Genomic DNA, 55,611 nt, shown 5'->3' with positions numbered 1-55,611 from the left:
TAGGGCTGGGGCACCGTTTTGGCCGGGTAGCCGGGGTCGCTCCCCGTGGTGGCCGACGGGCGGCCGTGGAAATAGCCCTCGCCGGTGAAGCCCTGCCCGATCGGTTCCGAGCCGATCACCGTCCCGTTCCGCTCGATCAGGCTGCCGTTGGCCTGATGCGGGAAAACGGCCTGCGCAATGCCGGTGACGGCCAGCGGGTAAGCAAGCCCGGTGATGACCGTCAGCGCGGCGATCATCACCAGGGCGGGGCGCAATTGCTTGATCATGTTCAGTATCCTCCCGGCCGTCTCTCAGACGAGGCCGATGGCGTTGACGATCAGGTCGATCGCCTTGATGCCGGCAAAGGGAATGACGATGCCTCCCAGCCCGTAGACCAGCAGGTTCCGGCGCAGCAGGCTGGCGGCCCCCACCGGGCGGTAGCGCACGCCGCGCAGGGCCAGCGGGATCAGCGCGACGATGACCAGCGCGTTGAAGATGATCGCCGACAGGATGGCGCTTTCCGGGCTCGCCAGCCCCATCACGTTGAGCGTACCCAGCTGCGGGTAGAAGGCCAGGAACATGGCGGGGATGATGGCGAAGTACTTCGCCACGTCGTTGGCGATAGAGAAGGTGGTCAGCGCGCCGCGGGTCATCAGCAGCTGCTTGCCGATCTCCACGATCTCGATCAGCTTGGTCGGGTCGCTGTCCAGATCCACCATGTTTCCAGCTTCGCGCGCGGCCATTGTGCCGGTGTTCATCGCCACGCCGACATCGGCCTGGGCCAGGGCGGGCGCGTCGTTGGTGCCGTCGCCGCACATGGCGACCAGCTTCCCCTTCGCCTGCTCGTCGCGGATCAGCTGCAGCTTCGCCTCCGGCGTCGCTTGGGCCAGGAAGTCGTCCACCCCCGCCTCCGCCGCGATGGCGGCGGCGGTCATTGGGTTGTCGCCGGTGATCATCACCGTCTTGATTCCCATCTGGCGCAGGGCCGCGAATCGCTCGCGGATTCCGCCCTTGACGATGTCCTTCAGGTGGATGACGCCCAGCAGCCGCCCGTCCCGCGCGACGGCCAGCGGTGTGCCGCCGGCTTTGGCGACGCGCTCCGCGATCGCCAGCACCTCGCGCTCCGCCGCCTCGACCAGCGCGTTCGGGCGGATCGCCGCGACGGTGCCGCCGCGGTTGGCCACGGTGGCCCGGCCAGTCGCCTGCACATGGGCCAGCACGGCGTCCACGGCTCCCTTGCGGATCGCCATCCCGTCGGTGTCGATGCCGCTGATGCGGGTCTGCGCCGAAAAGGGGATGAAGTGGGCGTGCAGCTCGGCCATCTCCCGGCCGCGGATGCCGTATTTCTCCTTGGCGAGCACCACGATGGAGCGGCCCTCCGGCGTCTCGTCGGCCAGCGAGGCGAGTTGGGCCGCGTCGGCGAGGTCGCGCTCCGCCACGCCGGACACGGGCAGGAACTCCGACGCCTGACGGTTGCCCAGCGTGATGGTGCCGGTCTTGTCGAGCAGCAGCGTATCCACATCGCCCGCCGCCTCCACCGCGCGGCCGGACATGGCCAGCACGTTGAAGCGCACGAGACGGTCCATGCCGGCGATGCCGATGGCCGACAGCAGCGCGCCGATGGTCGTCGGGATCAGCGTCACGAACAGCGCCACCAGCACCAGCACGCTGACAGACCCGCCGGCGTAGGCCGCGAAGCTGGGAATCGTCGCCACCGCGATGACGAAAATGATCGTCATGCCGGCCAGCAGGATGTTCAGCGCGATCTCGTTCGGCGTCTTCTGCCGCTGCGCGCCTTCCACCAGCGCGATCATGCGGTCGAGGAAGGTGGAGCCCGGCGCCGCAGTGATGCGCACCTTGATCCAGTCGGAAATCACCTGTGTCCCCCCGGTGACGGCCGACCGGTCGCCGCCGCTCTCGCGGATCACGGGGGCGGATTCGCCGGTGATGGCCGCCTCGTTGACCGAGGCCACGCCCTCCACCACCTCGCCGTCCGACGGGATCAGGTCGCCGGCCTCCACCAGCACAAGGTCGCCGGTCTTCAGTCGGGTGGCCGGCACGGTCTGCCAGCCGTCGCTTCCCTGCTTGAGCAGCTTGGCGTTGGTCTCCGTCTTGGTCTTGCGCAGGCTGGCCGCCTGGGCCTTGCCGCGCCCTTCTGCCACCGCCTCCGCGAAGTTTGCTAACAGCAGGGTAAACCACAGCCAGACGACGATCTGCACCGCGAAGCCGGTGTTGCCCGCCCCGGTTACAACATCGCGGACCAGCAGCAGCGTGGTCAGTGCGGCCACCACCTCCACGCAGAACATGACGGGGTTGCGGACCATCTGGCGCGGGTCGAGCTTGCAGGCCGACTGCCCCAGCGCCGGCACCAGGATGGCCGGGTCGAGCATCGTCGAGGCCGACGAGCGCCCGGCGGATTTCTTGAGGGTTTCCATAGAAAGGATCGTCCCCGATCAGAAGAGGGTGCCGGCCTTCATCGCCAGATGCTCGACCACAGGGCCGAGGGCGAGGGCCGGGAAGAAGGTCAGGCCACCGACGATCAGGATCACCCCGACCAGCAGGCCGACGAACAGCGTGTCGTGGGTCGGGAAGGTGCCGGCGGACGCGGCGGCGCGCGTCTTGGCGGCGAGCGAGCCGGCGATGGCCAACATCGGCACGATCACGAAGAAGCGGCCAACGAGCATGCCCACGGCGAGCGTCAGGTTGTACCAGAGCGTGTTCCCGGTCAGCCCGGCAAAGGCACTTCCGTTGTTCGCCGCCGCCGAGACGTAGGCGTAGAGCGCCTCCGAAAAGCCGTGCGGCCCGGCGTTGGCCATCGACGACGTGCCGGTGTCGAGCACCACGGCGAAGGCCGTCCAGCCCAGCATCATCACGGGCAGGCAGAGCACGGCGAGCATGGTCATCTTGACCTCCTTCGCCTCCAGCTTCTTGCCCAGATATTCCGGCGTGCGGCCGACCATCAGCCCGGCGACGAACAGCGCGATGATGGCGAACAGCAGCATGCCGTACAGCCCGGCACCGACGCCGCCGATGATGATCTCGCCCAGCATCATGTTGATCATCGGCACCATGCCGCCCAGCGGCATGAAGCTGTCGTGCATGGCGTTGACGGCCCCGCAGGAAGCGGCGGTGGTCACCGTGGCGAACAGGGCGCTGGCGGCGATGCCAAAGCGTGTCTCCTTGCCCTCCATGTTGCCGGCGGCGGTGTCGATGCCGAGCGCGGTCAGGGCCGGGTTGCCCTGGGCTTCCGCCCAATAGGCCAGCGTCACGCCCATGAAGAACAGCACGCCCATGGCAGCCAGGATGGCCCAGCCCTGGCGCTCGTCCCCGACCATGCGGCCGAACAGGTTGGTCAGCCCGGCGCCGATCGCGAAGATGGACAGCATCTGCACGAGGTTGGTCAGCGCGGTCGGGTTCTCGAAGGGATGCGCGGAGTTGGCGTTGAAGAAGCCGCCGCCGTTGGTGCCCAGCATCTTGATCGCCTCCTGCGAGGCGACGGGGCCGAGCGCGATGGTCTGCTTGGCGCCTTCCAGGGTGGTGGCGTCCACATAGGCGCCCAGCGTCTGCGGAACGCCCTGCCAGACCAGGAACAGCGCGACGGCGACGGACAGCGGCAGCAGGACGTAGAGCGTGCAGCGGGTCAGGTCGACCCAGAAGTTGCCGACCGTGCGCGCCCCGGCGCGGGCGAAGCCGCGCACCAGCGCCACGGCCAGCGCGATGCCCGTGGCGGCCGACACGAAGTTGTGCACCGTCAGCCCGGCCATCTGCACGAAATAACCCATCGTGCCTTCGCCGCCGTAGTTCTGCCAGTTGGTGTTGGTCGTGAAGCTGGCGGCGGTGTTGAAGGCGAGGTCGGCGGGCACCGCCGCCATGCCCTGCGGGTTGAAGGGCAGCAGCCCCTGCACCCGCTGCATCCCATAGAGCAGCAGCATGCCCGCGAGGTTGAACAGCAGCATGGCGACCGCGTAGGTCACCCAGTGCTGCTCGGTCTTCTCATCGACCCCGGCCAAGCGGTACAGGCCGCGCTCGACCGGGCCGAGCACCGGCGACAGCAGCGTGCGCTCGCCGGTGAAGACGCGCGTCATGAAGCCGCCGAGCGGCCGCGCGACGGCGGCCACCAGGGCGGCGAAGAGGAGGATCAGGATCCACCCGTTGACGGTCATGGGAGGCTCCTCAGAACCGTTCCGGGTGGATCAGGGCGTAGACGAGATACGCCAGCAGGCCAGCGGCCACGAGGCCGCCCAACACATAGTCGAGGATCATGGCTCATGTCCTCACAAGCGGTCGCAGGCGTGCACGTAGGCGATCGCCCCGGCAAAGAAGGCCGCGGTGATCGCCAGCATGATGACGTCCAGCATGGTTGCTCTCCTGACGGCGTCCCGAGCCACAGCTTTACGGCTGCGGCGGAACGCGCGTTAAACTGGATCAAGCGCTTCGACGAACGCTGCGTCAGAGGCCGAAGGTGTCCAACAGAGTCGTCGCCGCGTAGGCCAGGGTGAGGAAGACGGCGACCACGACCGCGATTTCCCCGAACACGTCGCCGGGTGTGGGTGCCGGACCAGTCGTTCCGGACGCGGTTCCGGGCCAAGCGGGAAGCACGGAAGCCTGCCCCTTGGTCGCCCGATGCGATGCCCGATGCGATGCCGTGGTGTGTGGAATCATGATCGCCATCCACTTCCTGGGTTGACGTGACCCCGGTGGATCATCACCGGTGTCCGCTCCCTCAAGAAAAGGGCGGCGGGCCGTATAAAAGCGATGGGGCGGCTGGGGGCGCGGGTATATACGCCGCGGCTATGAGGCGGCGGTAAAGGCGCGCTGCCCTTGCACCATCGTCCAATGTCGCGCGGTTGGCGGGCGTGCTCCAATCAGCCGCACGTCGTCCTTCCACGAGACCGCCGGGCGTGAACACCGCTGCCTTCATTCTGCGCGCCCTGCTCCGCTGCGTCCCGGCCTTGCTGGTCCTCTGCGGCGGCTGGACGGCGGCCCCTGCGGCTGAGGGCGGCTTGACGGAATCGCTTGCCCGCCAACTCGTGCCACCGGGGATGGAGCTGGGGCCGCGCGACCGCGATATTCCCGCCTACCCCCTGGTCAAGGCGGGGCGGACCGTCGGCTACGTCTTCGACAGCCTGGACTACGCGCCCCTGCCCGGCTTCTCCGGCACGCCGATCGAGCTGCTGATCGCGATCGACAGTGGCGGCGGCATCCTGGATGTCCAGCTGGTCCACCAGAACGAGCCGGTTTTCGTCGACGGCCTCGGTCCCGAGCCGTTCGTCGAGTTCCTGAAGCAGTACCGGGGCAAATCGATCCGCCAGAACATCAAGGTCGGCAGCGCCTACGGCGCCGGGGAGAAGGGCACCGGCACCAACGTCACCATCGACGGCGTGACCAAGGCCACCGCGTCGGTGCGCATCGCCAACGTGACCATCCTGTCCTCGGCCCTCGCGGTGGCGCGCGCCCGCATGGCCGGCGTCGCCCCCGCGCAAGGGGCGGAAGTGCGCATGGACGTGCGGCACCCCCTGCCCTGGCCGGACATGCTGGCCGCTGGGCATGTCGGGCGGATCGCGCTGCGCAACCGGGACGTCGACCGGGCTTTCGCCGGATCGCGCCTCGCGCACGACGACCCGGAGGCGGCGGCCGATCCGGATGGCCCCTTCATCGACCTGCGCTTCGCCCTGGCCGACGTGCCGTCGGTCGGCCTCGGCCTGCTGGGGGAGGCCGGCTATCGCCGGTTTATGGACAAGCTGGCGCCGGGCGACCACGCCGTCGCCGTGCTGGCGGACGGACGGTGGTCGATGATGGGGGAGAACTTCATTCCCGGCACCGTGCCCGATCGGCTGGCCCTGACCCAGGGCGGCTTTCCGGTCAACATCCGGGACATGGACCTGGACCTGCCGCTCGCCCCAGGCGTGCCCCATCCGGCGGAGATGAAGATCCTGCGCATCGACGGCGGCTCGGGCTTCGATCCGGGCACGCCCTGGACGCTGTCGCTGCGGGTCACGCGGACGCATGGGTTCTTCTATCCGGAGACGGAAAGCCGCGATTTCCGGGCCGACTACACCCTCCCCGCCGACCTCTTCACCCGCCGCTCAACGGACAACGAGCCCGACTGGCTGCCAACGTGGCGGAGCCGCGCCGCGGAAATCGTCCTCCTCGGCGGGCTGCTCGCCGTACTGACGGCCGCCCTGCTCACGCAGGCACGCATCACCCGCCGACCCCGGCTGTTCGCCGCCGGGCGGCTGCTCGCCCTGGCCGTCACGCTTGGCTTCGTCGGCTGGTACGCGCAAGGACAACTCAGCATCGTCACCCTGCTGGGTGTGGTGAAGGCGGCGGGGACGGGTTTCGACCTGTCCTTCCTGCTCTATGACCCGATCAGCCTGATCCTGTGGGTCTTTGCGCTGGGAACGCTCGTCGTCTGGGGACGCGGAACCTTCTGCGGCTGGCTGTGCCCCTTCGGCGCGCTCCAGGAGTTCGCAGCGCTGGCAGGGCGCCGACTTGGCCTGCCGCAGCTCCGCCTGCCGCCGCGCTGGGATCGGGCGCTCACCGGAATCAAGTACGGCGTGCTGGTGATGCTGGTGGGTGGCACCCTCCGGAACGCCGCCCTGGCGGAAGTGCTGGCCGAGGTCGAGCCGTTCAAGACCACCATCACGCTCGGCTTCCAGCGCGAGTGGCCCTTCGTCGCCTACGCCGCGGCCCTGCTGCTGGCGGGGATGGTCCTGTTCAAGCCCTATTGCCGCTTCCTCTGCCCGCTCGGCGCCGGTCTGGCGCTGGGCGGCCTCCTGCGGCGCTGGAACTGGATCCCGCGCCGGACGGAGTGTGGAACGCCCTGCCGCCTCTGCGAGCGGCGCTGCCGGTACGAGGCCATCCGGCGCGACGGCTCCGTCGTTTATTCGAATTGCTTCCAGTGCCTGGACTGCGTGGCGATCCACCAGGACCGGTCCACCTGCGTGCCGCTGGTGCTCCAAGCGAGAAAGGAAGGAAAAGTCGATGTCCGCTGACGCATCCCCCGTCCGCATGACGCGTCGGCGCGCCATCACCGTCATGGCCGCCACCGCCGGCCTCGCCCTTCTGCCGCGCACCGGGCGGGCCGCGCCCCAGCCGGTCAGTTGGAAAGGCCAGTTGATGGGGGCGGAGGCCGGGATCACGCTGTACCACGAGGATCCGGACATCGCGCGGGCGCTGATCGTCGACTGTGTGGCGGAAATCGACCGGCTGGAGGATGTGTTCAGCCTGTTCCGCCCGCACTCGGCGCTGCGCCGGCTGAACCGGGACGGCGCGCTGGACTCCCCGCCCGCCGATCTCGTCGCCGTGCTGGAGGAGGCCGGGCGCATCGCGGCGCTGACCGATGGCGCCTTCGACGTGACGGTGCAGCCGCTCTGGGACCTCTACGCCGCCCATTTCGCCCACGGCCGCGACGACGCCATCGGCCCGTCCGCGGAGGCGATCGCCAAGGCCTGTGCCCTGGTGGATTGGCGGAACATCGACCATACGCCCGACCGGGTATGGTTTGCCCACCCTGGCATGGCCGTCACACTGAATGGGATCGCCCGCGGTTACGTCACCGACCGCGTCGGAGCGCTGCTGCGGGCGCGCGGGCTGGAACATGTGCTGCTCGACCTCGACAACGTCCTGTCGCTGGGGCCCCGGCCCGACGGACGGCCCTGGCGCGTCGGGGTTGCGGATCCGCGGACGCCGGAGCGGCTGCTGGCCGTCCTGGACACCCGCGACGAGGCGGTTTCCAGCTCCGGCGGCTACGGCACGCGGTTCGACCGGTTGGGAAAGTTCCACCACATCTTCGACCCTGCCACCGGCCGGTCGGCCTTCTCCTGGGCGGGCACGACGGTGACGGCACCATCCGCGACGGTGGCGGACGCGCTGTCCACCGCGCTGATCGTCCTGCCCCACGACCGAATTGCTGCCGTCCTGCGCGGGGCCGGCGCCACCCGCGCCCACTTGGCGGACGCCGACGGAACCCTCACCGTCATTGAGGCGTGAGCGGCCCCCCTCACCACAGCATCAGCACAAGGATCTGCGGCGCCAGGATGCGCAGGCACATGGCGAGCGGGTAGACAGTGGCATAAGCCAGCGCCGGCGCTTCCGACACGGCAACCGCGTTGGCGTAGGCAAGGCCCGGCGGGTTGGTCTGTGCGCCGGTCAGCACCCCGCAGATGGTCAGGAAGTTCAGCTTCAGCACGCCGCGCGCCAGCAGTCCCGTGACGACCAGCGGGATCGCCGTGACCAGCACGCCCCAGGTCATCCAGGGCAGGCCCGCCCCGCTCGCCAGCGTGTCGACGAAGCGGGCGCCCGACGCGATGCCCAGTACGCCGAGGAACAGCACGATCCCGATCTCCCGCAGCGCCTGATTGGCGGCCGGCGGCATGAACCACACCAGCGGCCCCAGATGCCCGAGCCGCGCCAGCAGGATCGCCACGATCAACGGCCCGCCGGCCAGCCCCAGCCGCAGTGGCGCCGGCATGCCCGGCAGGAACAGCGGGATGGAGCCGACAATGGCCCCCAGCGCTATTCCTAAGAACATCGGCACCATCTCCACCTGCTCGAGCCGGCGCGGCGAATTGCCGATCAGCTGCGCCACGGCGGCCAGCCCGTCGGGGCGGCCGATCACCGTCAGGATGTCGCCGAACTGGAGTTTCAGCGCCGCGTTCGGCACCAGTTCCACGCCCGCCCGGTTCACGCGGCTGACCACCACGCCGTAGAGGCCCTGGAGGTTCAGCGCAGCAATGGGCTTACCCAGCACCGCGTTGCCGGTGACCACCAGCCGCTCCCATTTCAGGTCGGTGCCCTTGGTGGTCAGGGTGACGTCCGAAGGCTCGCCCAGCAGCCGGCACAGCTCCTCCAGCCTCAGACGCGGGCCGACGAGGTGGACGACGTCGCCCACCTGCAACACCGTCTCCGGCTTCGGCGCCACCAGCGTGCCGTCGCGCAGCAGCCGCGAGGCGACCACACCCAGACTCGGCAGCGTCGAAAGCCGGCGGAGTTCCAGCCCGTCGATGCTCGGGTTCCGGATGGCGACGTCCATGGTGTGCAGCTCGGCCAGTTCCCGCCGCCGCTCCGCGTCAAAGGCCTGCGCTTCGCGCTGCGGGTCGATGCGGAAAACGATGCGCACCAGCGCCATGGCCAGCAGGTTGCCGACGATGCCGAAGGGGTAGGTCACCGCGAAAGCCAAACCCGGCAGCACCATCACCGAGGCGTCCGCCCCCACCTCCGTCAGCACCTGCTGCGTGGCGGCCAGCGCCGGGGCGTTGGTCACGCCACCCGCGAAGACGCCCAGCGTCACGCCCAGCGGCAGCGCGCCGCTGACCGCCAGCAGGGCGGATACCGCGACGCTCAGCACCACCATCAGCAGCGCCAGCGCGTTCAGCTTCAGGCCCGACGCGCGCAGTGCGGCGAAGAATCCGGGGCCGACCTGGATGCCGATGGTGTAGACGAACAGGATCAGGCCGAAGTCGCGGATGAAATCCATCATCTCCGCGTTGAAGCTGATCCCCGTCACGCTGGCGACGTGCCCGCCCGCGATGCCGGCGAACAGCACCCCGCCGATACCCAAGCCCACCCCGCGGATGCGGATGTGCCCCAGCGCCAGCCCGGCGGCCGAGACCACGCCCAGCATGAAAACCACCCGCGCGATGGGCGGCATCGCGACGAGCAGGTTGGTGATCACATCCATGTCAGCTCACTTTGTCAGCTCAGGCGAACCAAAGGCCGACGGTCATCAGTCCGAGCACGAGGGTGGCGCGGAGCAGAAACTGGGTTTCCAGAACGGAGTCGGTCATTGCCTTTCCATGCGTCAAGCGGACGGCGGGCCGCCCGTCTGGTCGGAACGCAAGTCCTCCTGAACCGCTGACCGGTTCTATCGTTGCATACTGATATATCAGCTGCGCAGGCAAGCGACATCGGGGCAGCGCCTTCGCAAAGGACAAAATGTCGCGCTTGGCCGAGCGAACCGATGCGTGGGCTTTCCTGTTGAACCGTCGGCAATCGATACGCTATGCGTATTATTATCGCGTTCACGGCCGGCTGAGGAAACATGAAGATGGGGGAAGCCGAGGATACGGCGCGGATCCTGCGCAGCGTGCTGTCGCTCGGGCGCCGATTGCGGGCGGAGCGGCCGCAGGGGTCGGCCAGCCTGTCGGCGATCGGGCTGCTCGGCACCCTGCACCGCCTGGGCAGCATGCCCGCGGTGCGGCTTGCCGCGGAGGAACGCCTTCAACCCCAATCGCTGTCGCGCCTGATCGCCGCCCTGGAGCGCGACGGCCTGATCGCGCGCAAGCCCGGAGAGGCCGACCGCCGCGAACTGCTGATCAGCCTGACGGAGCGGGGCCGCGCGGCGCTGGCCGCGGATATGGGCGCCCGCCTCCAGTGGCTCGACCGGGTTATGGCGGCGACCCTGACCGACGCGGAACTTGCGGTCCTTCGACAGGCTGCGGGCGTCATGCAGAAGCTGGCCGATTATGACGGCGACTAGGAAGGAGCGAAGCATGCCGGGTTGGATTCGCCACGCGGTGTGGTGGCACGTCTATCCCCTGGGCTTCCTGGGCGCGGAACCGGAAAGCGCCCCGGATGAACGCGTGCGGCGCCGACTGCCGGACCTGGAGCCCTGGCTCGACTACGCGGTGGAACTCGGTGCGTCCGGGCTGGCGCTCGGTCCCATCTTCGCGTCCTCGACCCACGGCTACGACACGACCGATCACTTCCGCATCGACCCGCGGCTCGGCGACGACGCGGATTTCGACGCGCTCGTCCGCGCGCTCCGGCGGCGGGGCTTGAAGCTGCTGCTCGATGGTGTGTTCAACCACGTCGGCCGCGACTTTCCCCGGTTCCGGAAGGCCCTCGCCGACGGCCCCGGCGGGCCGGACGCTTCCTGGTTCCACCTCACCTGGCCCACGGACGCCGCACCGGGGACCGAGCCCGACCACGCCACCTTCGAAGGCCACCGCCAGCTTGTGACGCTGAACCACGGGGAACCGGCGGTGGCCGACCATGTGGTGCGGGTGATGGACCATTGGCTGTCCCGCGGCGCGGACGGCTGGCGGCTCGACGCCGCCTATGCGGTGCCGCGCGCCTTCTGGGCCGACGTCCTGCCGCGCGTCCGTGCTCAGCACCCCGACGCTTATGTCGTCGGCGAGGTCATCCACGGCGACTACGCTGGCATCGTCCGGGACGGTGGCCTTGATGCGGTGACCCAGTACGAGTTGTGGAAGGCGATCTGGAGCGCGCTCAACGACGGCAATTTCTTCGAGCTAGCCTGGGCGCTCGACCGCCACAACCGGTGGCTCGACGCGTTCGTGCCCCTCACCTTCGTCGGAAACCACGACGTGACCCGGCTGGCCAGCCGGCTGACGGACGAGCGCCACCTGCCGCACGCCCTGGCCGTCCTCTTCACCTGCGGTGGCACGCCGTCGATCTACGCCGGCGACGAGCAGGCGTTCCGCGGGATCAAGGAGAACCGCACCGGCGGCGACGACGCGGTCCGCCCGGCCTTTCCCAGCCGGCCAGCCGAGTTGGCCCCCTATGGCTGGGGCACCTACCGCCTCCACCAGGACCTGATCGGCCTGCGCCGCCGGAATCCCTGGCTTCATGAGGCGCGGACGACCGTGCGGCACCTGTCCAACCGGCAACTCGCCTACGAGGCGAGGCACGGCGACGACGAGCTCCTGGTCGCGCTCAACCTCGGCGACCACGCCATGCGCCTGCCGACGCTCGGCGCCCGCGCCGTTCTCGCCGGAGCCGCCACGCTGGAGCAAGCCGCTGGTGAGCACGCGACTCTCGCACCGCATGGCTGGGCCGTCCTCGGCCGGTGAGCTGGGTCGGCACGTGGGCTTGCGCATCCGTCGAAACTGATATATTAGTTCACGCAGCGCTCCAATCTCGGCGGACTCACGGCCAGTCCGGGCATACCAAGCTTCGTCCACGAGCGCAGCAGTCATTGCGGAAACGGAGCAAGGCCGGGTTTCCCAGGGCAAGGGTGAGAGGCGGCCACAGCGGGCCGCTTCTCCCTCTTTCCGATCTCGCCGCATTGCGTGCCTTGGCGTTTTGCCACCTTGCGACGCCTGCGACACATCGCCCTATCGACGATTGATAACGATTCGCAACACCATGCCGCCACCGTGGCAGTCCGCCATCCTTCCGGACTCCGGTCGTCTTCAGGTGCCGTCATGACCGTCTCATCCCCTCCCGATGGGGACCTCCGCCTCCACCAACTGTCCAAGGGGCAGCCGGCCACCGTGGCCGGCGTCGATGAATCCGCCGTCGTCACCACCCTGCCCGCCGGGGAGCTGGAACGGCGCATGATCGAAATGGGCCTCGTCGAAGGGTCCCGCGTGGTGATCCTGCACGAGGGGTTCCCCGGTCGCGATCCCATCGCGATCCGCGTCAACGAGCACACCCTGGCGCTCCGCCGGGCCGAGGCCCGCGCCGTGCGCGTCACTCCCCTGGCGTAAAACCCGGCCACACACCCCAAAAAATTCAAGGAGGCCGGCCATGTCGGTCCAGGCATCCGCTGTCGAGCCGCCGCGCATCGCGCTGGTCGGCAACCCCAACTGCGGCAAGACCGCGCTGTTCAACGCGCTCACCGGCTCCCGCCAAAAGGTGGCGAACTATCCCGGCGTGACGGTGGAGCGGAAGACCGGCCATGCGGTCGGCCCGCTCGGCCGCCGCGTGCAGGTGATCGACCTGCCCGGCACCTACAGCCTGCGCGCCCGCTCCCCCGACGAAGAGGTGACGCGCGACGTCGTGCTCGGCCGCTTTGCGCACGAAGAGGGGCCGGACGCGTTGGTCTGCGTCGCCGACGCCACCAACCTGCGCCTGAACCTGCGGCTGGTCGTCGAGATGAAGCGGCTCGGCCGCCCGATCATCCTGGCGCTCAACATGATGGACGCGGCGGACAAGCGCGGCTGCCGCATCGACGTGGCGGCGCTGTCAGCCATGCTCGGCGTGCCGGTGGTGCCAACGGTCGCCATCCGCAGCGGCGGGGTCGCCGGCCTGCTGGACGAGATCGAGCGGACCGTCGCGTCCGTCGCCAGCTCCGCGGAACCTTGCCGGTGGAGCGAGCCATCCTCGCGGGAGCTGCGCGCCTACCACCAGGAGGTGGAGGCGATTCTCGCCCGCTGCGTCACCGACGCCGGGCTGCCGCCGCTGGCGACGCAGCGCGTTGACACGGTCCTGCTGCACCCGGTCTTCGGGCTGTTCTTCTTGTTCGCCGTGCTGTTCCTGATGTTCCAGGCGGTGTTCGCCTGGGCTGCGGCCCCGATGGAGCTGATTGACGGCGCCATCGGCGGGCTGAAGGACTGGGTCGGAACGGTCCTGCCGGACGGCGCGCTGCGCAGCCTGCTGACCGACGGGATCATCGCCGGCGTCGGCAGCGTGGTCATCTTCCTGCCGCAGATCCTCGTGCTGTTCTTCTTCATCCTGGTGCTGGAGGCGACCGGCTATCTGGCCCGCGCCGCATTCCTGCTAGACCGGTTGATGGGCGGGGTCGGGCTGCACGGGCGCGCCTTCATTCCGCTGCTGTCCAGCTTCGCCTGCGCGGTGCCCGGCGTCATGGCCGCGCGCACCATCGAGAATCGGGCCGACCGGCTGGCGACCATCATGATCGCCCCCCTGATGACCTGTTCGGCCCGCCTGCCCGTCTACACGCTGCTGATCGCCGCCTTCGTGCCGGACGAGCCGGTGCTGGGCGGCATGGTCGGGCTGCCGGGGCTGGTGATGTTCGCGCTCTACGCGGCGGGCATCCTGTCGGCCCTGTCGGTCGCCTTCGTCCTGAAGCGCACCGTCTTCCGGGGGGCGCGCGAGCCGTTGCTGATGGAGCTTCCGGCCTACCGGCTGCCCAACCCGCGCGACATCGCGCTCGGCCTGTTCGAGCGGGCGAAGGTCTTTCTGGCGCGGGCCGGCACGACGATCTTCGCGCTGATGATCGTGATGTGGTTCCTGGCGAGCTTCCCCGGAGCCCCGGATGGCGCGACGGAGCCGGCCATTCATTATTCGGTCGCCGGCATGATCGGCCACGCGCTGGAACCGCTGCTGGCACCCATCGGCTTCCCCTGGCAGATCGCCGTGGCGCTCGTGCCCGGCATCGCGGCGCGGGAAGTCGCGGTGGGCGTACTGGGCACCATCTACGCGCTGAGCGGCAGCGGGGAGGCTCTGCACGCCTCGCTCGCCGGCGTGCTGGCGGGGTCCTGGAGCCTGCCGACAGCCCGGTCGCTGCTCGCCTGGTACGTCTTCGCCCCGCAATGCCTCGCCACCCTGTCGGTCGTGCGGCGGGAGACGAACGGCTGGTTTTGGCCGGCCGTCATGTTCGCCTACATGATCGCCCTGGCCTACGGCGCGGCCTTCGTGGCCTTCCGCATCGCCTCACACCTTCTGTGACGGAGGGATCCGGCCATGGGACAAGACCTGATCGTGTACCTGATCGTCGCGCTGGCCGCGGGCTGGCTCGCGCGGCGCGTCCTGCCGACCTTTCGGCGCAAGGCATCGCCTCGGCCGGTGCCGAACCCCTGCGGCCGCTGCACCGGCTGCGGCCCGAAGGGCGGCGGCGGGTGCCACTGATACCGGAGGCGTTTTATGGAAGCCGACAATCGCCTCCGGTTCAAACCCGACAGAACATGGCGCAGCCATGTGCGAAAGAGGCATACGGCCGGCCGTTCATGGAACTGTTTATGCGCCGGCCGTATGATAGGGCGCGTCGGACGGGCTCCGCCGAAGACATATCGCCTTTGCCGCCGTGAAACGCTGGCCCACTCCGTGGTTTTCTCTGGGCATGGACGACGAGGAACTCTTTGCGCACTCGCGGCGCCTTCGCGCGAAAGCCCAGGAACTCCGGGAGCGTTATCGCGCGCTGCTCGCCGTTCGACAAGCCTTGCTCCAGCGCCTTCACGGCGTCGCGGCGAGCCCGGAGCCTCCCGGGGGGGGGGCGCACGACCGAGCGCCCGACGAATAGGTTTCCGCACGCGCATCGGCCCGGCGGCCTGATTCGTGAACAGGACTCCGCCACCACCGATCCCTACACCGGATCACCGGCCGCTTGCGTGCCGCTCCAACGCTGCGCGCAGCAGGGCGGCGAAGCGGAACGGGGCGTGCAGGAACTTGCCGTAGGGAAGCGTCGCGAACAGGGCGAGGACGACACCCAGATGGACCAGCAGAAGCGGCCCCATCAGGGGCGTCTCCCGCGCGACCAGCAGCGCCAGCCCGCTGGCGGCCACTAGAAACAGCTGGACCAAAAGCGCCCGGTCGGCGCCGGACAGCTCCGGCGCGACGGGTCCCGGATCGGCGCCGCGCTTCAGCCACGCCAGTCCGGCGGTTCCGATCAGGATGCCCACCCCGCCCAGCGTCCCCAGCAGCACCGGCGCGCTGAGCAGCGGGTACGGCGCCGGCCAGCCCAGCGCATGATCATAGACGGTCGCCACGGCCGTCGCGGCGAAGCAGGAGGCCACGCCATAGGCCATGGCGTGGTGGAACCGCCGCCGCGCCCGCGAGAATCGCTCGTCCCGATCGTTGCAGCCCGCTCCCCCGCCCCCGAGGTTGCGCAGGGTCGCCGCGTCGCGCAGGGCCTCGCGCAGGGCCGGCCGCCACGCCACACCGGGCGGCAGCGGTCCCATGCCGCGCCAGAAGGACAGGATGGCGCCCCCGATTGCCAGCAACGACCATCCGACCGCGAGCCCCGCGCTCCCGGCGAGGAGGCCCCAGGGCACGACCCGGTAGAAGGCCCCGGGATCGACGTGCCGCCCCAGCAGGACCTCCGGCGGAATCCACACGATGCCGAACGCCAGGCAGACCGCCACGGCCAGCAAATGCACGCCGAGCACGAACCGTCCGTCGTTTCGGAACCACGGCGCCAGCGGCCGCGGCCAGACATGGTCCTGGTAGGTCCGATGCCGGACCCAGCTCAGGCTCCGCGGCACGTTGACGTCGAAGCCGTGCGGCGGCGCGTACTGGCAGGCGTGGTAGCAGGTCCGGCAGCTGTGGCAGAGGTTGGAGAGGAATGCCAAATCCGCCAGCGTCACATCGCGCCGGCGCTTCAACGCCGGGAACACGGCGCAATAGGCGTCGCAGAACTGGCAGGCGTTGCAAAGCTCCAGCACCCGTCGGGCCTCCGCGGCGTCCATACCTGGTGCGCCCTCATCGACGCGCATGGGCCGCGGCCTCCCGCCCCGCGATGCGCCCGAAGACGGCGCCGATGGTCATGGCGATGCCGGCAAGGTAGCCCCGGCCGATGACGTTGGGCGCCATGATCACCCCGGCCGCGAAAATCCCGTCCATCGGAATCCCGCACCGATCCAGCACGCGCGCCCGCTCGTCGACGCGGACGCCGAGTTGGGTGGAGGTCAGCCCCGCCCGCACCGGGTAGGCGCCGAAGGGCGGAACGGCGATGGGCGCGGCCTGCCGACTCTTCGGCGGATCGAGCCCCTCCGTCCGCCAATCCGGCAGCCCGCCGCCGGATCGGATCGCGGCGTTGTAGGCGCCCACCGTCTGTTCCAGCGCCTTCGGCGCGATCCCCAGCGCCACCGCCAACTCCCCAACGCTTCCGGCCCGGATCGCCGGAAAGATCGACGGGCGGAAGCGCCGCTCGATCACCGAATCGAAGATCGAAAATGCCAGTCCTTCCGCGCAACGCGCCACGCGGTCGCCCCAGACGGAGAAGCGCGTCGGCCCGATGTCGGACCCTTCATCCGCAAAGCGGCGCCCATCCCGATCGACCACGACTCCCTGCGCAAGGCCGTCCAGCCGCGTGACGATGCCGCCATCAAAACGGGGCGACCGCGCGTCCACCGCCACCATGTGCCCGCACCCCGCATCCCCGACCGGCGCGGCCCCAAGGTCCAGCAGGCCCTTCAGCACCGTCCCCGTGGCGTGGGGCGTTCCGCGCGTCACGATCTGGTCCGCCACCGCCCCCCAACACTCCCGGAGCCAATCGCCGTTGGCCTGGAACCCGCCGGACGCGGCGACCACCGCCCCGGCGGACAGAACCTGCTCGCCGTCCAGGCACCGGACGGTGACCGACGGCGCCAGTCCTTCACCCAGGTCAAGCCAGTACACCTCGCTGTCATAGCGGATGTCGACGCCCAGCCGCGCCGCGGTTTCATACAGCGCGTTCACCAGCGCCTTCCCGCCGCCATGGAAGAAGGCCGTCTTGCGGGAATAGGGCAGGTTCCCGTCGCCCGCGTCCTGAAAGCGGACGCCGTTCTCCGAAAGCCAGCCCACGATCCCCGCGGACTCGCCGATCAGCCGGTCCGCCACCACGTCGTCCATCCGCCCGCCCGTCACGCGGCGCAGATCGGACCGAACGTCATCGGCATCGTAACGCCCCTGGATGAAGGGCGTCGGCCCGTCGTGCATGATCCGGAAATTGCGGGAGTGGCGGGCGTTGCCGCCGCGCAGAGCCTTTGGCGCGCTTTCCAGCATCAAAACGGACGCGCCCGACCGGCGGGCGGAGATGGCGGCGCACAGCGCGGCGGCCCCGCCGCCCACCACCACGACATCGCAACGGCGCACGATATGCTCATCGAACCGGAAGGCGCGGACGGGCCGCGCCGGGGGATGCGCTTTATGCACCATCGCCGCGGCCGAGACCGGGACATTCCCTGCGTCCCCCCTGCGACACCTTAACGCGTCCCCCTCGACGCGGAAGCGCTGATATATTAGTTCCCGCCTTCAATGAGCGGAACCGCCATCGCCTGCACATCGCAGCCCTGTGTTCCGCCCGTGACTTGTTCCGCCCGTGACTGCGCGCCCGGCGGCCCTTGCGTCCTCCGACGACCCGCAAGCGCAAAAGGACCACGATGTCGACACATAGCCATGACGAGGCGGCGGGCACGTCCCGCATTGGACGCCCGTTGGAAACGACCGTCGCGGCGCTCGCCTTGCGGCTGGCCCGCGCGGTCGGCCCGCGCCTCGGCAATCCGGTCCTCGACCGGCTGTCCCAGGTCTTCGCCCGGCGCCATCCCCGCGCGGCGGAGGCCCTGGCGGAACTGCCTGCCTCCACGGTGCTCGTGGATCCGGTGGACCTGCCCTCAGGCCTGCTGCTTCGGCTCGGCCCTGGCGGGCTGCGGCTGCGCCTGTGCGACGCCGTCGACGCCAGCGCGGACGCCGTGGTGCGCGGACGTTTCGGCGCCCTGCTCGACCTCGCGGCGGGGCGGATCGACGGCGACGCGCTGTTCTTCCGACGCGACCTGACCATCGCTGGCGACACCGCGCTGGTGGTCGCCCTGCGCAACGCGCTGGACGGGGAAGACATCGACCTCCTCATCGAGATCGACGCCGCCGCTGGCCCCATCGGCCGCTTCGGCCCCGAGGCACGTCGGCACGCCGCCCGCCTTGCTGAAACGCTGGGCGGCCTGCGGTCGGCCCTTCTGCGCCCCGAAGCGCGGCGCCTCGACGCGCTGGAGCGCCGGGTCGCCCGTGTCGAATCCAGGGAGCCGTGACGTGGCGCATTTCGAACTGATCTGCCCGGCCGGGACCCCGGCCGCCCTGCGCGCCGCCGTCGACGCCGGCGCGGACGCCGTCTATTGCGGATTCCGCGACGCGACCAACGCGCGCAACTTCCCCGGCCTGAACTTCTCCGTCCGCGAGATGGCGGAGGGCATCGCCTACGCCCACGGCCGCGGGTGCAAGCTGTTCATCGCCATCAACACCTACCCAACGGCCGGCAGCCCCGGCCCCTGGCATCAGGCGGTGGACCAAGCGGCGTCACTCGGCGCCGACGCGGTGATCCTCGCCGACTTCGGGCTGCTGGACTACGCCGCGCGCCGGCACCCGCGACTGAAGCTGCACCTGTCGGTGCAGGCGTCGGCCGCCAACGCCGACGCCGTGACGCTCTACCGCGATGTTTTCGGCGTCCGGCGCGTGGTCCTGCCGCGCGTGCTAACGGTGCCGGACATCGCCCGGCTGACCGCGGAGACCGGCGTGGAGACGGAGGTCTTCGTCTTCGGCGGCCTCTGCCCGATGGCGGAGGGGCGCTGTTCCCTGTCGTCCTACGCAACCGGCCAGTCGCCGAACCGGCAGGGCGTGTGCTCCCCGGCCAGCCATGTCCGTTACGAACCGCGTGGCGCAACCCTGGTGTCGCGGCTCGGAGATTTCACCATCAACCGATTCGAGGATGGCGAAGCCGCGGGCTATCCGACCCTGTGCAAGGGCCGCTTCGTCGCGCGCGGCCAAGCCTCCTACCTGTTCGAGGAGCCGACCAGCCTGAACGCCATCGCGCTGTTGCCGGAGCTGAAGGCCGCGGGCGTTCGCGCGCTGAAGATCGAGGGGAGGCAGCGCGGCAAGGCCTACATCGCCGCCGTGGTCGGCGCCTACCGGCAGGCGCTGGACAGCTTCGACCGCACCGGCCGGGCCGAGGTGCCGCAATTGGCCGACGTGATCGAGGGCCGGCGCGACACCACCGGCGCCTACACCCGCGGCTGGCGATGAAAGAGGCCCCAACCATGAGCGCACCACAACTCACCCTGGGCCCACTGCTGTTCAATTGGCCGCTCGCCGCCTGGCGCGACTTCTACGCGCGCATTGCCGACGAGGCACCGGTGGACACCGTCCATCTCGGCGAGATTGTCTGCTCCAAGCGCGCGCCTTTCTTTGCGGACCACCTGCCCGACGTGATCGAGCGGCTGACCGCCGCCGGCAAGCGCGTGCTGCTGTCGACCCCGATCCTGGTGACGACCGACAAGGAACGGGCGGCCGTCCGCGACCTGCTCGCCATGGAAGGCGTCGCGTTCGAAGCGAACGACACCGGCGCGCTGCTCCACCTCGCCGGGCGCCCGCACGCCGTCGGGCCGTACGTCAACGTCTACAACGAGGGCACCCTGGCCTGGCTGGCTGCGCGCGGCGCCACGTCGGTGACGCTGCCTGCCGAATTGCCGGAATCCTCCGTCCGCGCCATCGCTGCCGCCGCCGCCCCGCTCGGCGTTGCGGTGGAGGTGCAGGTCTTCGGCCGCATTCCGCTGGCCATCTCGGCCCGCTGCTACCACGCGCGCTCGCACGGGCTTCACAAGGACGGCTGCCAGTTCGTCTGCGGAGAGGACGCCGACGGCCTTCCCGTCGACACGCTGGACGGCGAGCCCTTCCTGGCCGTCAACGGCCTGCAAACGCTGTCGCGCCGCTACCTCACGCTCGCCGGCCGGTTGGACGCCTTGCGGAGCCTCGGCGTGTCCCGTTTCCGCCTGTCGCCCCACACGGTCAACATGGTGGAGGTCGCGCGCCTTTTCCGCGCCGTGCTCGACGGCACCCTGTCCGGCGCCGACGCGGACGCCCGCGTGGCGGAGCGCGTCGGCGAGGCCGGCATCACCAACGGCTTCCTTCTCGACCGGCCCGGCGCCGACTGGGTCGGCACGGTCCACCCCTGAGCCACGAAGAGTCACGATCATGCATTACTATCCCTACCCGTTCCGCCCCGATCCGACGCACCGCAAAGGCCCGGACAAGGCGTTCCTCCTGCGGCGCATCGAAGCTGCGCTCCACACCGGCGATCCGATCTTCCTCGTCGTCATCGCCGCCCTTCTCGGGATGCTGCTCGCCATCCTGTGACGGGGATGACCGGCCGAGGCACAGTCATGTCCATAGAAACGATGCACTTCCTGAGCGCTGAGGACGCGATCCCGTTCCTGCAACGCAACGGATTCAAGTTCCTGGAAGCACCGGGACGCTGGTGGAAAGGAGTCGACGGCAAGCTCGTCCGGGCCGAAATGCACATTTCGGCCTACGGGGCGCTTCTGGTGATCTCCGGATAGTCTCTGGGACGCCGCGGCAACTCGACGCAGACCGGATTCCTCACAGGGCTCCTCCCGGCAAAACTGGTATTACCACAGCATTCGCTGCTCCGGCCGATACGCGCCCGCCCAGCGACGCGGATCACGCCGATCCCGCACGACAAGGCCCCCTCCGCCGCGCGCTTCTTCCGACGCGCCCCCCGTGCGAAGGCCGGCCCCAAACCTCACACGATGGCAAACGATCATGTCGTTCAACACCCTCGACCAAGCCTTGCAGACCGCCAGCGACCAGACCTACGCGCTGGACCAGTCCGCCCACATCACCAGTGATGGCCGCCGCTTCTTCGTCGAAGGCGTGGACCCGAACTGGAACGAGTTCCGGACCGTGCTGAAGGTCGCGCCGACGCACCTCGCGCGGCGGGTGAACTGAGCCGCTGCGGCGGCGGTACGCAACAGCCAAAGTCTAACGACCCGCAAGCGAGGTCCGACGATGAAGCCGATGGATACGAATGGCGATGCCTTGGAACCCATCAACGCCGAGCGGTGGCTGGAGCGGCTGGCCGCGGGTGAGACTCCCCGCGATGGCTGGGAGCCGGTCTGCCGGGATCTGCTTCTCGCCTACAGCCGCTTGCAACGGGAGCACAGCCGTGTCATGAGCCAGATGGTTCGCATTTTGCGCATCGTGAGTCCGGAATTTGGGGATCCGCGCTGATGGGCGAGATCATCGGATTCGACATCGTCGAACAAAAACGCTGGGAACGCCTGCTGGTCAGGCTGGCCGAGACGCTCGACCGGGTCCGCGCATCCTGCGAGACCGAACTCGCAGCCTACACGATCCTGGCCGGCCCGATCGGCTACCGCAGCGACTATCCGGAAACGGCCGCCGCCATCGCCGGCACCCTGACCTACGTCGACGCCCGCATGCAACTGCTGACCGCTGGCGCCCTGTCCACCGACGCGCTTGCCGAGGCAAGCCGCTTGCTCGACGACCTGCGCGCCAACGAGCCGCGCTGGGCGGCGCTCTTCCTGGAGGAACGCGACCGCATCCACGCGCTGCGCACCACTCCGCCGCGCGGCTTCGGCGGCGCGAGCTGACACGACCGCCCCCACTTTTTGTCCGCCCCCGCAAAAAGGGCTTGCGTCAAATGTGATATACTAGTATAGCTTTTTTCGTTCGGTTATCCTTTGAAGCCCATTCGGCCGTCACAGCCTTCGTGTTGTCCGACCGGTTGGCGTTTCTCCAAAAGCGACTTCAAGGCCACCAGGGCTCCCCCCGGGTGGCCTTTTTCTTTTCGGACGCTCGCGTCCCGGAGCGGCCTTTGAATGGCAGCCATGCTGCATCGCACAAGATTCGCCCGTGCGCTCCTTCCGTTCCCTACCTAGACTTGCCCCGCCATGCCCGACTGCTCCCCCACCGCCCCCGCCGCGCTGTCCGCAGAAGCCGCAACCACCGCCGCCATGCCCGCCCGCCGGGACGACCCGCTGCGCGGGATTTTGCTGGTCGTCGTCGCGGTGTTCTTCTTCTCCTGCTCCGACGCGACCGCGAAATACCTCAGCCAGACCCTGCCCTCCATCGAGATCGGCTGGATGCGCTACGTCGGCTTCTCGACGCTGCTTCTACCGCTGATGATGCGCGGCGGGCCGGAGGTCGTGCGGACGGCACGCCCCGGCCTGCAAGTCCTGCGCGGGCTCGGCATGCTGGGGTCGGCGCTGTTCTTCATCATGGGCATGCGCTACCTGCCGCTGGCCGAGGCGGCGGCCACCAGCTACGTCTCGCCGGTCTTCGTCACCATCCTGTCGATCCTGATCCTGAACGAGAAGATCGGCGTGCGGCGCTGGGCGGCCGTGCTGGTTGGGCTGATGGGCGTGCTGATCGTGATCCGTCCGGGCGGCGCCGCGTTCCAGCCCGCCGCCATCTTCCCCATCCTGTCGGCGATGAGCTGGGCGACCGGCGTGGTTATCACCCGCAAGATGACCGGGCAGGAACGCCCGGCCACCACGTTGATCTGGACCGCGCTGACCGGCCTTGCCGTGCTGACCGCCCTGCTGCCCTTCGATTTCGCGGTGCCGACCTGGCGGGAAATCGCGCTGGGCGGGCTGATCGGCGTGGTGTCCACCATCGCGCAATGGCTGCTGGTCCAGGCCTACCGCTACGGCGACGCTTCGGTACTGGCCTCCTACTCCTACATCCAGATCGTCTGGTCGTCGATGATGGGGTATCTTGTGTTCGGCGCGATGCCGGACCACTGGACCTTTGTCGGCGCCGGCGTCATCATCGCGAGCGGCGTCTACACCGCGCACCGCGAACGGATCCGGCAGAAGGAACGCGCCGCATCACAGGTTCCCGCGGTGGCGTGATCGCCGCAGGGTGAGCGGCCGGCAAGGCCGATAACCCTTGCATGGCGGCGTGATATATTAATATATTTATCCGAAGCGCCGGGTACGGACCCACAAACGACCGGCGGACGGAGGATGAGCATGAGTGTTTCCGCGAAGCGGGTGGCTTCCCTCGGCGAGTGCATGTTGGAGATGGTCCGCCGTCCCGACGGCGCCTTCACCATGGGCTTCGGCGGCGACACGCTGAACACCGCCGTCTATCTGGCCCGGCTCGGCGCCCCGGTGGACTACGTCACCGCGCTGGGCGACGACCCGAACAGCGACGCCATGGTCGCCGCCTGGAGCGCCGAGGGCGTGGGCACCGGCCATGTGCTGCGCGTGCCCGGCCGCGTGCCGGGGCTCTACATGATCGAAACCGATGACAAGGGGGAGCGCCGCTTCCTCTACTGGCGCGACGCCGCCCCGGCCCGCGAGCTGTTCGTCCTGCCGCAGTCGCCGGCTCTGATCGCCGACCTTGAGACCTACGACCTGCTCTACCTCTCCGGCATCAGCCTGGCGATCTGGGGCGAGCGCGGGCGCGAGGTTCTGTTCCCCCTGCTCGACCGCCTGCGCGAGCGCGGCGGCCGCGTCGCCTTCGACACCAACTGGCGCCCCCGCCTGTGGCCGGACAAGGAAACGGCGCAGCGCGCTTACGACGCCATGTTCCGGCGCGCCGACATCGCCCTGCCCGGCGTGGAGGACCTGCGCGGCCTGTACGGCGACACCGACGCCGCCGCGGCGCTGGCCCGCGTGCGCGCCGCCGGCGTGCCGGAGATCGTGCTGAAGCTGGAACAGCCCGGCTGCATCGTCGCCACCGCGGACGGGTTCCAGGAGGAGGTGCCCTGTCAGAAGGTCGCCAATGTCGTGGACACCACCGCGGCCGGCGACAGCTTCTCCGCCGGCTACCTCGCCGCCCGCCTGCAAGGGCGCGGCCCGGTGGAGGCCGCCCGTGCCGCCCACCGCATCGCCGCCGTCGTCATCCAGCACCGCGGCGCCATCATCCCGCGTGAGGCGACGGACGCCGTGCTCGCCCAGGACGTCGGGTAGCGCCATGGGACCCGCCCCCCTCCCCCGCGCCGCCCAACGCGGCACAACGGCGGCGGCGGCGATCTACCGCGACCTGCGCAACGAGATCGTGTCGCTCCGCCGCAAACCCGGCGAGCCCATTTCCGAAAAGCAGATCGCAGAAGCGGCCGGCGTCAGCCGCACGCCCGTCCGCGAGGCGGTGCTGCGCCTGTCCGATGAGGGCCTGATCGAGGTCTTCCCGCAATCGGGCACCTTCGTCGCCCGTATCCCCATCGCCGCCCTTCCGGAAGCCAGCCTGATCCGAAAGACGTTGGAGCAGCAGACCGCCCGCCTCGCCGCCGAGCGCGCCACGCGCAGCCAGATCGCGGCGTTGCGCGCCAACGTCGAGCGTCAGCATGAGGTGGACGTCGCCGACGACGCCGACGGTTTCCACCAAGCCGACGAAAGCTTCCACGCGCTGATCGCCGAGATCGCCGGCTGTCCCGGTTTCTGGCCGATCGTGCAGCAGGTGAAGGTGCAGATCGACCGCTGCCGCCGCCTGACCCTGCCGGTGCGCGGCCGCATGTCCACCGTGATCGCGGAGCATGAGGCCATCGTCGCCGCGATCGCCGCCGGTGACCCGGAGGCTGCCGCCCGCGCGCTGAGCGCCCATATCGATGGCCTGCTGCTGACGATCGACGACGTGCGGCACGCCACCCCCCTCTATTTCTCTCTTCCCGAGGCCAAGCCATGACTGTTCCCCGCCTTGAACCCTCCCTGACCGGCGCCCGGATCGTCCCGGTGCTGGTGCTCGACAACCCGGCCGAGGCCGTTCCGCTGGCCGAGGCGCTGGTCGCCGGCGGCCTGACCACGCTGGAGATCACCCTGCGCACGCCGGGCGCGCTCGCCTGCGCGGAAGCGATCGCCGCCAAGGTGCCGGGCGCGCTGGTCGGGCTCGGCACGCTGATCCGGCCGGAGCAGTTCGCCCAGGCCCGCGACGTCGGCGCCCGCTTCGTCGTCAGCCCCGGCCTGACCGACCGGCTGGCCGAGGCCGCCAAGGCCGCCGGCCTGCCCTACCTGCCGGGCATCGCCACGGTGACCGAGGCGCTGATCGCCTACGAGCACGGTTTCCGCGAGCTGAAGTTCTTCCCCGCCATGCTGAACGGCGGCGCCCCGGCGCTCCGTGGCATGGCCCCGCTCCTCCCCGAGATCCGCTTCTGCCCGACCGGCGGCATCAAGGCGGAGAATGTCCGAGAGATCCTGTCCCTGCCCAACGTCTTCGCGCTCGGCGGCACGTGGCTGACCCCGGCCGACGCTGTCAAGGAGCGCCGCTGGGCCGCCATCGAGCGCCTCGCCCGCGAGGCCTCCACTCTCGCAACGCAGGTCTGAGTCCGTGCGGCGGCGCGTCGGCGTGATCGGGCTGGGCATGGCGGCGACGCCCCACGCCCAGAGCCTGCTGGATCTGGCGGACCGGGTGGAGGTGGCCGGCGGATTCAGCCCCTCCCCCGCCCGGCGCGCCGCCTTCGGCGAACGCTTCGGCCTGCCGGTGGTGGACCGGATGGAGACGCTGCTGGACGACCCGACCTTGTCGGCGATCCTGCTGCTGACCCCGCCGGACAGCCACGCCGAGTTGGTGGCGCGCTGCGCCGCCGCGGGCAAGCATGTGCTGCTGGAAAAGCCGCTGGACGCCACGCCGGAGGGCTCCCGCACCGTGGTCGAAACCATGGAACGCGCCGGCCTGACTCTGGGCGTTGTCCTGCAGCACCGCTTCCGCGCGGCGGCCGAGCGGCTGACCGACCTGCTGCGCGACGGCGCGCTGGGCGACCCGCTGACCACCTCCGTGATCATCCGCTGGTGGCGCGACGGCGACTATTACGCCCAGCCCGGCCGCGGCATGAAGGCGCGCGATGGCGGCGGCGTGCTGCTGACCCAGGCCATCCACACGCTGGACCTGTTCGTCAGCCTGTTCGGCCTGCCGAGCCATGTCGCTGCCTTCGCGGCGACCAGTGGGCTGCGCCCCATCGACACTGAGGACATGGTCACGGCCTCCCTGCGCTTCGAGAATGGAATGCTGGCCACGGTCGACGCCACCACGGTCGCCTTCCCCGGCTTCCCCGAACGCATCGAGATCGCCGGCACCAAGGGCTCCGCCATCCTGTCCGGCGACCGCCTGGAGGTCCAACTCCACAGCGGCGAGACCATTCGCGCCGGGGAGACGGCCGGCACGCTCGGCGGCGGCGCCGACCCCATGGCCTTCGCCAACACCCACCACCGCGCCGTCCTGTCCGACTTCCTGGACGCGCTCGACCGCGGCGGCAACCCGCGCGTCACCGGCCGCGAGGCGCTGAAAGTGCACCGCCTGATCGAGACGATCCTGGCGGCGTCGCAAGCCTTCGCGGTGACGTCAGTCGCGACGCACTGATCTGCACGGAGTGTATTCCCCTCTCCCGCCTCGGGAGAGGGAGGGGGCCGCCGCAGGCGGGAGGGTGAGGGTCGTGGAAGGATAATCCACTGGTCCTCGTGCGACCCTCACCCGGCTCTCAGCGGATGCCCTTGGCATCCGCCTGACGCCGTCAGCGCTGGCCTTAGGCCAGCGCGATAGGCCTTTCGGGCCACCCTCTCCCGGGACGGGAGAGGGATATGGCGCCACGCGCATTTTGCCGCACCCCCGTCCAACCCCCGGAAACCCCGCAAAAGGCCACCGCGCAAGGGAGCATCCCACAGCCGGAATCCCTTGCCTCCATAACTGATATATTAATATAATACGCCATCTCCCGATAAGGAATTCCATCATGGCCCAGCTCTCCCGTGACCTCCTCGCTGGCGGCTCGCTCGATGTCGCGCACACCGCCGGCGCGCCGGTGCTTCCCGTCACCATCCTGCAGGTGGGCGACGGAAACTTCCTGCGCGGCTTTGTCGACTGGATGGTCGACGTCGCCAATGGCCGCGGCCTGATGGGCGCCGGCGTCGCCGTGGCCCAGCCGCTGGCCCAGGGCATCGCCGGCCTGCTGAAGGCGCAGGACGGCCTCTACACCGTCCTGCTGCGCGGCATCGAGCAGGGCCGCGAGGTCGAGGAGCGCCGCGTGGTCAGCTGCGTGTCCGACGCGCTCGACCCCTACACCGACTGGGAGCGGATGGTCGCCTACGCCACGGTGCCCCAGCTGCGCTTCGTCGTGTCCAACACCACCGAGGCCGGCATCGCCGACGTGGAAGAGCCCTACACCCCCGGCATCTGCCAGCAGAGCTTCCCGGCCAAGGTCGCCGCACTGCTGCACGCCCGCTTCAAGGCGCTGGGCGGCACGGCCGCGACCGGCCTGGTCTTCCTGCCCTGCGAGCTGATCGAGGCCAACGGCGCCAACCTGAAGCGCATCGTGCTCGCCCACGCCAAGCGCTGGGGCCTGGAATCCGGCTTCGCCGCCTGGGTGGAGGCGCACAACCACTTCCTGAACACGCTGGTCGACCGCATCGTCCCCGGCTATCCGCGCGACGAGGCCGCGGCCCTCACCGCCAAGTGGGGCTACGAGGACACGCTGGCCGTGGCCGGCGAGCCCTTCCACGTCTGGGTCATCGAAGGTCCGGCGGCCCTGGCGGAAGAGTTCCCGCTGCACAAGGCCGGCCTGAACGTGGTGTGGACCGACGACCTGAAGCCCTACCGCAGCCGCAAGGTGCGCATCCTGAACGGCGCCCACACGGCAAGCGCGCTGGCCGCCCATGGCGCGGGCATCGACACGGTGAAGGGCATGATGGACGACGCCACCCTGTCGGCCTACCTGTCCAAGGTGATGTTCGAGGAGATCGTCCCCTACGTCCCCCTGCCCGAGGCGGAGCGCCAGGACTACGCCCGCACGATCATGGAGCGGTTCGGCAACCCCTACATCCGGCACGAGCTGATCTCGATCGCCCTGAACTCCGTGTCGAAGTGGGCCGTGCGCGTGCTGCCCAGCCTGAAGGACGCGGTGGCCGCCAGGGGTGAGGCGCCGGAGGGGCTGTCCTTCTCGCTGGCCGCGCTGCTGCGCTTCTACCAGGGCACGCTGGCGGAAGGCGCCTACACCGGCACGCGCGACGCCGGCGCCTATTCAATCAAAGACGACGCGGCGGTGATCGCGGCCATGGCCGCGGCCTGGGCGACGAACGGCAACGACGCGGCGGCGCTGGTCAACACGGTGCTGGCCGACGCCCGGCTGTGGGGCGAGGACCTGACCCGCATCCCCGGCCTCGCGGTCCGCACCGCCGCCCACCTTGCCGCCATCCAAACCAAGGGCGTGCGCGGCGCGTTGAAGGACCTGTTGGGCGCCTAAGCACGGCGCGTTTCTGACCATACCGACAACGAAGGAAGGGGGCGAAAACCCCCTTCCTTTTTTGTTGCCGTCACGCTGTGCGGACCGCCGCGATGAAGCCGGTCACCTCGTGGCGCAGCTGTTCCGCCTCCCGCGCCAGCCGGCCGGAGGCTTCGAGCACTTGCGCCGACGCCGCCCCGGTCTCCGCGACGGAGTGGTTGACCCCGACGATGGTCGAGGACACCTCGCCGGTGCCGCGGGCCGCCTGCGCGATGTTGCCGGCAATGTCGCGCGTGGCGACGCCCTGCTGCTCCACGGCGGCGGCGATGGCGGTGGCGACCTCGCTGATCTGGCCGATGGTCAGGCCGATGCCCTGGATGGCCGACTGGGCGCCGGCCGTCGCCGATTGGATTTCCTTCACCCGCGCTTGGATGTCGTCGGTGGCCTTGGCCGTCTGGTTGGCGAGGTTCTTCACCTCGCTGGCGACCACGGCGAAGCCCTTTCCGGCCTCCCCGGCCCGCGCCGCTTCGATCGTCGCGTTCAGCGCCAGCAGGTTGGTCTGGCCGGCAATCGAGTTGATCATCGCCATCACATGGCTGATCTGCTCCGCGGCGTCGACGAGGCTGCGCATGGTCGCGTTGGTCTGCTCGGCCTGCGATACGGCCTCCCCGGTCACCTGGGTCGAGGTGGCGACCTGCCGCCCGATCTCGGAGATGGAGGCCGACAGCTCCTCGGTCGCCGAGGCCACCGTCTGCACATTGACGGAGGCCTGCTCCGACGCCGCGGCGACGGTCGTCGCCTGCTCGCCGGCGTGCTCCGCGATGTGGGCCATGGCGTTGGCCGTGCTCTGCATCTCCGTCGCGGCGGAGGCAACGGTCTCCACGATGCCAGTCACCTTGGCGTCGAACGCGCCGAACAGTTGCTCCAGCCGGGCGGTGCGCCGTTCCTTATCGGCGTTCTCCGCAGCCTGTTCGGCGGCCAGCCGCTCCGCCGTGATCATGCTGTCGCGGAAGACCAGCACGGCCGCCGCCATGCCGCCGACCTCGTCGGACCGGCCGACGCCGGGGATCGCCGCCGTCATGTCGCGCTGCGCCAGACGGCGCATGGATTCGGTCATCGCGCGGATCGGCCCGCTGACACGCCGCTGGGCAAAGACGAAGCCGACCAGCGTGAGGGCGACCGCGATGACGAGGGTCACGGCCGCGAGGATCGCCTCGCGCGTCGCGCGGGCGGCCTCCTGGTCCGCGTGGGCGACCATCCGTTCGACCGCCGCGTGGGCGGCGTCGACAATGTATCCCTGGGCGACCGTGTCCTGCCTGCGCAGTGTGACGATGTCCACGTCGGGCCGCTTGCCGGCGGACAGGGCGGACAGGATTGCCGCCCGCTGCTCGACCAACGGGCCATCGAAGTTCACCTTGGCCCGGTCGACCGCCTCCCGGATGGGGGCCGGCGTGTCGGGACGGGAGGCGGCCTCCGTGACCAGGGCCCAGGACTGTGCGCTCCGCCCGTTGAGGTCGGCCACGGCGAGCGAGTCGGCCGGCGTCCAGGCTTGGCCCGTGGCCACGGCGGTCTGGATGCGGAATGCCATGGCCCCGGCGTTCAGCCGCGTGGTCCAAGCGGCGCGCTTGACCCCGAGCAGATGATCCACCACCGGGTCGGCGAGTTTCAGGGACGCGTCGAGCAGATCGGTCATCGCCATCAGCGCGTCCAGGTAGGCGAGCGGGACCGTTGCCCACGAGGCGACGATGCCCTGGTCGCGGGCATCCTTGCGCAGACGCGCCGCGGAATCCGCCTTCGGCCGCAAGCCCGCCATGGCGTCGTGCGCCGCCCGCAGGCGGTCGAGCGCCGGGCGCAGTCCGGGCGCGTCCACCCCCGCAACCACCGTCACGACGGCGTCATAGCCGGACTCCGCGGTCTGGCGGTTCGCCGCGATCTCCTGCTCGTCGTTCGCGGAAATGGCGGCGTCGGCGCCCAGCGCCGGCGTCAGCAGTCCCCGTTCGAGACGGACCGCAAGCAAAGCCCGAAGAAGTTCACGGCTCGTCGTGCTGAGGGTTGCAACGCGGTGGGCGCTCTGGGTGCGCTCGACCACGTCGACGAGGGTTTTGGCGCTGACCGCGATCAGCAAAAGCCCCAAGGCAGCAACAATCAACCCAAGCGTCGCCCGGATTGTCAGGCGCTGGAAGGAATTTTTCATGGGTGAGGCTCACGAAAAGCGAGCGGCGTGATGACGGAGCCCTGGATGGCTCCGCTCGGTCGCGAACTCAAATTTGGAAGTACGGCGGAAGCTTTGCAGGGATTCAGTACGGCCGTATTGATTTATATCAAATGTGACGCCAAACACCGGCGCGGTACTGGAAGAATGGGCGCTTGCCGTAAAAATGCAGCGGCAAAGGCTTTCTGCGCTGCAGCATTCTATGGCTTTTTTCTTATGCCAGCAGTTGCGCTCGTCTTCGTTCGCGAGCAATGCGGCATTTTAAGTGTTTTTGAAACTGCGCAGCGCCAGCAGTCACACCACCATAGGGCGCAGGACCGGTTGGACGCCGCGCATCAGCCGGCGGCGCCCAGCCGTCCCCCATCGTCACAGGTCGGCGCTTACGGATCGGCGATGAAATAGTCGGGCAGTTGCTTGCTGCGCTCGCCGAACTCGGCCGCCAGCTTTTCCAGATGCAGCTTGATCGCCGCCTCCGCCGCATCGGGCCGGTGTTCGGCAATGGCGGTGACGGCCGCCGCATGCTCGTCCACCAAGCGCACCATGCGACCCGGATCGGGCAGAGTCAGGCGCCGGTAGCGGTCGATCTGCACCTTCACCTGCTGGATCAGGGTCCAGACGCCCGGCAGGCCGGCGACGTCGGCGATGGCGGAGTGAAACTCCTCGTCCGCGCGGTGAAAGGCTTCGGCGTCGCCGGCCTCCGCGGCGGCGCGCTGCCGTGCGATGAGGTCCTTCAACCCCGCCACCTGCTGCGGCGTCGCGCGCTGGGCGGCGTAGCGGGCGGTGGTCTCCTCCAGCGCCGTGCGGATCCTCATGGACTCCGGCAGGTTCGACAGGGGGATGCGGGCGACGAAGGTGCCGCTCTGCGGAAACACCTCCAGCAGCCCTTCGCCGGCCAGCTGCCGCACCGCCTCGCGCACCGGGGTGCGGCTGACCCCGTAGGTCTGGAGCAGATCCTTCTCAATGACCGGCTCCCCCGGCTTGCGCTTCAGCGTCATGATCTCGGCGCGGAGCTGCTGGTAGATGCTCTGCGCCGCCGTGGCCCCGCGTCCGCGGGCGGCGCGCGACGGATGCGGCGCGCGACGACGGCTGGTCGCCGACTCCGAGTCGGCCGTTCCCGCCGCGGGTGTTCCTTCGCCGGTCGTCATGTTCGTGCCCATCGCCGTCCTTCGCCGGTCGGTCCCATGCCGGGGCCGGTTGGCCGATCCTTGTTGTTGGTCGCGGTCTTTGCTTCCCGTCCGGGGCACGCCCGGAGGCTCAAGCAACAGATACAACAGGGAGATCCGGCCACGATAGCGCCTTGTGGCTGCCATGCCGCCATCGCGTCCAGGTGCGGGTCCGGGTGCGGGTGCGCGCACCCCGAAGGCGGTGCCTCCTGCGACAAACTGTCTCCATCCCATCGCAGCGCTGTGACTCAGTCTGTAATACTAGTATTCTAGTTTGCAGAGATCAGGACCGGACGCCGCGACAGGTCATTCCCCGCCGCGGCCAGCCGGATCCCACGCGGCCACAGCGCTCCCACAGAAAAGAATCGGGAGTCGCCCACCAGGAGTGCCGGTAATGGACATCAAAAAGCGCATCGATCGCATCCCCGGCGGGATGATGATCCTCCCCCTGTTTCTTGGCGCCTGCCTGAACACCTTCGCGCCGAACACGGGGAAATTCTTCGGTTCCTTCACCAACGGCCTGATCACCGGCACCCTGCCGATCCTGTCCGTGTGGTTCTTCTGCATCGGCGCCAGCATCAGCCTGAAGGCGACGCCGCTGGTCCTGCGCAAGAGCGGCGTCCTGGTGTCGATCAAGATCATCACCGCGGCGCTGGCCGGCGTCATCGCCTCGCTGTTCATCCCGGCGGAAGGCATCACGTCAGGCTTCTTCACCGGGCTGTCAGTGCTGGCCATCATCGCCGCCATGAACGACACCAACGGCGGCATGTATATGGCGCTGATGCAGCAGTACGGCACCAAGGAGGAAGCCGGCGCCTTCTGCCTGATGTGCCTGGAATCCGGGCCGTTCATGACCATGGTCACGCTGGGCATCGCCGGTCTCGCCAGCTTCCCCTGGCAGACGATGGTCGGCGCGCTGCTGCCCTTCGTCATCGGCTTTGCGCTCGGCAACCTCGACAAGGACCTGCGCGCCTTCTTCAGCCAGGGCGTGTCGGTGATGGTGCCCTTCTTTGCCTTCGCGCTGGGCAACAACCTGAACTTCACGACCATCCTGAACACCGGCCTGCTCGGCATCCTGCTCGGCCTCGCGGTGATCGCGGTCACCGGCGTCACGCTGGTGCTGTCGGACATCTTCCTGGCCAAGGGCAACGGCACGGCGGGCATCGGCGCCGCCTCCACCGCCGGCGCCGCTGTCACGGTCCCGCCCATCATCGCCTCCATTGAGCCGAACTTCGCCCCGGTCGCCCCGGCTGCCACGGCGCTGGTCGCCACCTCGGTCGTCGTCACCTCGCTGCTTACCCCGGTCCTGACCGCCTGGTGGGCGCGCCGCTACGGCGTCCTGTCGCCCCGCTACAAGGCGGCTGAGGCGGCCAAGGCCTCCCTGACCGTCGCCCCCGCGGAATGAGCCTGCGCGCCGACCCGAAGTTCCCTTCCTGAGGACCCCGTCATGAGCACCGTCACCAAAGCCGCCGACCTGCTGACCGGCGCCCGCCGGACCCGCAGCCTCCTCGACACGCTCCCCCCGTCGGCGCGTCCGGCCGACAAGGCCGAGGCTACCGCCATCCAGAACGAGGTCGCGCGCCGGATCGGCCCGGTGACGGCCTGGAAGGTGGGCGCGCCGGGCCCGGACGCCGAGCCGTCCTGCGCCCCGATCAACGCCGCCACCGTCTTCTTTGAGGTGTCCCGCCTGCCGGCGGAGACGTTCCACGTCATCGGGATCGAGGCCGAGGTCGTCTACCGCTTCGGCCGCGACCTTCCGGCCCGCGACAAGCCCTACAGCCGCGAGGAGATTCTGGACGCCGTCGCCTCCGTCCATCCGGGCTTCGAGATCTGCGACACGCGCTTTGCCCAGTACGGTTCGCAGGACGCATTGAGCCATCTGGCCGACCAAGCCAACCACGGCGCGCTGATCGTCGGGCCGGCGGTCGCCGATTGGCGCTCCCTCGACCCGGTGAAGGAGCCGCTGACGCTCGACATCGACGGGGAGCGGCGGATCGACGTGGTCGGCGGCAACAGCGCGGGCGATCCTGTGCGCCTGCTTCAGTGGCTCGCCGACGTCGCCGCCAAGCCCTTCGGCGGCCTCCACGCCGGCGACACGGTGACCACCGGATCCTGCACCGGCACGATTTTCGTCAAGCCCGGCAGCCACAGCGTCGCGACCTTCCGCAACCTCGGCTCCATCCAGCTCACCGTCGGCTGACCCCGGCACAAACACGAGTTCCGATCATGAAGATTACCGTTCGCCACCCCTCCCATCCCGACGCCGTCCGCGGCTACGACACGACGGCGCTGCGCGACCATTTCCTGGTGTCGTCGATGTTCCAGCCCGACGACATCGTCCTGACCTACAGCCACATCGAACGTTTCGTGGTCGGCGGCGCCATGCCGGTCGCCGGTCCCTTGAAGCTGGAAGCCACGAAGGAGATCGGCTCCCCGAACTTCCTCGACCGGCGCGAGCTGGGCGTGGTCAACGTCGGCGGCCCCGGCCGGGTCACCGTGGACGGCGCCGTCTACGATCTGGACACCCGCGACTGCCTCTACGTCGCCATGGGCAGCGCGGACGTGCGCTTCGACAGCCTGGACCGCCGCAATCCGGCCAAGTTCTACCTGAACAGCACGCCGGCCCACGCGCGCTTCGAGACCATGAAGATCTCCATCGCGCAGGCGAAGCAGCGCCACCTCGGCGACCCGTCCACGTCAAACGAGCGAACCATCTTCCAGATGATCCACCCGGACATCTGCAAGACAGCGCAGCTGGTGCTCGGCATGACCATGCTGAAGCCGAACAACATGTGGAACAGCATGCCGTGCCACACGCACGACCGGCGCAACGAGGTCTATTTCTACTTCGACCTGCCGGAAAGCGCGCGCGTCTTCCACTTCATGGGCGAGCCGACGGAGACCCGCCACATCGTCATGGCGAACGAGGAGGCGGTGATCTCTCCGCCCTGGTCGATCCACTGCGGCGTGGGCACGCACAACTACACCTTCATCTGGGCCATGGGCGGCGACAACCAGGCCTTCGACGACATGGACCAGGTTCCCCTGGCCACGATGCGCTGAGCGGAGACAGACGTTATGACCAATCCTTTCGACCTCTCCGGCAAGGTCGCGCTGGTCACCGGTGCCAACACCGGCATCGGCCAGGGCATCGCCGTGGCGCTCGCCAAGGCCGGCGCGGACATCGCGGCGGTTGACGTCGCCCCGCTCGACGAAACCCAGGGCCTCGTGGAGGCGGCCGGGCGCCGCTTCCTCGGCCTGAAGGCCGACCTGACCAGCATCGCCCCGGTGCCGGGCCTGATCGAGGAGGTCGTCGCCCATTACGGGCAGTTCGACATCCTGGTCAACAACGCCGGCCTGATCCGGCGCGCCGACGCGGTGGACTTCACCGAGGCCGACTGGGACCTCGTGATGAACATCAACATCAAGACGCTGTTCTTCTTCTGCCAAGCCTTCGGCCGCTACGCGATCAACGCGGGGCGCAAGGGCAAGATCATCAACATCGCCTCCATGCTGTCCTTCCAGGGCGGCATCCGCGTGCCCTCCTACACCGCGTCGAAGAGCGGCGTCGCCGGCATCACCAAGCTCCTGGCCTGCGAGTGGGCCGGCAAGGGCATCAACGTGAACGCCATCGCGCCGGGCTACGTCGCCACCAACAACACCGCCGCACTCCGCGCCGACGAGAATCGCAGCGCGGAAATCCTGGGCCGCATCCCGGCCGGCCGCTGGAGCGTGCCGTCCGACATGGGCGGCCCGGCGGTCTTCCTGGCGTCCGAGGCGGCCGACTACATCCACGGCACGATCCTGCCCGTGGATGGCGGCTGGCTGGCCCGGTAGCCAAACTCCTCTCCCGCCTCTCGCGCCCGCTTGCGGGCGCGAGAGGCGGGAGAGGGAGTTCTAGACCAGCCACCTCCACCGAGGCAGAATGCCGCCGTCCGCCGTACCGGCGGACATATTTGATGGAACCGCCGCAACGGCGGGAACCTCGGATGGCTGATGCAGCGGTGATTCTGGCGCTTCTTTCCCTCGCAATCTGGCTGGTGCTGGTCTTTGCCCGCGGCGGCTTCTGGCGGGCCGACCAGCGGCTCCCTCCGGACTGTGACGACTCCTTCTCCGTCCGGATCGCCTCCGTGGTCCCGGCGCGCGACGAGGAGGAGGGCATCGGCCGTGCCCTCTCCTCGCTGCTCGCGCAGACGGGCGTGACGCTGACGACCGTGCTGGTGGATGACCATAGCCGCGACCGCACCCGCGCCATCGCCGAAGAGCTGGCCGCCGAGAACCCCGGCCGGCTGATCGTCACCGGCACCGCCACCCTGCCGCCGGGCTGGAGCGGCAAGCTGTGGGCGGTGGCGGAGGGCATCCGCTGCGCCGAGCGCGCGGTCCCAGACACCGACTATCTGCTGCTGACCGACGCCGACATCGACCTCGGCCCCGGCACGGTACGCCGCCTGCTCGCCAAGGCGGTGCGGGATGACCTGGACCTCGTGTCCCTGATGGTGGAGTTGGACCACCGCGGTCCCTGGGCGCGGCTGCTGATCCCGGCCTTCGTGTTCTTCTTCCAGAAGCTCTACCCGTTCCGCTGGGTCAACGACGCCAAGCGCGGCACCGCGGCGGCGGCCGGCGGCTGCGTGCTGGTGCGCCGCACGGCGTTGGAGCGCATCGGCGGGATCGCCGCGATCCACGGCGCGCTGATCGACGACTGCACGCTCGCGGCGGCCATCAAGCGGTCCGGTGGCAAGATCTGGCTGGGCCTCGCCGACTCCGCCCGAAGCCTGCGCGACAACCGGTCCCTGTCGAGCATCTGGACCATGGTGGCGCGAACCGCATACACCCAGCTGAACCACTCGCCCTGGCATTTGGCCGGCGCCATGCTGGGCATGGCCGTCACCTATCTGGCGCCGCCGCTGGCCGTTCTGTCCTTGCCGCTGCACGGTGGCGCGGCGACGGCCCTCGCCGGTGCCGCCGCTTGGCTGCTCATGATCGTAAGCTTCCGGCCGACCCTGCGCCTCTATGGGCAGCCCGCGCTGCTCGGCGCGCTGCTGCCGCTGGCCGGTCTGGCCTATAGCCTGATGACGCTGGATTCCGCGCTACGCCACTGGCGCGGTCGCGGCGGGCAGTGGAAAGGGCGAACCTATCCGGCGCCGGATCAGCCCTCCGCCTGAAATCCGTCCTGCACCAGCGCGACGCCCTTCACCTGGGCGAAGACGTCCTGCCCCGCTTCGAGCCCCAGCGCGTCCCAAGACTTGCGCGTGACGCGGGCGAGCATCCGCGCGCCCTGCCCCTCGGCGCCCAGCGCCACGACGGCCATCATCTGCACCTCGTCCTGCCGCTCCGCCGCAACGATCCGCGCCGGCAGTGAATTGAGAATCGTGCTGCCCGTCGAGGGCTGGCGGGCGAGGCTGATGTCCGACGCGGCGATGCGCACCCGGCGCCCGGCACCCACCGCGCCGAGATTGCCCGGCACGAGCAGGCGCCCGCCTTCCAGCCGAAGCGCGGTCAGGCCGTAGGCTTCCTCGTGCCCCTCCACCACCGCGGGCAGGGTTACACCGGCCTCGGGCATGCGGGCGATGGGCAGGGACGGGTCGGCTTGGAGTTCCTGCATCGGGCCGGCGGCGACCACCCGCCCCTCCCGCAGAAGCACCAGATGGTCCGCCAACCGCTCCACCTCCGCGATGTCGTGGCTGACGTAGAGCACCGGGATCGGCAGCACACCATGCAGCCGCTCCAGATAGGGCAGGATCTCTTCCTTGCTGAAGCGGTCGAGCGCCGCCAGCGGCTCGTCCATCAGCAGCAGGCGCGGCTGCGACAGCAGTGCCCGCCCCACCCCGACGCGCTGCCGCTCGCCGCCCGACAGATGCTCCGGCGAGCGGTCGAGAAGGTGCCCGAGCCCCAATAAGTCCACCACATCGTCCAGCCGAATGCTCTCCGGCACGCCGCGCCCGACCGTGCGGCGATGGCCGAACAGCAGGTTGCTGCGCACCGACAGGTGCGGGAACAGGCTCGCCTCCTGGAAGACGTAGCCGATCGGACGCTTGTGCGTCGGGCGGAAGCTCCGCTCGTCCTGCCAGACGTCGCCGTCGAGCGCGAAGCGCCCGCCCAGCCGTTGCAGGCCGGCGACGCAGCGCAGCACCGAGGTCTTGCCGCAGCCTGACGGCCCGAACAGAGCGGTCACCCCGCGGCCGGGCGCCTCGAACGCGACGTCAAGCGTGAAACGCCCGAGCGTTCCCTGGAATCTGGCGGTCAAACTCATCGATGCGACCGCCCGATGCGCTTCTCCAGCGTCATCATCGCCAGGATCACCGTGAAAGAGAAGACCAGCATGCCGCCGGCCAGCCAGTGCGCCTCGGCCCATTGCAGGGTCTCGACATAGTCGTAGATGGCGACCGACAGCACCTTGGTCTTGCCGGGGATGTTGCCGCCGATCATCAGGACGACGCCGAACTCCCCCATGGTGTGGGCGAAGCCCAACACGGCCCCGGTCAGGAAGCCGCGCCGGGCCAGCGGCACCGCCACCGTGAAGAAGGTGTCCAGCGGGGAAGCGCGCAGCGTCGCCGCCGCCTCCAGGGGGCGGTCGCCGAACGCCTCGAAGGCATTGCGGATCGGCTGCACCACGAAGGGCATGGAATACAGCACGGATCCGATGACCAGCCCTTCGAAGGTGAAGGCCAGCGACCGCGCCCCCCACAGCGACGCCACCCAGCCGCCCGGCCCCTCCGGCCCCAGCAGGGTCAGCAGGTAGAAGCCGAGCACCGTCGGCGGCAGGACGAGCGGCAGCGCCACCACCGTGGCGACCGCCTCCTTCCACCAAGCGCGCGACCGGGCCAGCCACCAGGCCAGCGGCGTGCCGACCACCAGCAGGATCGCGGTGGCCAGCGTCGCCAGTTGCAGCGTCAGGACGATGGGCTGCCAGTTCATGACGGGCGGGATCAGTTGGACGCCGCGGTACCGTAGCCGTACTTGGCGATGACGGCACCAGCCTCCGGCCCCTTCAGGAAGGCGAGGAAGGCCTTGGCCGCGTCGTCCGCCGCACCCTTCTTCAGCAGCACGGCGTCCTGGCGGATCGGCTCGTGCAGCGTTTCCGGAACGACCCAGCGGGAGCCCTCGCCCTTCTCCATCACCTGCGAAAGGGCGACGAAGCCGACCTCCGCGTTGCTCGTCTCGGCGAACTGGTAGGCCTGGGCGATGGTGTTGCCCTGCACGATCTTGGGCTGGAGCGCGTCGTAGACGCCTAGCTTCTTCATGGCCTGCACCGCCGCAGCGCCGTAGGGGGCCAGTGCCGGGTTGGCGATGGCAACTTTCTCGAAGGAGACCTTTTTCAGCGTATCCTCGCCGGTAACCGTCGCCGGGTTCTTGCTCCACAGCACAAGGCGGCCGATGGCGTAGGTGAAGCGGCTGTCCCCGACCGCCAGCCCGTCCTCTACCGCCTTCTTCGGCGTCTCGTCGTCGGCGGCCAGGAAGACGGTGAAGGGCGCGTCCTGCTTGATCTGCGCGTAGAACTGGCCGGTCGCGCCGAAGCTCAGGATCGCTTTGTGCCCAGTTTTCTCCTCGAAAACCTTGGCGATCTCCTTCGCCGGGGCGGTGAAGTTCGCGGCGACCGCCACGTTGGTTTCACCAGCCCGCGCGGCGGCGGTGACCGACAGCAGCGCGACAGTGGCGAGCAGAAGGCGCTTCATTCCGTGAACTCCCATGACTGGATCAATCGACCGCAAGAATGATGTGCGACGCGTCGATCAGCGCGCAGGCCGGCCCGCCCGCGGCGAGCCCCAGATCCTCAACGCTGTGGCGCGTGATGATGGCGGTCAGCGTCTTGCCGCCGCCGATGTCGAGCGTGATTTCACTGTTGACCGCGCCGTCCTCCCGCCGCGCCACCGTGCCCTCGATCCGGTTGCGGACGGAGGTGCGGCGGGCCTCGTCCACCGGGGCCAGGATGACGAAGGGCGCCTTGATCAGCGCCGTCGCCTCGCGGCCGGGGATCAGGCCCAACTCCCGCACGCTGTCGCGGGTGATGATGGCGGTGATGGCCGTCCGCTCCGACAGGGTCAGCGTGACCTCCGCGTTGACGGCGCCGTCGGCGATGGCGGTCACCGTTCCGCGCAGGGCGTTGCGAGCACTGGTGCGCATGAAGAACCCCCACATCAGCCCGGCCGCGGACAGCCCCGTGCCGTCCAGGTCCGGTTCCAGCGTCTTGAAGGCGCGCGCCATCTCGCCTTCCAGCCGATGGAAGGCGGCCACCAGCCGCACCCCGGCCGGAGTCAGCGCCGTGCCGCCGCCGCGCCGGCCGCCGGCCTGCGCCTCGACCAGAGGCTGGCCGAACAGGTTGTTCATGGCGTCGACGGCGTCCCACGCGGCCTTGTAGGTGATGCCGACCGCGCGCGCCGCGCCGGAGATGCTGCCCTCGCGCCCCACCGCCTCCAGCAGCCGGATGCGGTCGCCCCCGATGGGGGACGCGCCGGTTCCGGCGAGGGAGACCTGCGGGTGGATGGGCTTGGACGGCGACATGCGGTGTGCCCTCAGGCGCTATATACGACAGGTATATAACCATGCCCGCGCGAGGGTCACCACCCGCTTTTTTGCGCTGCATGCATTTTTTCGGACACGCATTTTTTCGGAGAAGGCCGGGTCAGTGCGGCTGGGCGTCGGCCGGCTCGAAATAATCCGGGAACAGGGCCACGATCTCCCGCACGCCCGCCTCGATGCCGGTGAAATGCCCGGCCAGGGCGCGCGCGGCCTGGTCCGGGTCGCTGGCGGCGATGGCGGCGACAATGGCCTCGTGCTCGGCCAGCACCCGCCCGGCGTTGCCCAACGCCGGCAGGGCCAGGTGCCGGCAACGGTCCACCTGCACCTTCGCCTTGCGCGCGACGTCCCAGAATCCGGGATGGCCCGCAATGTCCGCGATCAGGGCGTGGAACTCCTCGTCCGCTTGGTAGAAGTCCGCATGGTTGCCCGCCCACGCCGCCTGGCGCTGGGCATCCAGGTTGCGCTGGAGCCGGCGGAGGCCGGCCGGGGTCGCGCACTCCGCGGCGCAACGCACGGTGGCCTGCTCCAGCGTCCGGCGAATCGCGATGGCCGTCGGCAGGGCTTCGACGGGAATGCGGGCGACAACGCTGCCATTGCCGGGCAGCGTCTCCACCAGCCCTTCGTTGCCGAGCCGGAGCAGGGCCTCATGCACCGGCGTGATGCTGACGCCGAACGCCTTGGCGAGCGGTCGCCGTTGCAGCGACTCGCCCGGCGGGCGCTTCAACGAGACGATGTCGCTGCGCAGCCGACCGTAGATGGCCCCCGCGACGGTCACGGTCTGGGACCCGGCGGCACCTTCCATCAGCCTGTCCGGCATCGTCTCCCCCACAGTGTGATTGAGCGTCAGCCCAGCATGTCCGCCAGCGTCGCCCGGCAGCCTTTCTTCAGCAGGCTGTCCAGGGCCGCCACGACCGCCAGACCGAAGCCGGCATCCGCCACCAGTTCCGGCGCGAAGATGTCGTCGATGGCGAACAGTGTGCCAGCCAGCGCGGCGGGGTCGCGCCCAGCGGAGGCCGCGGCCGCCCTCAGGCGGGCGGCCAGCGGATCGGCGATCGCGTAGGCCGTGCCCTGCTCCGTCTCCTCAAGCGTGAAGCGCATCCAGGCGGCGACGGCCAGCGCGATAAAGCGCGGCGTGCGTCCCCGGCGGACATGCTCCAACGCGGCTTCCAAAAGGCGCGGCGGCAGCTTCTGCGAGCCGTCCGACGAGATCTGGATGGTGCGGTGGCGGAGTGCGGGGTTGCGGAACCGCTCCTCCAGCGCCGCGGTGTACTGCGCCGGATCGACGCCGGGGATCGGCGGGAGGGTCGGGATCAGGTCCTCGTCCCACAGCCGGCGGATGACGGCCGGAAGCTGCGGGTCGCGCATGGCGTCGGAAATGGTTTCGATTCCCGACACCACGCCAAGGTAGGCGAGCGCGGAGTGCGCGCCGTTCAGGCAGCGCAGCTTCATCACCTCATAGGCGTGAACGTCCTCTACCAGCAGGGCGCCAACCTCCTCCCAATGCGGGCGGCCGAGCGGGAAGTCGTCCTCGATCACCCATTGCCGGAAGGGCTCCGTCACCACCGGCCACGCGTCCTCGCAACCGAGCGCGGCCGCGACAGCAGCCTTGTCCTCGTCACGCGTGGCCGGCGTGATGCGGTCCACCATGGTGCAGGGAAAGGCAACGCGGTCGGCGATGAAGCGCCCGAGCGCCGGGTCGCGCAGCTCCGCGAAGCGCGTGACGATCCGGCGCACCGTCTTGCCGTTCTGCGGAAGGTTGTCGCAGCACAGCACGGTGAAGGGCTCCATTCCGGCATCGCGGCGCCGCTTCAATCCCTCCACCAGCAGGCCCGGAACGCTGCGCGGCATCCCAGCACCGCTCAAGTCGGCGACGATGGCCGGATGCGCTTCATCGAGCGCGCCGGTCGCAGCGTCCTGGCAGTAGCCCTTCTCCGTGACGGTCAGCGTGACGATCCGGACGCGTGGGTCGAGCATACGGTCAAGCACGCGCTCCGGCTCCTCCGGGATGACCAGCGCCTCCAGGAAGGACCCCACGACCCGAGCCTCGTCGCCATCCGCCCCGCGGACCAGGAGGGTGTAGAGGTTATCCTGCGGCTCCAGCGCGTCGCGGATGGCCGGCGACAGCGGGTCGGCGCCGATGATGCCCCAGTCCATGTCCCCGGCGGCGATGGCGTCGTCGGTGTAAACCGCCAGATGCGCCCGGCAGAAGGCGCCGAGCCCGATGTGCAGGATGCCGGGCGTGACTTTGGCCCGGTCGTAAGCGGGGCGCTGCACCGATTGCGGAAGTGCCGCAAGGCGCGCGTTGTCGAGCCGGGCGGATGCGCCGTCCGGGAGGGAGGACGTGGACATGACGCTTTGATCCTTCGTGTCGGGCGTGGCTGTGGCTTGATTGGGCCGCAAGGGGGCGATCCGTCCGCGCAGAGCGGACAGCCATGGCCGTGCCAGCGAATTTTATAAAAAGAGGCGGTGCGCATTCCCCCTCTCCCGCCCCCGGCGGGAGAGGGGGGCCCACGAAGTGGGAGGGTGAGGGCTTGGTTTCTCGGGCAGACCTTGCCCTCACCCTCCCATGCTACGCATGGGTCCCTCCCTCTCCCTGCGGGTTAGGGAGAGGGGTCGAAAAGCGTGCGCTTACCAGTTCCACAGCGTGCCGTCGGCCAGACGGGCGACGGGCAGGTAGGCGGGGTTGTAGGGGTACTTGGCGGCCAGGGTCTCGTCGATGTCGACGCCGTGGCCGGGCACTTCGCCGGGGAGCATGTAGCCGTCCTCGAAGCGGTAGGCGTGCGGGAAGACCTCGTCGGTCTCCGGGCAGTGCTCCATGTGCTCCTGGACGCCGAAGTTCGGGACCCAGCTGTCGAAGTGCAGCGCCGCACCCATGCAGATGGGCGACAGGTCGGTGGCGCCGTGGCTGCCGGTGCGCACCTGGTAGAGTGCTGCGAGGTCGGCGATGCGGCGCATGTGCGTGATGCCGCCGGCGTGCACGACGGAGGTGCGGATGTAGTCGATCAGCTGGTTCTGGATCAGGTCCTTGCAGTCCCAGATCGTGTTGAACACCTCGCCCACCGCGACCGGCGTCACCGTGTGCTGGCGGATCAGGCGGAAGGCTTCCTGGTTCTCGGCGGGGGTCGGGTCCTCCATCCAGAACAGGCGGTAGGGCTCCAGGCTCCGGCCCAGGCGGCCGGCCTCGATCGGGGTCAGGCGGTGGTGCACGTCGTGCAGCAGGTGCGGACCCATACCGTGCTTCACGCGCACCGCCTCGAACAGCTTGGGCGCGAAGTCCAGGTAGGCCTCCGTCGACCACACCGACTCTTCCGGCAGGCCCTTGGTGGCGGGCTCGTAGAACTTGCTCTTGCCCTTGGCGACGCCGTAGACGCCGCTCACCCCGGGGATGCCGGACTGGGCGCGGATCGCCTTGTAGCCCTTCTCGATGTATTCGCCGACGCGGTCCACCGTCTCCGCCACGTCGCGGCCGTTGGCGTGGGCGTAGACCATCACGCCGGTCCGGCTCTTGCCGCCCAGCAGCTGGTAGAGCGGCATCCCGGCAAGCTTGGCCTTGATGTCCCACAGCGCGGTGTCCACCGCGGCGATGGCCGACATGGTGACCGGCCCGCGCCGCCAGTAGGCGCCCTTGTACAGGTACTGCCAGATGTCCTCGATCTGCTGCGGGTCGCGGCCGATCAGGCAGGGGATGACGTGGTCCGTCAGGTAGGACGCGACCGACAGCTCGCGTCCGTTGAGCGTCGCGTCGCCCACGCCGTATACGCCTTCGTCGGTGACGATCTTCAGCGTGACGAAGTTGCGGCCGGGACTCGTCACGATCACGTACGCGTTCTGGATCTTCATGGGAGGCTCCGGGACCCCTTCAGGTCCGACTGGGAAAAAACTCTGCGATGACGACTGCGGGGGGCCGGGACGTTCCGGGACGCAGGCGCGCGCCCCGGACCATTCCTTTGGGATCAGACCTCGATCCCGGCCGGGGTCATGCCGGACCCGGTCTTCGGCAGGATGAAGTGCATGATCGCAAGGCCGACGAGGTACAGGACCGAGGCGATGGCGAACAGCAGGTGATAGTTGCCGTTGGTGGCGTCGAGCAGGCGGCCGACGCCCATGGAGACGAACATGCCGACGAAGTAGGCGCAGAAGCCGCCGATGCCGACCACCGACCCCACCGCGTTGCGCGGCATGGTGTCCGACACGATGGTATAGACGTTGGCCGAGTAGCCCTGGTGCGCCGAGGCGGCGATGCCGATCAGCACGACGGCGACCCACATGCTGGAAACCTGGGAGGCGAAGAACACCGGCAGCACGCACAGGCCGCAGATCAGGAAGGTGATCTTCCGGGCACGCAGGGGCTTAACGCCGCGCTTGATCAGGTGGGAGGACAGCCAGCCGCCGCCGACGCTGCCGAAATCGGCCATGGTGTAGATGATGATCAGTGGAAGCATCGCGCCGAACAGGTTCACGCCATACTGCTTGGACAGGAAGCCCGGGACCCAGTTCAGGTAGAACCACCAGACCGGCGCGCTGAAGCAGGTGCCGACGATGTTCGCCCAGGTGCCGCGGTAGCGCAGCAATTGCAGCCAGGGAATGTTGACCTGCGGCTGGACCGGGTCGCTGCGGATGTAGGCCAGTTCCTCGGCCGTCATCTTCGGGTGCTCTTCCGGCTTGCGGTAGATCAGCAGCCAGGCGATGACCCAGAAGAAGCCGATGCCGCCGGTGACCAGGAAGGCGGCCTGCCAGCCCCAGACGGCGAGCAGGATCGGCACTAGGATCGGTGCCACGACGGCGCCGACGTTGCTGCCCGCGTTGAAGATGCCCGTGGCGAGCGCGCGTTCCTTGGCCGGGAACCACTCCGACACGGCCTTGATGGAGGCCGGGAAGTTGCCGCCCTCGGTCAGGCCTAGGCCGGCGCGGGCGACCTTGAAGCCGAAGACGCTGCCCATGAAGGCGTGGACGCAGGCGAAGAAGCTCCACCCCGCCACGGCGGCCGGAAGGCCGATGCGGATGCCGATCTTGTCCATCAGCCGGCCGCAGCCGATGTAGCCGAACGCGTAGGCCAGCGAGAAGGCCGCGACGATGTCGCCGAAGTCGGATTCCGTCCAGTTCATGTCCCCCATCAGGGTGGACTTGAGCAGGCCGAGGACTTGGCGGTCCATGTAGTTGATGGTCGTCGAGAAGAACAGCAGCGCGCAGATGGTCCAGCGGTAACGGCCGATGTGCTTGCTCACCGTGACCGCCGCGGCGCGGGCGCGCTCGCCGGTGGTGGGGGTGGCGCTGGCCGGCGGGCTTGCCCCGGTGACTTCGAAATCAGCGCTCATGATCGAACTCTCCTGATGCTGGCGCGCGCCGCGGGGTGCTGGGGCGCGCCGCATGCGTGTGCCCGTCGCCGCCGGCCATGCGGCGGGCGGTCGGAACGAAGTGGAGGATGGCTTTAGCCTGTGTCGGAGCCCGCGTACCGGGTTTCCACCGCCCTAGCTTCTTCCTTCTTGGAGCGGCGGAGCGAACCTCTTGCTGGCTGACGTTGATATACTACCATTCCAGTATGGCACGGTCAAGACGAGCGCCCTTTGCAACCGGCCGCGAATCCGCCGGAACGGTGCGGCGGGACGCCGCATTTGGCATGCGGGACGGACAATCTCATGCCCGTGTTGAACCGGACTGGTATGGAAGCGTATAACGGACGGGCACGCGACGCCCTTGCGTGGGCCCTTTGCGTGGGCTCATTGGGTGGATTGTGGAGGCCCGGCACAAGCGCATGAACACGGGACGGGGAATGGTGGAGGATGGCGATGCTCGACAGGATTGAACCGGATTCGTCGGAACCTGTGGCGCGGCGCGTCTTCCGGGACCTGCGGCAGGCCATCGTCACGATGCGGTTCCGGCCGGGCCAACCCCTGTCGGAAGCGGAGGTCGCCAAATCCCTGGGCATCAGCCGTCAGCCGGTGCGCGAGGCCTTCATCAAGCTGAGCGAGGCCGGGCTCGTGTCCATCCGCCCACAGCGCGGCACCTTCGTCGTGAAGATCTCGGCCAAGCAGGTGATGGACGCGCAGTTCGTCCGCCAAGCGGTGGAACTGGCCGTGGTGCGCAAGGCGAGCCAGGAACTGTCCGCGGCCGCCATCCGGGACCTCCACGGCATCATGAAGCAGCAGCGCGTCGCGGCCGTCGAGAACCCGGACATCTTCCTGGACCTGGACGAGGCCTTCCACCGCTCCATCGCGCTGGGTGTCGGCTGCGAATACGCGTGGCGTGTGGTGGAGGAAACCAAGGCTCAGATGGACCGCGTCCGCTACCTGAGCATCCCGGAGCAGGCGACGCCGATCGAGCGGCTGATCACCCAGCACGAAATGATCCTGGAGGGCATCCAGGCGCGCAACCCCGACTTGGCGGAATCCGCCATGCGCCTGCACATGGGCGAGATCCTGACCTCCCTACCCGACCTGGAGAAGCGCTTCCCCGACCTGTTCGACAGCGACGGTGCTGCGCCGACCCGAGGAGAGGACGCCACGCCCCGGCGCGTCCCGGTCACGACAAAGGTCTGAAGAGTCGGCCGCAGGCCAAAGAAAAATCACCACAGAGACACGGAGACACAGAGAAACTACGCCCTCTCTGTCTCCGTGTCTCTGTGGTGAATTCTTTTCTTCAGCCGTTCCAGCCCAGGTGGCTCAAAAACGACTGCGTCCGCGCGTGGGTCGGCGCGTCGAAGATCTGGGCGGGCGGCCCCTCCTCGATCACGCGGCCCTCGTCGAAGACCAGGATCCAGTTGGCGACGCGGCGGGCGAAGCTCATCTCGTGGGTCACGACGACCATCGTCATTCCCTCCTCCGCCAGCCGCTTCATGACGTTCAGCACCTCGCCGATCGTCTCCGGGTCGAGCGCCGAGGTCGGCTCGTCGAACAGCATGACATCCGGGTCCATGGCCAGCGCGCGGGCGATGGCGACGCGCTGCTGCTGGCCGCCGGACAGGGCGCTGGGATGGTTGCCGCCCTTGGCGCCCAGCCCGACCTTCTCAAGCAGCATCTGCGCCTTGGCCCGCGCCTCGGCCGGGTTAGCGCCGAGGATGGTGATCGGGCCGACCGCGACATTCTCCAGCGCGGTCATGTGCGGGAACAGCTCGAAGTTCTGGAAGACCATGCCCATGCGCTGGCGAACGTGGCGGAGTTCGCCCTCCGTCTTCGGCAGCGGCTGGCCCTCGAACACGACGCGCCCGCCGTCGGCGATCTCCAGCGCGTTGGTGCAGCGAAGCAGCGTGGACTTTCCCGACCCCGACGGGCCGATCAGGCACACGACCTCGCCCTTGTTGACCCGCGCCGAAACGCCGTTCAGCACGGTCAGGGACCCGAAGCGCTTGACCACGCCGTCGTATTGGACGACCGGCGGCTGGTCGCCGTTCTTGCGGAGGCCGGCGGCGGTGGATTCCATGGTGGTCGTGCTCACTCGGTGACCCCGTATTTGCGGTGAATCCAGTCGACGATCTTGGCCTGCGGGTAGCCCAGCAGCCAGTAGATCGCCGCCATGGCGGTCAGCATCTCCAGCACCCGGAATGTCTGCGACCGGATCTGCAGCGCGGTGTGGGCCAGTTCGCCGACGGCGATGACGGACACCAGCGACGTGTCCTTGAACAGCGACACCCAGGTGCTGGCCAGCACCGGCAGGATGCGCCGGACGGCCTGTGGCAGCACCACCTTACGCATGGCCTGCGACCGGCTCATCCCCATCGCCATGGCCGCTTCCAGCTGCCCCTTGCGGATCGAGTTCACGCCGGCCCGGAAGGTCTCGGCGTTGTAGGCCGACACGTTCAGGCACATGGCGACCAGCCCGGTCGCGAAGGCGGAGAACTGGATGTCCGTCAGAATGGGCAGGACGTAGAAGGCCCAGTAAACCAGCAGGATCAGCGGGACGTTGCGGAAGAACTCCACGAAGACCGTGCCGGCGAAGGACACGGCGCGGACGTGCGACTGCCGCATCAGCATCACCGCGATGCCGCCGGGAACGGCGATCGCCATGGTCGCGACGGTCAGCGCAATGGTCAGCAGCACGCCCTGGGCGAGGTCGCCGCGGTACTGCCAGACGACGTTCCAGTCCAGGGTCATGACCGCCCCAAATGCGCGACCCGGCGGTAGAACGCCTCGACGGCGCGCGTCACCGGGAACAGGATCAGGAAGTAGGCAAGCATCGCCGTGGTGAAGACCTCAATGGGGGCGTAGTTCTGCGCCGCGATGGTCTCCGACTGCCGCATCAGGTCCGGCACCGCGATGACGGAGGCGATGGCCGTGTCCTTGATCGTCACCGACAGCAGTGAGCCATAGGCCGGCAGCATGCGCACAACCGCCTGCGGGAACAGAATCTTGCGGACGATCTGCGCGCCCGACATGCCCAGCGCCCGCGCCGCCCGCACCTGCCCCGGCCGGATGGAGTTCAGTCCGGCGCGCAGGATCTCCGACACGAAGGCGGAAATGTGCAGCGTCAGCGCGGCCAGCGCCGCCCAGAAGGGCGGCAGCGTGATGCCGGTGACCAGCGGAAAGGCGAAGAAGGTCCACACCAGCACGACCAGCACCGGGATGGCCCGCATCGAATCCACGTAGAAGGTCAGCGGCACGCGCAGCCAGCCCGGCCCGTAGACCCGCCCGAGGCCGAGCGCGATGCCGACCAGCGTGGCCGCCACGATGGTGGCGACCGACAGTTCGATGGTGATCAGCAACCCCTGGGCCAGGAATCCCCAGTTGTCGACGATCGGCGAGAAGTCGAAGTCCATGGCCGTCCCTATGGCCGTTGGCGCGCGAAAGGCGGCGGCGCCCTGCCCTCCCTATGGACGGCAGGGCGCGCGGCGGGATCCGTTACAGTCCCTCGGCGATCTTCTGCTCGGCCGCCTGCAGCTTCGGCTGCATGTCCTTGGCGACGGCGCGCAGCCAGTCGAGATAGGCGGGCTGGTTCTTGTCGACGGCAAGGCCGACCGGGTTCGCCTTCTCCTTGCTGTCCTGGCAGTTGTTTTCCTTCGGGAGGACGGCCAGGCCCTTCACCTTCTTGCTCATGCCGACCCACGGCACGCGGTTGATCGGGGCGGCGTCGGCGCGCTTGGCCATGATCTCCTCGACCGGCGCGGTGCCGGACCCGGTCACGCCGCGCAGGTTGGCCTTGGGGAAGCGCTCCTTCACCCAGCCCTCCTCTCCGCCGCCGGTGTAGTAGGCGATGGTGAAGTCCGGGCTGTTCAGCTGGTCGACCGAGGTGACCCCGGCGAACTTCTTGTTCGACGCCAGCCCGAACATGCAGACGCTGGTGTTGGAGTAGATCACGAAGTCGACGACCTTCAGCCGCTCCGCCGTCTCGGCCAGCGGGGAGATGGTCATGTCCACCTGGTTTGAGGCGAGCACCGGGACCTTCGTCTCATGGCTGACCGGAACCGGCTTCAGCGTGACGTTCAGGCGGTGGGCGTATTCCTTGGCGAGGTCCCAGGCCGGGCCGCTCCACGCCTCGCCCGTGCCGGTGGTGTTCTCCACCAGCCAGGGCACGTTCGCCAGGACGCCGACCCGCAGTTCCCCGGCCTTGCGGATCGCGTCGATCCGGGGGCTGGCCCCCTGGGCCGGCGCGTCCTGCGCCATGGCCGAACCGAAGGTCATCAGCGCCAACGCGGCCGCCGCGGCCGTCAAGGTGAGTGCTTTCCTCATGTCTCCGCTTCCTTCCCTAGACCCGCATTTTTTGGCGCGCCGGCCATTCGCACCGCGCACGAACGATCATGTATACTACCATACGAGAGCATGATGTTGGGCGCAAGTGCAATCCGCCGCCCCATCCACAGTCCGGCCTTGGCGAGCCGGCAGCTCGGGAACAGGGCGACTCTATGATGCCACCGAAGGTGATATCGCTTCCGAACCACCGCAATATTAGGCTGCGCGCAGGTTGATGGAGACACATGGCTTCCTTCCATGTGGTCTTGCCAAAGGAGCCTGTCTCCCTCCGGCTTTTTGCTCCCGGGCCGGAGTCCCGTGCAAACTGTTCTGTCATGATGCCTCAAGCGCCCAGGCACCCGCTGCCTGGGCGCCATTTTTTTGCCCGCACACTCGTCAAACAATTCCCGGGCCTCCGGCAATCCCCCGGGACTGTCGCTTGTGATATGCCGACCGAACCGGTGACGAAGCCAACCCTTGCTGGGTTGAACGGGCATGGTGCTTCACAGCGGAAAGGCATTTGATCGCAGAATGGCATTCCACCGCGACCGATGATGGTCGGACCTCCGAAAAAAGTACGAGCAGCGGCGTCCCTCGCGTGGGGCGCCGCTGCTTTTTTGCGTGTTTAGGGTGGGTTGATAGCGGGTGGAAGTCGCGAGATTACTTCTGGATGCCGAAGGCGTTCTGCTTGGCGAAGTTGCCGATGCCGGCGGCCAGGTTGTTGGCCTGGAACTGGTTGCCGCCGCCGAAGGGCACGCCGAGAGGACCGACCTTCGGGGTCTTTTGGATCACGGTGCCGTTCTGGACCGCGAGGTTGCCGACGCCGGCCGCGGTGTTGTTCATGTTGATGATGTTTGGGCCGCCGAGCAAGCCGCCACCCTTCTGCTTGGTGAAGGCGTTCTGCACCGCGACGTTGCCGACGCCCGCGGCGGTGTTGTTCAGGCTGGTGATGTTCTGCGCCATGGCCGGGGCGGACAGCAGGGCCAGCGTGGCGAAACCGGCGAGCAGCGAGGTGCGGATCATGGTTGGTCTCCCTGGGTGTGGTGGGGCCAGGGACCCTGCCCCGGCGTTGTCGATGACCAGACCCTACCCGCAGCCGCCTGGCGCGGCTGTGAACCGCCCCACAGGGAAACTGCATTTTCTACTGTCATGGCCGGGATGCCGGATCGGCAGGCCCAAACGGTCGAGGCCAAGGCCGCCGGCATGCTACGCTGCCCCCCTTTCAACATCAGAAAACCAAGGGAGAGGGCATGAGCACGCGTCCGCAAGCCGTTTCGGTGTCGCATGTCGAGAACGAGCGCACCCGGGTCACGGAATGGCGATTGGTCCCCGGCGCCGAAACCGGCGCGCACGTCCACGGCTTCGACTACGTCATCGTGCCGATCACCCCCGGCACCTTCACCATCGTCGATCCGGAGGGCACCGCGCGCGCGTTCCCGCTGGAGCCCGGACGCTCCTACTTCCGCAAGGCGGGCGTGAGCCACAACGTCATCAACGACGGCCCTTCCGACATCGTGTTCGTCGAGGTCGAGCTGTTGCAGGAAGGCTGACGCTGCGGCTTGAGGGCGGCCGGGCACAATCCGCGCACCGGTTCGCGGCTTGACGCCGGCCGCGCCAGCGCCAAACTCGGGCGCATGAGCAAGCACGACCAAAACGAAGACCCGCATGACGACGACCGCTCCCGAAACGCCGCAAACATCGGCGTGGCGGTCGTCGTCGTGATCCTTCTGGTGGTCGGCTACTGGCTGATCAACGCGCTGATCCGGCAATCGAAGCTGGAGGACTGCATGCTGGCGCACCGGCGCGACTGCATCGCGGTGGAAGCGCCGCGAACCTGACGCGTCCGCCGCCCGGCCGGTCACCTCGGCGTGTCACCCCGGCGTATCACCAATGCCCGTGGTGGTGATGCCCGCCGCCGACAATGATCGTGCCGCCCACCACCGGCCCGTACAGATAGGGCCGCGGATACGCATAGACCGGGTACGGATAGCCGTAGGGGTACGGGTAGGAATAAGGATACGGGTAGGCATAGGGGTACGCCGGGTAGGCGACCGAGGGCGCCTGCGCCGTCGCCACGGGAACCGTGTCGCCCTTGGCGGTCATGCACTGGGAATAGCGCATATCGTAGCGTTGCTGGAGCGCCGCGCTGGAAAGCCCGGCGTTGGCGGATCCGGCAGCACTTCCCACAATGAGCCCGGTGCCGCCGCCGATCGCCGCTCCCGCACCGGGGTTGCCGGCCGCCGCCCCCAGCGCCGCCCCGGCCGCGGCGCCGACCGCCGTGCCGAGGACCGAACTGCCGACGGCGCTGTCCGTCGCCGCCTGAGCCGGCGTGGTGCCGGTGCCCTGGGCCGCGTAGGCCTGGCACTCCGCGTCGTCCTGCTGGAAAGCGACGAAGCTCTTGTCCTTGCCGGGCATGGCCATCACTGACGGGCCGGTCGGGGGAACAACGGCGCACGCGCCAAGCCCCAGGCTCACGGCGACGGCGAGGCAACCTGTGAGGCGCTGCATGGCGACTCCTCCGCAAACCAGACGCAACGAACCACCCGCACCCACCATAAGGCCTTTGCGTAACGCAAATTTGTCCGCCGGGGCCTGTTGTGTAACAGATGGTAACAGCGCTTCGCCTGCGCCAGCGGAGTTGCCGGTCTGTGCCAGAAATCCCGAATTTGCAAAATCCGACGGTCGCGGGCCCTGCGTCCGGGAATGAAAACGCTCGAAAGAGCGTTCCTACCCGATGAGAACGGCCCTAAGAGGACGGCCCCAAGAGAACGGAAGGAGGCGCCGATGCAGATTCTCTTTCACCACATCCGGCACGCGGAAGGCCCGATCTTCTACGCCGGCGAGCCGATCTCGCTTGCAGACGCGCAGGTGATGATCAACGACGGCATCATGGAAAGGCGCCTCTATCCGGGTTCGTTCCTGCGCGTGGCCGGTGTTGAACTGCTGCTTGAACAAGCTGCGATGTCCACCGGCGACCACCGCTGAGGATCACGCCCGCCGCGTCGCCATGACAGTCCTTGTGACATTCCGTCGGATGGAAACCGGGTAAGATGACAGGGAGTTAATGAGACGCCCTGGCGTCGGTCGGTTACCGTCCAGCCATAGTCCTCGCTGATCACTGCGTGAGATGCGTTTTCCTGCCCCGCCCGTTTCCCCGAACGGGCGGGGACTTTTGTCGGGCGCCGCAAGCGTCCAGTGCCGCTTACGGCCCCGGCCACCGCCGCGTCTTCCGATAGTTCCGCTCCGACGCGTTGCTCAGCCAGACGATCCACAAGCAAGCCGCGGCAAACCCGGCGAGCAGAGACAGGACCGCGACCAGAGCGGTGTGCATGAATTCGATGTCGGTCACGTCATCCCCCATCGCTGCGAAGCTTCGGCGTGCCCCGTCGCGGAGCATTGGGAATAACAGGGCTAGGCGCATTCCAGCGCCGATGTGCGGCCGATGTAATCCAGGGGTGCCCAACACCGCCGACGCGCGGGGAGGCCGTCACAACGGTCTCCACCGATCGTGCTATGCAATCACCGCCAGGGATTGAAGGGGCGGGTCACCACCCGCGAGCCGCTTGGAAAGAATGGTGATCCGGGTGGGATTCGAACCCACGGCCACATGATTAAAAGTCACGTGCTCTACCGACTGAGCTACCGGATCACTGTTTGCTGGACCGCTTGGAAACGCGATCGCCGGAGAGGGGCGCACCATAAGAGGGGATGCCCCGCCGGTCAACCGTGGGGTTGACCTTGGCGCGCAAAATTTGCCCGTCAACCCCTGGCCACTGCAAGGCCGTATCTTTCCCGCGAAGCGGGCCGGTGCCTACCCCTGCTTTAGGGTCTGCACATGCTTGTTGCTGTCACCGTTGCCGGCTTCCAGCGCGAATCGCTCGGCCAGATGCTCGGCCACGCGGCTGCTGACGAAGCTGCGGATGTCACCGCCCAGGCGCCCGATCTCCTTCACGAAACGCGAGGAGATGAACTGGTGCTTCTCCGAGGCCATCAGGAACATGGTCTCGACCTTCGGGTTCAGGCGCGCGTTCATGCCCGCCATCTGGAACTCGTATTCGAAGTCCGAGACGGCGCGCAGGCCGCGGATGATGACGTTGGCGTTCATCTCCACGGCGAACTGCATCAGCAGGGTGTCGAAGGCTTGCACCTCGATGCTGGCGCCATTGTTCAGGGCGGCGACGTCCTCCCGCACCATGGCCACCCGCTCGTCAGTGGAGAAGAGCGGGCCTTTGCCGGCGTTGCGCGCAACGCCGACAATCAGGTGATCGACCAGCCGCGAGGCGCGCTGGATGATGTCCAGGTGCCCGTTGGTGATCGGGTCGAAGGTGCCGGGATAGACACCGATGCGGCGCTTGGCCATGGGAGTACCTTCCGCCCTTTCTTATTCGATGGAGTCCTCGGGACCGGGGGCGGCATCGCCGTCCGCAGTCCCGGTGTCCAGGCCGCCGTCTACGCCGCCATCCACGTCGGTGTCCACGGCGGCCGTCGCTTCGTCGCCGATGCCGCCATTGCCGTTGCCGTTCCCGTTGTCCTCGTCCTCCGCGATGGAAGCGACGGAGACGACGCGTTCATCGGCGCCGACGCGGAACAGGGTGACGCCCAGCGTCTTGCGACCGGCGATGCGCACGTCGTGGATCGGCATGCGGATGACCTGGCCGCCGTTGGTGACCATCATCACCTGATGCTTGGCCTCCACCGGGAAGGCCGCGACGATGGATCCGTTGCGCTCGCCCATCTCCATGTTCCAGATGCCCTGGCCGCCACGGCCGGTCACCCGGTATTCATAGGACGACGTGCGCTTGCCATAGCCGCGCTCGGTCACGGTCAGGATGTACTGTTCCTGGCGCCTCAGGTCCTCGTAGAGTTCCTGAGTCAGCGTGACGGCTTCGGTCGGGACCTCGTCGGCCTCCGGCGCCGCCTCGCCTTCCATGTCCACGCCTTCCTCGCGCTTGCGCTTGAGATAGGCCGCGCGCTCCTCCGGCGTGGCGTCGACGTGGTGCAGCGTGGTCATGGAGATGACCTCGTCGCCGTCGGCCAGACGGATGCCGCGCACGCCGGTCGAGGTGCGGCCAGCGAAGACGCGCACGTCGGCGACCTCGAAGCGGATGCACTTGCCGCCGCTGGTCGCCAGCAGGACGTCGTCCGCTTCGGAGCAGGTGCGGACGGCGATCAGGCGCTCGCCCTCCTCCTCCAGCTTCATGGCGATCAGGCCGTTGGAGCGGATGTTGGCGAAGTCCGACATGCGATTGCGGCGCACGTTGCCCTTCGAGGTGGCGAAGACAACGTGCAGGTTGGCCCACACGGCCTCATCCTCGGGCAGCGGCAGGACGGTGGTGATGGTCTCGCCGTCGATCAGCGGCAGCAGGTTGACGAAGGCCTTGCCGCGCGCCTGCGGGTTGCCCAGCGGCAGGCGGTAGACCTTCAGTTTGTAGACCATGCCGCGCGACGAGAAGAGCAGCAGAGGCGTGTGCGTGTTGGCGACGAACAGGTCGCTGACCGCGTCCTCCGCCTTCATCGACATGCCCGAGCGACCCTTGCCGCCGCGCTTCTGCGCGCGGTAGGTGGACAGCGGCACGCGCTTGACGTAGCCGGACTGGCTGACCGTGACGACCATGTCCTCGCGCTGGATCAGGTCCTCGATGTCGGCCTCGAACTCCAGCTCCTGGATCTCGGTGCGGCGCGGGTTGCCGAACCGCTCCTTCATCTCCACCA

At 68.8% G+C, this 55,611-nt stretch carries 58 protein-coding genes and 1 tRNA gene (2 of these 59 running past the window's edge); 31 read left to right on the top strand and 28 right to left on the bottom strand.

What is annotated here, in order from left to right; translation table 11 throughout:
• From kdpC to M2351_RS39090, 5 genes are all read right to left on the bottom strand, one after another.
• Nucleotides 1–266: the 5' portion of a potassium-transporting ATPase subunit KdpC gene (gene kdpC / locus M2351_RS39110; RefSeq protein ID WP_264661363.1), read on the bottom strand. Its footprint begins 334 nt before the window's first position; the window shows 266 of its 600 coding nt (coding positions 1–266); it begins with the start codon at nt 264–266; its stop codon lies beyond the left edge, outside the window.
• A 24-nt stretch (nt 267–290) separates the two neighbouring features.
• On the bottom strand, nt 291–2,414 hold the full coding sequence (gene kdpB / locus M2351_RS39105; RefSeq protein ID WP_264661362.1) for a potassium-transporting ATPase subunit KdpB: 2,124 nt from the start codon (nt 2,412–2,414) through the stop codon (nt 291–293).
• 18 nt (nt 2,415–2,432) lie between these two features.
• A complete protein-coding gene (gene kdpA, locus M2351_RS39100) occupies nt 2,433–4,142 on the bottom strand; it encodes a potassium-transporting ATPase subunit KdpA (protein ID WP_264661361.1) in 1,710 nt (569 codons plus the stop codon).
• Nucleotides 4,143–4,152: 10 nt separating this feature from the next.
• Nucleotides 4,153–4,242 (bottom strand): K(+)-transporting ATPase subunit F, encoded by a 90-nt coding sequence (gene kdpF, locus M2351_RS39095; protein ID WP_264661360.1) that lies wholly within the window; start codon nt 4,240–4,242, stop codon nt 4,153–4,155.
• Nucleotides 4,243–4,428: 186 nt separating this feature from the next.
• Complete coding sequence (locus M2351_RS39090; protein WP_264661359.1) at nt 4,429–4,641, bottom strand: hypothetical protein; 213 nt, start codon at nt 4,639–4,641, stop codon at nt 4,429–4,431.
• Between the two features lie 239 nt (nt 4,642–4,880).
• On the opposite strand from M2351_RS39090, the gene M2351_RS39085 reads away from it, so the two are divergent.
• The gene (locus M2351_RS39085; RefSeq protein WP_264661358.1) at nt 4,881–6,974 is read left to right on the top strand and encodes a 4Fe-4S binding protein; all 2,094 of its coding nucleotides are present in this window, start codon (nt 4,881–4,883) and stop codon (nt 6,972–6,974) included.
• Entirely contained in the window at nt 6,964–7,971 is a 1,008-nt protein-coding gene (locus tag M2351_RS39080; protein ID WP_264661357.1) for an FAD:protein FMN transferase, read from the top strand. The genes M2351_RS39085 and M2351_RS39080 overlap by 11 nt, the downstream gene beginning before the upstream one ends.
• A gap of 10 nt (nt 7,972–7,981) precedes the next feature.
• On the opposite strand, the gene M2351_RS39075 is transcribed toward M2351_RS39080, so the two are convergent.
• Entirely contained in the window at nt 7,982–9,661 is a 1,680-nt protein-coding gene (locus M2351_RS39075) for a putative transporter (protein ID WP_264661356.1), read from the bottom strand.
• 360 nt (nt 9,662–10,021) lie between these two features.
• Between M2351_RS39075 and M2351_RS39070 the strand changes: the two genes are divergently transcribed.
• The 5 genes from M2351_RS39070 (at nt 10,022) to M2351_RS39050 (ending at nt 14,538) form a co-directional block, all read left to right on the top strand.
• A complete protein-coding gene (locus tag M2351_RS39070) occupies nt 10,022–10,459 on the top strand; it encodes a MarR family winged helix-turn-helix transcriptional regulator (RefSeq protein ID WP_264661355.1) in 438 nt (145 codons plus the stop codon).
• Nucleotides 10,460–10,472: 13 nt separating this feature from the next.
• Nucleotides 10,473–11,795 carry an alpha-amylase family glycosyl hydrolase gene (locus M2351_RS39065; protein WP_264661354.1) on the top strand — a complete coding sequence of 441 codons (1,323 nt, stop codon included), beginning with the start codon at nt 10,473–10,475 and terminating at the stop codon, nt 11,793–11,795.
• A 354-nt stretch (nt 11,796–12,149) separates the two neighbouring features.
• A complete protein-coding gene (locus M2351_RS39060; protein ID WP_264661353.1) occupies nt 12,150–12,434 on the top strand; it encodes a FeoA family protein in 285 nt (94 codons plus the stop codon).
• 40 nt (nt 12,435–12,474) lie between these two features.
• On the top strand, nt 12,475–14,358 hold the full coding sequence (feoB, locus tag M2351_RS39055) for a ferrous iron transporter B (RefSeq protein ID WP_264661352.1): 1,884 nt from the start codon (nt 12,475–12,477) through the stop codon (nt 14,356–14,358).
• 15 nt (nt 14,359–14,373) lie between these two features.
• Entirely contained in the window at nt 14,374–14,538 is a 165-nt protein-coding gene (locus M2351_RS39050; protein WP_264661351.1) for a FeoB-associated Cys-rich membrane protein, read from the top strand.
• 464 nt (nt 14,539–15,002) lie between these two features.
• Here M2351_RS39050 and tcuB read toward each other — a convergent pair whose 3' ends face one another.
• The gene (gene tcuB, locus M2351_RS39045; protein ID WP_264661350.1) at nt 15,003–16,121 is read right to left on the bottom strand and encodes a tricarballylate utilization 4Fe-4S protein TcuB; all 1,119 of its coding nucleotides are present in this window, start codon (nt 16,119–16,121) and stop codon (nt 15,003–15,005) included.
• Nucleotides 16,108–17,481: an FAD-dependent tricarballylate dehydrogenase TcuA gene (tcuA, locus tag M2351_RS39040; protein WP_264661349.1), complete on the bottom strand. Its 1,374-nt coding sequence runs from the start codon at nt 17,479–17,481 to the stop codon at nt 16,108–16,110. Before tcuA ends, tcuB begins: the two co-directional genes overlap by 14 nt.
• A 287-nt stretch (nt 17,482–17,768) precedes the next feature.
• On the opposite strand from tcuA, the gene ubiT reads away from it, so the two are divergent.
• The 14 genes from ubiT (at nt 17,769) to M2351_RS38970 (ending at nt 28,369) form a co-directional block, all read left to right on the top strand.
• Nucleotides 17,769–18,410 (top strand): ubiquinone anaerobic biosynthesis accessory factor UbiT, encoded by a 642-nt coding sequence (gene ubiT / locus M2351_RS39035; RefSeq protein WP_264661348.1) that lies wholly within the window; start codon nt 17,769–17,771, stop codon nt 18,408–18,410.
• Nucleotide 18,411: 1 nt separating this feature from the next.
• A complete protein-coding gene (ubiU, locus tag M2351_RS39030; RefSeq protein WP_264661347.1) occupies nt 18,412–19,398 on the top strand; it encodes a ubiquinone anaerobic biosynthesis protein UbiU in 987 nt (328 codons plus the stop codon).
• Between the two features lie 14 nt (nt 19,399–19,412).
• On the top strand, nt 19,413–20,327 hold the full coding sequence (gene ubiV / locus M2351_RS39025) for a ubiquinone anaerobic biosynthesis protein UbiV (protein ID WP_264661346.1): 915 nt from the start codon (nt 19,413–19,415) through the stop codon (nt 20,325–20,327).
• Nucleotides 20,328–20,346: 19 nt separating this feature from the next.
• The gene (locus M2351_RS39020) at nt 20,347–20,508 is read left to right on the top strand and encodes a hypothetical protein (protein WP_264661345.1); all 162 of its coding nucleotides are present in this window, start codon (nt 20,347–20,349) and stop codon (nt 20,506–20,508) included.
• 26 nt (nt 20,509–20,534) lie between these two features.
• Nucleotides 20,535–20,711: a hypothetical protein gene (locus M2351_RS39015; RefSeq protein WP_264661344.1), complete on the top strand. Its 177-nt coding sequence runs from the start codon at nt 20,535–20,537 to the stop codon at nt 20,709–20,711.
• A gap of 223 nt (nt 20,712–20,934) precedes the next feature.
• Nucleotides 20,935–21,120, top strand: a complete 186-nt coding sequence (locus M2351_RS39010; RefSeq protein ID WP_264661343.1) for a hypothetical protein — start codon at nt 20,935–20,937, stop codon at nt 21,118–21,120.
• Nucleotides 21,121–21,180: 60 nt separating this feature from the next.
• Nucleotides 21,181–21,402, top strand: a complete 222-nt coding sequence (locus M2351_RS39005; RefSeq protein ID WP_264661342.1) for a hypothetical protein — start codon at nt 21,181–21,183, stop codon at nt 21,400–21,402.
• On the top strand, nt 21,402–21,785 hold the full coding sequence (locus tag M2351_RS39000; protein ID WP_264661341.1) for a hypothetical protein: 384 nt from the start codon (nt 21,402–21,404) through the stop codon (nt 21,783–21,785). The genes M2351_RS39005 and M2351_RS39000 overlap by 1 nt, the downstream gene beginning before the upstream one ends.
• Before the next feature lie 300 nt (nt 21,786–22,085).
• Nucleotides 22,086–23,048, top strand: a complete 963-nt coding sequence (locus tag M2351_RS38995; RefSeq protein WP_264661340.1) for a DMT family transporter — start codon at nt 22,086–22,088, stop codon at nt 23,046–23,048.
• Between the two features lie 120 nt (nt 23,049–23,168).
• On the top strand, nt 23,169–24,113 hold the full coding sequence (locus M2351_RS38990; RefSeq protein ID WP_264661339.1) for a sugar kinase: 945 nt from the start codon (nt 23,169–23,171) through the stop codon (nt 24,111–24,113).
• A gap of 4 nt (nt 24,114–24,117) precedes the next feature.
• On the top strand, nt 24,118–24,825 hold the full coding sequence (locus M2351_RS38985; protein WP_264661338.1) for a GntR family transcriptional regulator: 708 nt from the start codon (nt 24,118–24,120) through the stop codon (nt 24,823–24,825).
• On the top strand, nt 24,822–25,460 hold the full coding sequence (eda, locus tag M2351_RS38980) for a bifunctional 4-hydroxy-2-oxoglutarate aldolase/2-dehydro-3-deoxy-phosphogluconate aldolase (protein WP_264661337.1): 639 nt from the start codon (nt 24,822–24,824) through the stop codon (nt 25,458–25,460). Before M2351_RS38985 ends, eda begins: the two co-directional genes overlap by 4 nt.
• Before the next feature lie 4 nt (nt 25,461–25,464).
• Entirely contained in the window at nt 25,465–26,493 is a 1,029-nt protein-coding gene (locus tag M2351_RS38975; protein WP_264661336.1) for a Gfo/Idh/MocA family protein, read from the top strand.
• A 370-nt stretch (nt 26,494–26,863) separates the two neighbouring features.
• Nucleotides 26,864–28,369 (top strand): tagaturonate reductase, encoded by a 1,506-nt coding sequence (locus tag M2351_RS38970; RefSeq protein WP_264661335.1) that lies wholly within the window; start codon nt 26,864–26,866, stop codon nt 28,367–28,369.
• 70 nt (nt 28,370–28,439) lie between these two features.
• Here M2351_RS38970 and M2351_RS38965 read toward each other — a convergent pair whose 3' ends face one another.
• Nucleotides 28,440–30,542 (bottom strand): methyl-accepting chemotaxis protein, encoded by a 2,103-nt coding sequence (locus tag M2351_RS38965; protein ID WP_264661334.1) that lies wholly within the window; start codon nt 30,540–30,542, stop codon nt 28,440–28,442.
• A gap of 45 nt (nt 30,543–30,587) precedes the next feature.
• Between M2351_RS38965 and M2351_RS38960 the strand changes: the two genes are divergently transcribed.
• A complete protein-coding gene (locus tag M2351_RS38960) occupies nt 30,588–30,962 on the top strand; it encodes a hypothetical protein (RefSeq protein WP_264661333.1) in 375 nt (124 codons plus the stop codon).
• Here M2351_RS38960 and M2351_RS38955 read toward each other — a convergent pair.
• On the bottom strand, nt 30,941–31,717 hold the full coding sequence (locus tag M2351_RS38955; RefSeq protein ID WP_264661332.1) for a GntR family transcriptional regulator: 777 nt from the start codon (nt 31,715–31,717) through the stop codon (nt 30,941–30,943). The genes M2351_RS38960 and M2351_RS38955 overlap by 22 nt on opposite strands.
• A gap of 400 nt (nt 31,718–32,117) precedes the next feature.
• Here M2351_RS38955 and kdgT point away from each other — a divergent pair, with 400 nt between their 5' ends.
• The 5 genes from kdgT to M2351_RS38930 all read left to right on the top strand — a co-directional run bounded on the left by kdgT (nt 32,118) and on the right by M2351_RS38930 (nt 36,885).
• A complete protein-coding gene (kdgT, locus tag M2351_RS38950; RefSeq protein ID WP_264661331.1) occupies nt 32,118–33,128 on the top strand; it encodes a 2-keto-3-deoxygluconate transporter in 1,011 nt (336 codons plus the stop codon).
• A gap of 42 nt (nt 33,129–33,170) precedes the next feature.
• The gene (locus tag M2351_RS38945; RefSeq protein ID WP_264661330.1) at nt 33,171–33,923 is read left to right on the top strand and encodes a 2-keto-4-pentenoate hydratase; all 753 of its coding nucleotides are present in this window, start codon (nt 33,171–33,173) and stop codon (nt 33,921–33,923) included.
• A 26-nt stretch (nt 33,924–33,949) separates the two neighbouring features.
• Entirely contained in the window at nt 33,950–34,786 is an 837-nt protein-coding gene (kduI, locus tag M2351_RS38940) for a 5-dehydro-4-deoxy-D-glucuronate isomerase (protein ID WP_264661329.1), read from the top strand.
• Between the two features lie 15 nt (nt 34,787–34,801).
• Nucleotides 34,802–35,560, top strand: coding sequence for a 2-dehydro-3-deoxy-D-gluconate 5-dehydrogenase KduD (gene kduD / locus M2351_RS38935; protein ID WP_264661328.1), 759 nt, complete (start codon nt 34,802–34,804; stop codon nt 35,558–35,560).
• Between the two features lie 152 nt (nt 35,561–35,712).
• A complete protein-coding gene (locus tag M2351_RS38930) occupies nt 35,713–36,885 on the top strand; it encodes a glycosyltransferase (protein WP_264661327.1) in 1,173 nt (390 codons plus the stop codon).
• On the opposite strand, the gene modC is transcribed toward M2351_RS38930, so the two are convergent.
• The 8 genes from modC to M2351_RS38890 form a co-directional block, all read right to left on the bottom strand.
• Complete coding sequence (modC, locus tag M2351_RS38925; protein ID WP_264661326.1) at nt 36,870–37,973, bottom strand: molybdenum ABC transporter ATP-binding protein; 1,104 nt, start codon at nt 37,971–37,973, stop codon at nt 36,870–36,872. The two genes, M2351_RS38930 and modC, sit on opposite strands and share 16 nt — an antisense overlap.
• Entirely contained in the window at nt 37,970–38,638 is a 669-nt protein-coding gene (modB, locus tag M2351_RS38920; RefSeq protein WP_264661325.1) for a molybdate ABC transporter permease subunit, read from the bottom strand. The genes modC and modB overlap by 4 nt, the downstream gene beginning before the upstream one ends.
• Nucleotides 38,639–38,649: 11 nt before the next feature.
• Nucleotides 38,650–39,396, bottom strand: a complete 747-nt coding sequence (gene modA / locus M2351_RS38915) for a molybdate ABC transporter substrate-binding protein (RefSeq protein ID WP_264661324.1) — start codon at nt 39,394–39,396, stop codon at nt 38,650–38,652.
• A 22-nt stretch (nt 39,397–39,418) separates the two neighbouring features.
• A complete protein-coding gene (locus M2351_RS38910) occupies nt 39,419–40,222 on the bottom strand; it encodes a TOBE domain-containing protein (protein WP_264661323.1) in 804 nt (267 codons plus the stop codon).
• A 121-nt stretch (nt 40,223–40,343) separates the two neighbouring features.
• Nucleotides 40,344–41,057, bottom strand: a complete 714-nt coding sequence (locus M2351_RS38905; RefSeq protein WP_264661322.1) for a GntR family transcriptional regulator — start codon at nt 41,055–41,057, stop codon at nt 40,344–40,346.
• Nucleotides 41,058–41,083: 26 nt separating this feature from the next.
• Nucleotides 41,084–42,589 carry a mannitol dehydrogenase family protein gene (locus tag M2351_RS38900; RefSeq protein WP_264661321.1) on the bottom strand — a complete coding sequence of 502 codons (1,506 nt, stop codon included), beginning with the start codon at nt 42,587–42,589 and terminating at the stop codon, nt 41,084–41,086.
• A 279-nt stretch (nt 42,590–42,868) separates the two neighbouring features.
• Nucleotides 42,869–44,080, bottom strand: a complete 1,212-nt coding sequence (manD, locus tag M2351_RS38895) for a D-mannonate dehydratase ManD (RefSeq protein WP_264661320.1) — start codon at nt 44,078–44,080, stop codon at nt 42,869–42,871.
• A 113-nt stretch (nt 44,081–44,193) separates the two neighbouring features.
• Nucleotides 44,194–45,555, bottom strand: a complete 1,362-nt coding sequence (locus M2351_RS38890; RefSeq protein ID WP_264661319.1) for an MFS transporter — start codon at nt 45,553–45,555, stop codon at nt 44,194–44,196.
• 471 nt (nt 45,556–46,026) lie between these two features.
• Here M2351_RS38890 and M2351_RS38885 point away from each other — a divergent pair, with 471 nt between their 5' ends.
• Nucleotides 46,027–46,776 carry a GntR family transcriptional regulator gene (locus M2351_RS38885; RefSeq protein ID WP_264661318.1) on the top strand — a complete coding sequence of 250 codons (750 nt, stop codon included), beginning with the start codon at nt 46,027–46,029 and terminating at the stop codon, nt 46,774–46,776.
• A gap of 100 nt (nt 46,777–46,876) precedes the next feature.
• On the opposite strand, the gene M2351_RS38880 is transcribed toward M2351_RS38885, so the two are convergent.
• The 5 genes from M2351_RS38880 to M2351_RS38860 form a co-directional block, all read right to left on the bottom strand.
• On the bottom strand, nt 46,877–47,671 hold the full coding sequence (locus M2351_RS38880) for an amino acid ABC transporter ATP-binding protein (protein WP_454464605.1): 795 nt from the start codon (nt 47,669–47,671) through the stop codon (nt 46,877–46,879).
• Nucleotides 47,668–48,327, bottom strand: coding sequence for an amino acid ABC transporter permease (locus M2351_RS38875; protein ID WP_264661317.1), 660 nt, complete (start codon nt 48,325–48,327; stop codon nt 47,668–47,670). The genes M2351_RS38880 and M2351_RS38875 overlap by 4 nt, the downstream gene beginning before the upstream one ends.
• Nucleotides 48,324–48,989 (bottom strand): amino acid ABC transporter permease, encoded by a 666-nt coding sequence (locus M2351_RS38870; protein WP_264661316.1) that lies wholly within the window; start codon nt 48,987–48,989, stop codon nt 48,324–48,326. The genes M2351_RS38875 and M2351_RS38870 overlap by 4 nt, the downstream gene beginning before the upstream one ends.
• A gap of 82 nt (nt 48,990–49,071) precedes the next feature.
• Entirely contained in the window at nt 49,072–49,899 is an 828-nt protein-coding gene (locus tag M2351_RS38865) for a substrate-binding periplasmic protein (RefSeq protein ID WP_264661315.1), read from the bottom strand.
• 660 nt (nt 49,900–50,559) lie between these two features.
• Nucleotides 50,560–50,922, bottom strand: coding sequence for a hypothetical protein (locus tag M2351_RS38860; RefSeq protein WP_264656434.1), 363 nt, complete (start codon nt 50,920–50,922; stop codon nt 50,560–50,562).
• A gap of 227 nt (nt 50,923–51,149) precedes the next feature.
• Here M2351_RS38860 and M2351_RS38855 point away from each other — a divergent pair, with 227 nt between their 5' ends.
• Both M2351_RS38855 and M2351_RS38850 read left to right on the top strand, forming a co-directional pair.
• A complete protein-coding gene (locus tag M2351_RS38855; RefSeq protein WP_264661314.1) occupies nt 51,150–51,449 on the top strand; it encodes a cupin domain-containing protein in 300 nt (99 codons plus the stop codon).
• A gap of 84 nt (nt 51,450–51,533) precedes the next feature.
• A complete protein-coding gene (locus M2351_RS38850; protein ID WP_264661313.1) occupies nt 51,534–51,737 on the top strand; it encodes a hypothetical protein in 204 nt (67 codons plus the stop codon).
• Nucleotides 51,738–51,783: 46 nt separating this feature from the next.
• Here M2351_RS38850 and M2351_RS38845 read toward each other — a convergent pair whose 3' ends face one another.
• Nucleotides 51,784–52,407 (bottom strand): glycine zipper family protein, encoded by a 624-nt coding sequence (locus M2351_RS38845; protein WP_264661312.1) that lies wholly within the window; start codon nt 52,405–52,407, stop codon nt 51,784–51,786.
• A gap of 276 nt (nt 52,408–52,683) precedes the next feature.
• On the opposite strand from M2351_RS38845, the gene M2351_RS38840 reads away from it, so the two are divergent.
• Complete coding sequence (locus M2351_RS38840; protein WP_264661311.1) at nt 52,684–52,884, top strand: hypothetical protein; 201 nt, start codon at nt 52,684–52,686, stop codon at nt 52,882–52,884.
• Nucleotides 52,885–53,101: 217 nt separating this feature from the next.
• On the opposite strand, the gene M2351_RS38835 is transcribed toward M2351_RS38840, so the two are convergent.
• From M2351_RS38835 to gyrA, 4 genes are all read right to left on the bottom strand, one after another.
• On the bottom strand, nt 53,102–53,248 hold the full coding sequence (locus M2351_RS38835; protein ID WP_264661310.1) for a hypothetical protein: 147 nt from the start codon (nt 53,246–53,248) through the stop codon (nt 53,102–53,104).
• Nucleotides 53,249–53,472: 224 nt separating this feature from the next.
• A tRNA-Lys gene (locus M2351_RS38830) sits at nt 53,473–53,548 on the bottom strand.
• A gap of 162 nt (nt 53,549–53,710) precedes the next feature.
• Nucleotides 53,711–54,259 (bottom strand): pantetheine-phosphate adenylyltransferase, encoded by a 549-nt coding sequence (gene coaD, locus M2351_RS38825; RefSeq protein WP_264661309.1) that lies wholly within the window; start codon nt 54,257–54,259, stop codon nt 53,711–53,713.
• A gap of 21 nt (nt 54,260–54,280) precedes the next feature.
• Nucleotides 54,281–55,611 carry the 3' portion of a DNA gyrase subunit A gene (gene gyrA, locus M2351_RS38820; RefSeq protein ID WP_264661308.1) on the bottom strand. It continues 1,501 nt past the right edge of the window, so 1,331 of the gene's 2,832 nt are visible here — the last part of the coding sequence; its start codon lies off the right edge, out of view; the stop codon is at nt 54,281–54,283.

Origin of the sequence: Azospirillum canadense (assembly GCF_025961225.1) — a bacterium.
In the GTDB taxonomy this organism is placed as follows: Bacteria; Pseudomonadota; Alphaproteobacteria; order Azospirillales; family Azospirillaceae; genus Azospirillum; species Azospirillum canadense.
This window is presented reverse-complemented; position numbering and strand designations above follow the sequence as displayed.

Coding starts and splice junctions, on each gene's coding strand:
- kdpB (WP_264661362.1), bottom strand. CDS start 2,414: ATGGAAACCCTCAAGAAATCCGCCGGGCGCTCGTCGGCCTCGACGATG.
- kdpA (WP_264661361.1), bottom strand. CDS start 4,142: ATGACCGTCAACGGGTGGATCCTGATCCTCCTCTTCGCCGCCCTGGTG.
- kdpF (WP_264661360.1), bottom strand. CDS start 4,242: ATGATCCTCGACTATGTGTTGGGCGGCCTCGTGGCCGCTGGCCTGCTG.
- M2351_RS39090 (WP_264661359.1), bottom strand. CDS start 4,641: ATGATTCCACACACCACGGCATCGCATCGGGCATCGCATCGGGCGACC.
- M2351_RS39080 (WP_264661357.1), top strand. CDS start 6,964: ATGTCCGCTGACGCATCCCCCGTCCGCATGACGCGTCGGCGCGCCATC.
- M2351_RS39075 (WP_264661356.1), bottom strand. CDS start 9,661: ATGGATGTGATCACCAACCTGCTCGTCGCGATGCCGCCCATCGCGCGG.
- M2351_RS39070 (WP_264661355.1), top strand. CDS start 10,022: ATGAAGATGGGGGAAGCCGAGGATACGGCGCGGATCCTGCGCAGCGTG.
- M2351_RS39065 (WP_264661354.1), top strand. CDS start 10,473: ATGCCGGGTTGGATTCGCCACGCGGTGTGGTGGCACGTCTATCCCCTG.
- M2351_RS39060 (WP_264661353.1), top strand. CDS start 12,150: ATGACCGTCTCATCCCCTCCCGATGGGGACCTCCGCCTCCACCAACTG.
- feoB (WP_264661352.1), top strand. CDS start 12,475: ATGTCGGTCCAGGCATCCGCTGTCGAGCCGCCGCGCATCGCGCTGGTC.
- M2351_RS39050 (WP_264661351.1), top strand. CDS start 14,374: ATGGGACAAGACCTGATCGTGTACCTGATCGTCGCGCTGGCCGCGGGC.
- tcuB (WP_264661350.1), bottom strand. CDS start 16,121: ATGCGCGTCGATGAGGGCGCACCAGGTATGGACGCCGCGGAGGCCCGA.
- ubiT (WP_264661348.1), top strand. CDS start 17,769: ATGTCGACACATAGCCATGACGAGGCGGCGGGCACGTCCCGCATTGGA.
- ubiV (WP_264661346.1), top strand. CDS start 19,413: ATGAGCGCACCACAACTCACCCTGGGCCCACTGCTGTTCAATTGGCCG.
- M2351_RS39020 (WP_264661345.1), top strand. CDS start 20,347: ATGCATTACTATCCCTACCCGTTCCGCCCCGATCCGACGCACCGCAAA.
- M2351_RS39015 (WP_264661344.1), top strand. CDS start 20,535: ATGTCCATAGAAACGATGCACTTCCTGAGCGCTGAGGACGCGATCCCG.
- M2351_RS39010 (WP_264661343.1), top strand. CDS start 20,935: ATGTCGTTCAACACCCTCGACCAAGCCTTGCAGACCGCCAGCGACCAG.
- M2351_RS39005 (WP_264661342.1), top strand. CDS start 21,181: ATGAAGCCGATGGATACGAATGGCGATGCCTTGGAACCCATCAACGCC.
- M2351_RS39000 (WP_264661341.1), top strand. CDS start 21,402: ATGGGCGAGATCATCGGATTCGACATCGTCGAACAAAAACGCTGGGAA.
- M2351_RS38995 (WP_264661340.1), top strand. CDS start 22,086: ATGCCCGACTGCTCCCCCACCGCCCCCGCCGCGCTGTCCGCAGAAGCC.
- M2351_RS38990 (WP_264661339.1), top strand. CDS start 23,169: ATGAGTGTTTCCGCGAAGCGGGTGGCTTCCCTCGGCGAGTGCATGTTG.
- M2351_RS38985 (WP_264661338.1), top strand. CDS start 24,118: ATGGGACCCGCCCCCCTCCCCCGCGCCGCCCAACGCGGCACAACGGCG.
- eda (WP_264661337.1), top strand. CDS start 24,822: ATGACTGTTCCCCGCCTTGAACCCTCCCTGACCGGCGCCCGGATCGTC.
- M2351_RS38970 (WP_264661335.1), top strand. CDS start 26,864: ATGGCCCAGCTCTCCCGTGACCTCCTCGCTGGCGGCTCGCTCGATGTC.
- M2351_RS38965 (WP_264661334.1), bottom strand. CDS start 30,542: ATGAAAAATTCCTTCCAGCGCCTGACAATCCGGGCGACGCTTGGGTTG.
- M2351_RS38960 (WP_264661333.1), top strand. CDS start 30,588: ATGGCTCCGCTCGGTCGCGAACTCAAATTTGGAAGTACGGCGGAAGCT.
- M2351_RS38955 (WP_264661332.1), bottom strand. CDS start 31,717: ATGGGCACGAACATGACGACCGGCGAAGGAACACCCGCGGCGGGAACG.
- kdgT (WP_264661331.1), top strand. CDS start 32,118: ATGGACATCAAAAAGCGCATCGATCGCATCCCCGGCGGGATGATGATC.
- M2351_RS38945 (WP_264661330.1), top strand. CDS start 33,171: ATGAGCACCGTCACCAAAGCCGCCGACCTGCTGACCGGCGCCCGCCGG.
- kduI (WP_264661329.1), top strand. CDS start 33,950: ATGAAGATTACCGTTCGCCACCCCTCCCATCCCGACGCCGTCCGCGGC.
- kduD (WP_264661328.1), top strand. CDS start 34,802: ATGACCAATCCTTTCGACCTCTCCGGCAAGGTCGCGCTGGTCACCGGT.
- M2351_RS38930 (WP_264661327.1), top strand. CDS start 35,713: ATGGCTGATGCAGCGGTGATTCTGGCGCTTCTTTCCCTCGCAATCTGG.
- modC (WP_264661326.1), bottom strand. CDS start 37,973: ATGAGTTTGACCGCCAGATTCCAGGGAACGCTCGGGCGTTTCACGCTT.
- modB (WP_264661325.1), bottom strand. CDS start 38,638: ATGAACTGGCAGCCCATCGTCCTGACGCTGCAACTGGCGACGCTGGCC.
- modA (WP_264661324.1), bottom strand. CDS start 39,396: ATGAAGCGCCTTCTGCTCGCCACTGTCGCGCTGCTGTCGGTCACCGCC.
- M2351_RS38910 (WP_264661323.1), bottom strand. CDS start 40,222: ATGTCGCCGTCCAAGCCCATCCACCCGCAGGTCTCCCTCGCCGGAACC.
- M2351_RS38905 (WP_264661322.1), bottom strand. CDS start 41,057: ATGCCGGACAGGCTGATGGAAGGTGCCGCCGGGTCCCAGACCGTGACC.
- M2351_RS38900 (WP_264661321.1), bottom strand. CDS start 42,589: ATGTCCACGTCCTCCCTCCCGGACGGCGCATCCGCCCGGCTCGACAAC.
- manD (WP_264661320.1), bottom strand. CDS start 44,080: ATGAAGATCCAGAACGCGTACGTGATCGTGACGAGTCCCGGCCGCAAC.
- M2351_RS38890 (WP_264661319.1), bottom strand. CDS start 45,555: ATGAGCGCTGATTTCGAAGTCACCGGGGCAAGCCCGCCGGCCAGCGCC.
- M2351_RS38885 (WP_264661318.1), top strand. CDS start 46,027: ATGCTCGACAGGATTGAACCGGATTCGTCGGAACCTGTGGCGCGGCGC.
- M2351_RS38875 (WP_264661317.1), bottom strand. CDS start 48,327: ATGACCCTGGACTGGAACGTCGTCTGGCAGTACCGCGGCGACCTCGCC.
- M2351_RS38870 (WP_264661316.1), bottom strand. CDS start 48,989: ATGGACTTCGACTTCTCGCCGATCGTCGACAACTGGGGATTCCTGGCC.
- M2351_RS38865 (WP_264661315.1), bottom strand. CDS start 49,899: ATGAGGAAAGCACTCACCTTGACGGCCGCGGCGGCCGCGTTGGCGCTG.
- M2351_RS38860 (WP_264656434.1), bottom strand. CDS start 50,922: ATGATCCGCACCTCGCTGCTCGCCGGTTTCGCCACGCTGGCCCTGCTG.
- M2351_RS38855 (WP_264661314.1), top strand. CDS start 51,150: ATGAGCACGCGTCCGCAAGCCGTTTCGGTGTCGCATGTCGAGAACGAG.
- M2351_RS38850 (WP_264661313.1), top strand. CDS start 51,534: ATGAGCAAGCACGACCAAAACGAAGACCCGCATGACGACGACCGCTCC.
- M2351_RS38845 (WP_264661312.1), bottom strand. CDS start 52,407: ATGCAGCGCCTCACAGGTTGCCTCGCCGTCGCCGTGAGCCTGGGGCTT.
- M2351_RS38840 (WP_264661311.1), top strand. CDS start 52,684: ATGCAGATTCTCTTTCACCACATCCGGCACGCGGAAGGCCCGATCTTC.
- coaD (WP_264661309.1), bottom strand. CDS start 54,259: ATGGCCAAGCGCCGCATCGGTGTCTATCCCGGCACCTTCGACCCGATC.